This window comes from Sediminibacterium salmoneum NBRC 103935 (genome assembly GCF_000511175.1).
GTDB lineage: Bacteria > Bacteroidota > Bacteroidia > Chitinophagales > Chitinophagaceae > Sediminibacterium > Sediminibacterium salmoneum.
Genome location: NZ_KI866530.1, coordinates 178094 through 235764, shown reverse-complemented (window position 1 = coordinate 235764; position 57671 = coordinate 178094). Strand labels below are relative to the sequence as shown.

The following is a 57671-nucleotide window of genomic DNA, read 5'->3' as shown; positions in this document are numbered from 1 at the left end:
AGGCAGGCTGCGGTTCATCATGGATTTCCGCATTTTATTCTGGATATAAGAGATGAATTTGGCGATTTTGTAATTGAAAACTTCGTAGAAGAATACCTGGCCGGAAGAACGCCTAATCCTTGTGTGATGTGCAATACACATATTAAATGGAGGGCATTGTTAAAAAGGGCCAATGCTTTGGAATGCGATTATATAGCAACCGGCCATTATGCATCTATCAGACAACATACCAATGGCCGATATGTAATCAGTAAAGGTTTAGATGAAACAAAAGACCAGAGTTATGTTCTGTGGGGGTTAGATCAGGAACTCTTAAGCAGAACCATTATGCCATTGGGAGGTTACCGCAAATCTGCCATCAGACAAATGGCCATGGATATGGGCTACCCGGAATTAGCTAAGAAAAGTGAGAGTTATGAAATCTGTTTTGTACCGGACAATGATTACCGCGGATTTCTGAAAAGAAGAGTGGATGGATTGGAAGATAAAGTAGCTGGTGGCTGGTTTGTAGATAAAACAGGTAAAAAACTCGGAAAGCATAAAGGGTATCCCTTTTATACTATCGGACAAAGAAAGGGATTAGAGATTGCAATGGGACATCCTGTTTATGTAACATCCATTGATCCAGATAATAATATTGTTGTATTAGGAGATGAAGCAGATCTGGAGCAAAACGACATGATGGTAGGAAAGATTAACTGGATTAAATACGATGGAATTACAGATGGCATGGAAGCCATTACCCGGATCCGATATAAAGACAAAGGTGCTCTTAGCAATTTATATAACGAACCTAATGGCGTAATCAGGGCTCGTTTTTATGAGAATGTAAAAAGCATTGCACCCGGACAGAGTGCCGTTTTTTATGAAGACAATGATGTTATTGGAGGAGGTATCATTCAGAGAGGCGAGTTAATACTCAATCCTTAATCAGGCATTCTAAATAAAGCTGCAAACATAGAATCTGCCCTTTTTCCAAATCCGGCAATTAACTGTTGACTAAGCAGTTCAGCATTCGGAAATGTTTGTGAAATATAATTAACCATTGCCTCATTTTCTGCTTCAAAAACAGAACAGGTAATATAAAGAAAGAATGCGCCGGGTCTTAACTTGGGAAATACAGATTTTACTATCGCCTGTTGCGTTTGCTGATAGTCTTGAATGCTTTCCGTCTTAAAGAACAATAGCTGTTCCGGGGTTCTGCCCCATGTACCGCTTCCGGTACAAGGTGCGTCACATATAATCAGGTCAAAAGTCTTATGCTGCAATTCGGAAGATTGAAGCGGCTCACTCAGGTTCACGATTACAGAATCAAACTGACGTATCCCTGCTCTCTGAAATCTGCTGATTAAATTTTGAATGATTGTTTTTCTTACATCTGAAACGGTCAGATTCATATTACCCAAAACATCCCTTGCTAAAATTGATTTTCCTCCGCTGGCTGCACAGGAGTCCCAGACATCAATGGAAGCATCTTTCCCCTTGCGCAGTTTTTTTGCAGGCTCCATTAATGCTGCAGTTTGTTGAGAACTATAGTCCTGCACTACGAAATCTTTATCTATCTCACCTATGCCTTCCAGTTTTGTTCCATTGGCCAATGCCAGACAATTTTCACTGATGGTGGTGTAAGCGATATTAGCCTTATCAAGGGCTTTTAAAACATTTTGTTGCCTTCCCGGGCGTATGCGAAGGAATAGATAAGGTTGAATTAAATGTGATTCATTAAATAAGCTGAAATCAATTGATTTACTTATCCATTTTTCAAAAGGAAAAATCATTTCTACTTTAAAGGCAGGAATTTCCTTTTGAATAAAAGCAATTCGCTCAGACAACGCTGGCGACCATGCTTCTATCCATACTTCATTGAATAATACACCCCAATCACTGGGTTGTTCATTACATAAAAAGCAAGCAACCCTTATAGCTTCTTCCGTCGGCAAATCAGTTAAGGATTTGCCGGTTCTAAAATACTGATAGCAAAGCTGACCAATGAATTTACGATCCTTGGAACCGAACTTTTTGTTCGCAGCAAAGTAGGCTTTCAGATAAATCGAAAAAGGCGATTCGTTTTTAAATGAGCTTAGTATTGCAGCAGCAGATTTTACATAATTGGCTGCGTACTTCACTATAATTCCAATAAAGCTTTAACTGGATCTTTTCCTATCAGCAACAATGCTGGATTCTCTAAAAGCTCTTTCACTCGCACAAGGAAGCTAACACTTTCTCTTCCGTCAATGATACGGTGGTCGTAACTTAATGCCAGATACATCATCGGACGAATTACAACCTGACCATTGATGGCCATTGGACGTTCCTGAATTTTGTGCATTCCCAAAATAGCACTTTGAGGAATATTAATAATTGGCGTGCTCATTAAACTCCCAAACACACCACCATTGGTTATGGTAAAAGTTCCACCCTGTAATTCTTCAGCAGTTAATTTGCTGTCTCTTGCTTTTGCAGCCAGTTCCACTACTTTCTTTTCAATATCTGCCATGCTAAGACTCTCTACATTTCTCATAACCGGAACAGTAAGTCCTCTTGGGGTACTCACTGCAATACTGATGTCGGCATAATCGTGATAAACAATCTGATCTCCGTCAATATAGGCATTTACAGAAGGCCATTCTGCCAGAGCAATTGCACAGGCTTTCGCAAAGAAACTCATGAAACCCAAATTAACCCCATGCCCTTCTTTAAATTTATCCTTGTACTGCTTTCTGATCTCCATAATCTGCGTCATGTCTACTTCATTGAAAGTAGTGAGCATGGCAGTTGTATTTTTAGACTCCACCAATCTTCTGCTGATGGTTCTTCTTAGCGCACTCATTTTTTCCTGACGCACATTTCTGCTAAATAATGCTCCATCTGATGCAAATGATTTTTTTCCTGGGTTATTTAAAGCGTCTAGTACATCCTGCTTCATGATCTTACCTCCAGTTCCGGAAGGCGTAATGGATTTAGTATCCACTTTTTTATCTGCAATAATTGCAGAAGCAACGGGACTGGCTTTAATATCGTTGGAAACAGTTGTTACAGGTGCTTGATTAGTTGCAACAGGCGCAGCAGCAGCTGGCGCTGGCTCAGGTGCAGTAACCCCTTCAGGCTTTGCTGCCGTATCATCAATATTGGCCAAAACATCTCCAATATTTAAAGTATCTCCCTCTTTACCAACAGTCTTCAGAATACCTGCCTTTTCAGCATTCACTTCAAAAGTGGCTTTTTCGCTTTCTAGCTCTGCAATCACTTCATCACGTTCCACCCATTCCCCATCTTTTTTAGTCCACTTTAGAAGTGTTACTTCATTGATTGATTCGCCTACTGTTGGTACTTTTATTTCGATCATAACGAGAGATTAATTAGGTATATAGATTGACTATTAAATATTAAATGCTGTTTCAATAATTTCCAATTGTTCCTGTGCATGCACTTTAGCATAACCAGTTGCGGTTGCAGCACTTGCATTTCTGCTGATTACCCCAAAATTGATGGTTTTCAGATTGGTTTGAAGGAAAGTAGCCGCTCCCATATTCAATGGCTCTTCCTGAACCCAGAACCAGGTAGCTTTATTGTACTTTTTGTATAAGGTATCCAGTTGCTGAACCGGCATTGGATAAATCTGCTCCAGTCTTACAATAGCAATATCCTGTCTGTTTTCCTTTGCCTGTTTATCTGCCAGTTCAAAATACAATTTACCAGAACAGAATAAAACTTTTTTAACAGCAGCAGGATCCTGAACAAAAACATCATCAATTACTTCTTTAAATCCACCAGTAAGGAATTCTTCCTTCCTGCTATATGTACCAGGATTACGTAGGTTTGCCTTTGGTGAGAAATTAATTAAAGGCTTACGGAAATTCCAGGTAATCTGTCTTCTGAATGCATGGAATAAATTAGCTGCGCTTGTAATATTGGTAATCACCATATTCATTTCAGCACACATTTGAAGAAAGCGCTCCATTCTTGCACTGCTATGTTCAGGGCCTTGTCCTTCGTAACCATGTGGCAACAACATCACCAGCCCATTTTGTCTTTGCCATTTTTGTTCGCCGGCTGCAATAAACTGGTCAATCATAGTTTGTGCTCCGTTACAGAAATCACCAAACTGTGCTTCCCAGATTACCAGGGCATTGGGGTTAGCCATTGCATAGCCGTATTCAAAACCCAATACACCATATTCGCTTAGCAAAGAGTTATATATTCTGAATTGCTCCTGATTTTCCTGAAAATGGTTCAGACGATTGTATTCAGCATTGGTTTCTTCATCCCTGATAACAGCATGGCGATGACTAAAAGTTCCCCTCTTCACATCCTGACCACTCATTCTAACCACATTACCCTCAGTAAGTATGGATCCATACGCCATCAGCTCAGCTGTAGCCCAATCTACTTTGCCCTCAGTCTCGAATAGTTTAACCTTATCCTGAATTAACTTCTCTATTTTCTTCAATGGCTTAAAATTATCCGGCCACTTCATGAGTCCATTAAAAAGCAAATTAAACTTAGCATCATCAATGGTTGTAACAGGAGAAGCTTCAAAATTTTCGGTTGATGCCTTCACAAATGACTTCCAGATTAATTCAGGAGGCTGGTGTTTATATGGAAGTGGATTTTGCTTTACTTCATCCAGACGTTCCTGTAAATCGCTCCAGAATTTCTTCTCCATTGATTTAGCAAGCTCCTGTGCATCATGGGTTCCATTCTGAATCAGGAACTGCGTATAAATTTCTCTCGGATTCTGATGCTTATCAATTAAAGCATATAACTGAGGCTGGGTATACTTTGGATCATCCCCTTCATTATGACCATGTTTGCGGTAGCAAACCATGTCTATAAAGATATCTGAATTAAATTCCTGTCTGTAACGGGTTGCAATTTCCGCGCACTTTACAACTGCTTCTGCATCATCTCCATTCACATGCAACACAGGAGCCTGTACCATGGCAGCAACAGAAGTTGAATAATCTGCACTACGGGCATCTTCAAAATCGGTAGTAAATCCAATCTGATTATTGATAACAAAATGAATTGTACCACCTGTATAGTACCCGCGAAGTTTGCTCATCTGTAGAACCTCATACACTATACCCTGACCTGCAACAGAAGCATCCCCGTGTATCAATATGGGTAAAATCTTTTCAAAATGACTTTCAGAAATCAAATCTGCTTTTGCTCTTGCAAAACCAACCACAACCGGATCAACTGCTTCCAGGTGTGAAGGGTTCGGCATCAGCTTAAGGTGTATGGTTTTATCATCCATGGTTTTCACTTCGCTTCCATACCCCATATGGTATTTCACATCTCCGCTACCCATGGTCTGATCAATGGTTGCCGTCCCTTCAAATTCACTGAAAATCTGTTCATAGGTTTTTCCCATGATATTGGCCAGTACATTCAGTCTTCCTCTGTGGGCCATTCCAATTACAACTTCCTTTACTTCCTGATTGGCCGCAGTATTGATAATGGCATCCAGCGCAGCAATGGTGGTCTCTCCCCCTTCCAGTGAAAATCTTTTTTGTCCTATGTATTTAGTGTGCAGGAATTTCTCGAACATTACACCCTGATTAAGTTTCTCAAGGATGCGCTGCTTCTTCTGCAATGGCAGCGGTTGAGCAAAATGCTTCTCCATTTCTGCTGTCAGAAAGTCTACTTTTTTCTGATCACTGATATACTTAAATTCAATGCCTACATGATTTGCGTAGGCATTTTGCAAATGCGCCAGAATCTGCTTCAGCGGAGCAGGTCCTAAACCAATCAGATTACCCGCCTGGAAAACCGTATTAAGGTCTGCTTCTGACAATCCAAAAAAACCAAGGTCCAGATTAGCTCCTCTGTCCTTTCTTGTACGAATCGGGTTGGTTTTGGCAACCAAATGGCCTTTATTCCTATATCCCAGAATTAATCTGTAGACTTTAATTTCCTGCATCCAATCTATGGATCCGGTATCAACGGATCCCGGCGCAGCCTGGCCTGCCCTATAATTTCCATTGACAGCAAAGTCAAATCCTTCAAAAAACTTTCTTAAATCGGGGTCAACCAGCGATGGATCAGTCAAAAAGTCTTTATAAAGACTCTCAATGAATGCCGGATGTGAATGGGTGATGTACGAAAAATCCTTCATTTGGCTTAATTATGCAGCTTTTCAATCTAAATTGGGGCAAATATCGGGCATTGGAGGCAGATAATAAACCAAAAAATAAGCTAAACCTAGGTTAATTATACACAGGCCGATTTTGAACCCATTTGGCTTTTTTTGAATTTTTTTATTTAAAATTTTCAAATTTGCCTGAAAGCTATTACCTTTGCCGTCCCGAAAAAATTAGAAAATGGCAAATCACTCAGCTACAAAGAAAGACGTTAGACAAGCCGCTAAGCGCCGTGACCGTAACCGTTACTATGGTAAAACCACCCGTAACGCTATCCGTGACTTAAAAACAAGCGCAGAGAAAAAAGGATACGAAGAAAAGCTTCCTGATGTTATTTCAATGATTGACAAATTGGCTAAGCGTGGAATTATCCATAAAAACAAAGCAGCCAATCTGAAGAGCAAATTAGTGAAGAAAGCAGCAAACTTAGCTTAACTGAGACTGCTCTCCTGAACATATCTTAAGCCAATCAATTTTGATTGGCTTTTTTTATTTTGAATCAGTCTGTAAAAACAATCTAACCTAAGCCTGTGATCCGGCGGGGAAATCAACCTGAAACTGATTCAAATTGTCACCTTTGGCATGGTAATGCAACCTGCCTTTATGTATCTGTATAATCCGGTCAATGATGGCAAGGCCAAGTCCAAATCCTTTTTTGGTACCGGCATTCGCCCCCCTGAAAAAGGGCAGAAACATTTTAGCAACTTCCTCTGATTTAAGCTGTTTGCCTTTATTCTGAAATATAATTGAAAGCTGCTGATTCCCGGTTTTAATAATTATCTGCACTGCTTTGTCTTCTGAATACAGGTAGGCATTTTTAATAAGATTAACAAATGCAGCCCTTAGCAAAGACTCATTTCCTTTTACAATTAGCTCTTCGTCGTCATTGGGCAAATTATCATAACTGATCTCAATTTTCCCATCGGGAAAACTCTTATTAAAATAAGCAGCAGTATCATACAACAACTCATCAACTCTGAAGAGTGGCCAGTTCTCAACAAACTCAAGCTGTTCGTTTTGAGACATCTGTAATAAAGCGTTTGTTAATTCAATCAGTTGCTGCTGATCTTCCTTTAAAGAAAGCAGCACTTTACGAAATCCTTCTACATCATTCACATTGTTCAAGGCTGCTTCGGTTTGAGAAAGCATAACCGCAAGCGGGGTTCTTAATTCATGGGAACTATGCTGCACAAAACTTTTCCGGTACTCAAAACCTGTGCGGATTCTTTCCAGCATGGCATTGAAATTTTTTGCAATGGCATTAATTTCATCTTTTGCAGGCTTAACCGTAATCCTTTCAGATAAGTTAAAAACATTAGTCCGCTGCATTTGATCACTCAATTCAACTATGGGTTTAATGGCCTGGCGAACAAATAGAAAAGAAATAACTGCTGTAAGCAGTAATGAACCGGCAAATACCCCCGAAAGAATAATACTCATTGTTTTTACTTTCTTTAACCCTACCCTGTCGTAAGCTTCAGTAACCAGATATTGATTCTGTGCTGGCTTATAAACAGAAACAATCTGATTCTGAGCTGAATCTGTAATCTGAAGCTTGCCTTCTTCTCTAACTTTTTTAAAATCAATCCTCGGCACATCTATGGCGCTATTATTTCCCAGACTAAAAACCACAGATAAATTTGAATCCAAAACAAAAAGATGCTCGTTAATTAATGCAATTCTATGCACTTCCAGCACATCATCCTGCTGAACAATTATGTTTTTCTTTGAAATGGATTGATAAATTTCATACAGGTCTTCGCCTTCCAGTTCTACACGACTGTAATAATCTTCTTCCCGGTAAGATGCATAGAGAAAATAAATACTGGTACAGGCAATCAAAAGAATCCCGGCAACAAAACTGGTAAATAATAAAGCAAATCTGAGCTTTAAATTCATCTGCTATTTAATATAGTAACCAAAACCTGGTTTGGTATGAATCAATTTTTTATCAAAGGGCTTGTCAATTTTATTTCTTAAAAAACTGATATACACTTCAATCGTGTTGGTTCCCGTGTCAAAACTCAGGTCCCAGACCTTTTCAAGTATTTCCTGCTTGGAAATAACACGCTCTGGTGTTCTTGCCAACAAGGTTAGCAGTGTAAATTCCTTGGAAGTCAGATTAATGGTTATTCCTGACCTGCTTACACTTTTTTGTTTAAAATCAATTTCCAGATCTTCGTACACCAGCTTCTCCTCTTTGTCTGTAATGTCTGTCCTTTTAAATAGCACTTTCAATCTTGCGAAAAGCTCATCGAAATGAAAGGGTTTTACCAGGTAATCATCGGCACCCACATCAAATGCCTCTACTTTATCATGGATTTCTCCCATGGCAGTTAACATTACAATCGGTAGTCTGACACTGCTCTTCCGGAAAATCCTGCACAATTCTATTCCGGATTTTCCGGGCATATTAATATCCAGTAATGCAAGAGAATAATTGTTCTCCTGAAATAACCTTTCTGCAGATTCACCGTCTTTGGCAACATCCACATCATAACCAACACGGGTTAACTCCTCTTTAATGGCCGTAGCCAGTTTAGCCTCATCTTCAGCCAAAAGAATTCTGTATTTTTTTTCCATTAATCTAACTTTTTAACATTGCCAGCACCAACAATTTTTTGACTGACTTCTGCATTTCCTTTGTAAAAAACATCTCCGGATCCCATAATTTTTATATCGAGCTGAACATCTGCAAATACTTTAACATTACCGTTACCAGCAATTTTTATAGAGGAATGTTCAGACTTTAATGCTTCAGCATTACAATCTCCGGTACCTGCAATATCGAAATTAGCTTTCTTTGTTTCACCTGCTAATGTAACATTACCTGACCCAGCAATATCCACATCAATCTTAGGGGTATTTACTTCCAGATTTACATCTCCCTGTCCGGCAATGTCTATCTTTAATTCATTGGCCCCGCTAAATTTCCCCTTACCTGTTATATTACCTGAGCCAGCCAGGTGAATACCAGACAATTTAGGGGTAGTAATGGTAATTTTTATTCCATGGTCAGACTTAATATTGAATTTTCGCTTGGTTTTAAAAACCAATTCATCATTGCTTTCCGACATCAGTACTAGGTGCTGTAAATTCTCGTCCGTTTCTACCACAACAGAGGTTTCCGCTCCGGGAATCAGCACAATGTCGAAGTTTCCTTTTATAACTATTTTCTCAGCTTTTTTTACACTTCTCTTTTCAGAAACAATGTTTCCGTCACCGTAAACGGTTTTACCGATCCAGTTACAGGAACTAATGATAACTACCATTAGCATAAAAGCAAATGCCCGAAGTTTCATATACGAATAATTTACGTATGTGAAAGGTAGCAAAAAATGGCATAAATAGCAGCAGAAGTAAATTTGAATTAACTTTGCCACATGACAGAAAAAATTCTTATTCTCGATTTTGGCAGTCAGTATACACAGCTAATTGCCAGAGCAGTCCGCGAGGCAAATATTTACTGTGAAATCATTCCTTTTCACAAGGAATTTACCATAGATGCTACTTTAAAAGGAATCATCCTGAGCGGTTCCCCTTTTAGTGTGAATGAAGAAAATGCACCTTCCGTTGATATTGCAGCTTTCAACGCCAAACTTCCCGTATTGGGAGTTTGCTATGGAGCACAGCTTACAGCAAAAGTATTTGGTGGCAGAGTAGACAAGTCTAACAAGAGAGAATACGGCAGAGCACAACTGGAAATTACAAAAGCAGACTCGCTTTTCAATGGCATCCCTGCCAAATCACAGGTATGGATGAGCCACAGCGACTCCATCAAGAATTTACCAGAAGGATACAGCATTCTGGCCACAACAGAAAGCATTCCGGTAGCTGCTTTTAAGAAAGATGATTCCAACGGTTTCCCCCTATATGGTTTCCAGTTTCATCCGGAAGTATACCATTCAACTGAAGGCAAGAAAATGATCCGCAACTTCCTGGTAGATATCTGTGGTTGCGCCCAAAACTGGACTCCTGCCTCCTTTGTAGAGGAAACAGTTGCCAGATTAAAGGAAGAAATCGGAGATAAGGAAGTAATCATGGCTTTAAGCGGTGGCGTAGACAGCACTGTTGCGGCTACATTGATTGCCCGTGCCATCGGATCCAGATTACACGGCATTTTTGTGGATAACGGGGTTTTAAGAAAAGACGAATTTGAGCAGGTTTTAACTACCTATAATGCAATTGGATTAAATGTAAAAGGAGTAGATGCCAAAGAAATATTTTATGCGGCATTAAAAGACCAGACAGATCCGGAAGCCAAGAGAAAAGCCATTGGCAAATTATTCATTGATGTTTTCCAGTCAGAAGCACAAAAACTCAATAATATTTCTTTTTTAGGTCAGGGCACTATTTATCCGGATGTGATTGAAAGTGTAAGTGTTCACGGACCGTCGCAAACTATTAAGAGCCACCACAATGTGGGAGGCCTTCCCGATACCATGCACCTTTCCTTGGTAGAGCCTCTCCGCTATTTGTTTAAAGACGAAGTAAGAAAAGTAGGGCTTGAGCTGGGTATACCGGCGGATATGATCAACCGACACCCCTTCCCTGGTCCTGGATTGGCTATCAGGATCCTGGGCGAAGTGAACGCAGAAAGAGTAGATCTTTTGCAAAAAGCAGATGCCATTTTTATCAATGGACTAAAAAAAGCCGGGCTCTATACACAGGTATGGCAGGCAGGCACCATTTTACTTCCTGTTAAAAGTGTGGGGGTTATGGGGGATGAAAGAACTTACGAATTCACGGTTGCGCTTAGGGCAGTTACTTCTGTTGACGGCATGACTGCAGACTGGGCACATTTACCTTATGAATTTTTAGCGGACATCTCTAACGAAATCATTAATAATGTAAGAGGTATTAACAGGGTAGTTTACGATATCAGCAGTAAACCACCAGCTACCATAGAATGGGAGTAAACTTTAAATTGTATGAAACAACTGTTTGTTATATCGCTATGGGTCTTAGTGACATCGCTAACCGGAAGCTCTTATGCACAAACGGCTGAGCCTCTCAAAATTGCGGTATTTGCCCCTGTTTACATAGACGATGCATTTGCCAATGGAAATTATTCGCTGGGCAATAACAACATTCCCAAAAATATTCTCCCAGGCCTGGATTTTTATAATGGCATTCAGCTGGCCATCGACTCATTACAGGCAGAGGGCCATCAGCTGGAAGTTTTATTTTTCGATTTAAAAAACAAACAGGAAACCCTGGAACAGCTTATTCAAAGTGGCAAACTAAATGGCATAGCTTTATTGATTGCTTCTTTTAATAACAGAACCGATATCAAGCCCCTGGCAGACTTTGCAAAGTCTAAACAGATTCCATTGATATCAGCGACATATCCCAATGATGCCGGCATTCGTTCCAATCCTTTCTTTGCATTGGTCAATCCCACTTTAATAACGCATTTAGAAGGGCTGTTTAAATACTTACAGAAGAACTATCCTACTGACCCTATTATTTATGTAAAAAAATCCGGGGGGCTGGAAGACATGATTGAACAGACCTTTCTGGAATTAAACAAGAAGACTCCTGCATTGCCATTAAAACTGAAAGCCATTTCAGTTACTGACAGCATTAATATTGCACAATACAATTCTTTGTTAGACAGTACCCGAACCAATATTATTTTATGTGGCACTGTTAACGAAGGTTTTGGAATGAATCTGGTAAAATCTGTAGCCGCCAACAAAAGTTATAAATCAATAGTGCTGGGAATGCCCACCTGGGATGCCATTAAAGACCTGGGCAAGGGAACAGAAATCATTTACTCCACTCCTTTTAATTACAATAGGGCCGACAAACTGTTGCAAAGAATATCAACCCTTTACAGGAATAAATTGCAAGGAAGGCCATCAGATATGGTTTTCAAGGGTTTTGAATCCTTGTATCATTTTGGAAAACTTTTATTAAAGTATCCCAACAATTTAGCAACTCAGCTTTCTGAGAATAGTTATAAAATATTTAACGAGTTCGACTTTGTACCTGTTTTACAAAACGGAGAAATCAGTTATCTAGAAAATAAAAAACTCTATTTCGTCAGGAAATCAGATGGTATAATTAAATTGGTGCAGTAAACCCTTTTACTTCGGGGTTGTTTTAACTTCATGTATAACCACAAAGGGAACAAATCGTATTTACCACAAAAAAACTGCACCACCTGCGGCAAGCCTTTTTCCTGGAGAAAAAAATGGGCTAAGAACTGGGAAGAAGTAAAATACTGCAGCGATAAATGCAGAAATGCAAAGAAAACCCATGCAAGCCAGTAAAGGATTTCAAATTGTAACCCATTGGCTGCAGCAACAGCAACTTCATCCCTTCCCTTTTCAGGAACAAACCTGGCTGGCAATTCTGTCCGGAGAAAGCGGTTTGGTAAATGCCCCTACAGGATGTGGTAAAACCTATTCGGTATTTCTGGGAGCCTTGATGCAGTTTATCAACGAGCATCCTGCTGATTGGGCAAAGCAAAAAAACAATGGCTTACAATTACTATGGATAACCCCTTTGCGCGCGCTGGCAAAAGACATAGGCAGAGCCATGCAAGAAGTAATTGAAAGTTTGGGAATGCAATGGAAAGTGGCCATCAGAAACGGAGATACTAGTACTGCCGATCGGGCCAGGCAGAAAAAACAAATGCCGGAAATTCTAATCATTACTCCGGAAAGTCTGCAGCTGTTGCTGACGCAAAAAAATTATCCCAACTACTTTTCTTCTCTTAAAATACTGGCTGTAGATGAATGGCATGAATTGCTGGGAAGTAAGCGTGGCGTACAAACAGAACTGGCCGTTAGCAGACTGGTAAATTGCAGCGAATCTTTACAGGTATGGGGCATCAGTGCTACTATTGGTAATCTGGAAGAAGCAAGAGAAGTACTCTTAAGCCCATTAAAAAAACCGGGCATTACTATACAGGCTTCTATTCACAAGCCACTGGAAATTCATACCATCATCCCTAACGAAATTGATTCTTATCCATGGGCCGGACACCTGGGGATTAAGCTGGCGCATACCCTGATACCTATTATTGAAAACAGTAACACTACACTGATCTTTATTAACACCAGGGGAATGAGCGAAACCTGGTACCAGACGCTGTTAACGCTGGCACCCTCTTTAGCAGGAGCCATTGCGCTGCACCATGGTAGTATAGAACAGGAACTAAGGCTTTGGGTAGAAGAAGCACTGCATACACAAAAACTGAAAGCAGTGGTTTGCACAGCCAGTCTGGACCTGGGCGTAGACTTTCGACCTGTGGATACCGTTATACAGGTGGGTTCTCCCAAAGGAATTGCACGGTTTTTACAAAGAGCCGGAAGAAGCGGACATCGGCCCGGAGAAATCAGCAAGATTTATTTTTTACCAACACATAGCCTGGAACTGGTGGAAGCCGCTGCGTTAAAAACCGCAGTTACAGAAAGAGCCATTGAAAGTAAAGACCCATTGGTCTTGTGTTTTGATGTGCTACTCCAGTACTTATGTACGCTGGCCTGTGGAGAAGGTTTTGATCCAAAAAAAATACATGCCGAAATAAAATCCACGTATTGCTTTGCAGATATGCAGGAAGATGAATGGCAGGAAATTTTAAAACAAATTACCACAGGTGGACAGGCATTGCAAGTGTATGATGAATTCAGGAAAGTAGAGATTGAAAATGGTATCTACAAAATCAATAGCCGAAAAATAGCTATGCGACATCGCATGCATATTGGGACCATAGTGAGTGATGCTATGCTGAAAGTAAAATTTTTGAGCGGAGGCTACGTAGGAGTAATTGAAGAATATTTTATCAGCAAACTGGAACCTGGTGATGTGTTTACACTGGCGGGTAAAAACCTGGAGCTCATCATGATTAAAGACATGAATGTACTGGTTAAAAAATCAACCGCTAAAAAGTCACTGATTCCTTCCTGGCTGGGAGGCAGAATGAGTTTAACTGCTAACCTGGGAGAAGTATTAAGAAGAACTTTTTCAAAAGCACTGCAACCCAATGCAGGCATTGAAATGGACAGTTTGCATCATTTATTTAGTATACAGAAAAATTTATCACATATCCCTCAACCCAATGAATTACTCATAGAGCAGATAGAAAGCAAAGATGGCTATCACTTGCTGGTGTACCCATTTGAGGGAAGACAGGTACATGAAGCATTAAGCGCTATACTGGCATTCAGAATATCACGGATACAACCCATGAGTTTTTCTATTTCTATGAACGATTATGGCTTTGAATTATTAAGCGATACTCCCATACCCGTTGACGACAGCAATGTGTATGAACTATTAAGTGATAACAATTTGCTGACAGATATACAGCAGAGTGTAAACAATACAGAAATGGCCAAAAGAAAGTTCAGGGATATTGCAGTAATTGGAGGTTTGATTTTTCAGGGCATGCCGGGTGAAAAAACCAAAGCCAGGCACTTGCAATCATCCGCTTCTCTCCTCTTTAAAGTATTTGAAGAATATGACCCTGGCAATCTTTTGTTAAAGCAAGCTTACAACGAAGTGCTGACTCAACAAATGGATGAAGTTCGTCTCAGACTGGCACTTCAACGCATTGCCAAAAGCAAAATCTTATTAACCTATCCGGATAAATTAACACCACTTTCCTTCCCGATAGTAGTGGATGGTTTAAACAGGAATAACCTGAGTTCAGAAAGACTGGAAGATCGTGTGAAAAAAATGCAACAACAATTATCTTAGCATTTATGAACGAAGATCAATTGTTAATCTGCAGGGGACAGCATTTGTGGCTCTCACCTGAAAGAACGGTATTCTGGGAAGAGGAAAAAACAATGATTCTTTCAGACACCCATTTCGGAAAAACAGGACACTTCAGAAAAAACGGAATCGCCATTCCTCAAACTATTTACAAAGAAGACCTTCTACGTTTTTTTAGCATCATTCAATTTTATAAAGCTCAGCGAGTGCTGGTAGTGGGTGACTTTTTTCATAGCCACGTTAATGAAGAACTGGATTGGTTTCTGAAATGGAAAAGAGATTTCAGTCAATTACAGATAACCATGGTAAAGGGAAATCATGATATTTTACCAGCATCCTGGTATGAGGCTGCAGCTATTGAAATTATTCAGGAAACGCTGCTTTCAGGTCCATTTCAGTTTCAGCACGACTACGATGAAAAGGCCCAAAAAAATAAAAACAACATTGAACAAGCAACTGATACAAACCACCCGGCTTATATTTTCTCCGGACATATTCATCCGGGAATCACTATTAAAGGCCTAAGTAAACAAAGCTTGCGTTTACCCTGTTTTTATTTTGGTAAGCATCACTGCATCCTCCCTGCATTCAGTAAATTCAGTGGATTGGCTACTATCAAACCCAAAAAAGAAGACCAGATATTTGCCATTGTTAACAATCAGTTGATCCAGACAAAATGATACAAATTGCATTTGACCCCATATATGCACATCCCTTACCGGAGAACCATCGTTTCCCCATGCTCAAGTATCAATTGATTCCGGAACAACTGATGCATGAAGGAACTTATTCCGCATCAAACTTTTTTAGTCCCTCAACCTGTTCAACCGAAACCGTTTTAAGAACACATGATGCCGCATACCTGGATAAACTGCTTCATCAAACCCTCTCCGCATCGGAGCAAAGAAAAATTGGCTTTCCCCAATCTCCTGAATTAACCCAACGTGAATTAATCATCACGCAGGGAACCATCGACTGTGCTATTTCTGCACAAAAAAATGGAGTTTCACTTAACGTTGCAGGTGGCACCCACCATGCGTTTGGAGTTAGAGGAGAAGGATTTTGCCTGCTCAACGATATGGCAGTCGCATCTAACTATTTACTGGATAAAAATTTAGCTGCTAAAATACTGATAATTGACCTGGACGTACACCAGGGAAACGGTACTGCCCAACTCATGGAAAAGGAAGCCAGGGTTTTTACGTTCAGCATGCATGGGGCACATAATTATCCTTTTCACAAAGAAAAATCAGACCTAGATATTGGTTTGCTGGATGGAACAGACGGACCAACCTACCTGAAACTATTATCAGAAACCTTACCCAAATTAGTAGATGATTTTCAACCCGACTTTGCTTTCTATTTATCGGGGGTAGATGTATTGGATACCGATAAATTCGGAAAATTAAAACTCAGCCTTGCTGATTGCAAACAAAGGGATCAAATGGTATTTGAAACATTGAAGAAGAACCAAATTCCGGTTGCTGTTGCATTGGGAGGTGGCTATTCACCCGATATCAGAACCATTGTGGAAGCACACTGCAATACTTTCAGATTAGCGGCAGACATTTTTGGTTAGCCATTTAAAAGGCTACTGACTTCCTCATTCACTAACCAATGCTATATACCGCCTGGTGCTTTACAGGAAAATTACAACTACGTGCAATGAAACAATAAGCATGGGCTTTTTCATGCAAGGTATTGGCCTGATCCATCATCTGCATATTGGCCAGAGATATTCTGGGCCTGAGCGTAACTTCTGTAAACTGACCCGCTCCTGATGTTTCAACAGTCATAATCCCTTCGGCATCGTCCTGATAAGAAGTAACAATGATTCCGGCATCCGCACACAAATGCAAGTACCAAAGCATATGACAGGAAGATAAGGAAGCCACCAGCATTTCTTCCGGATTGTAACGATTGGGGTCTCCTCTGAACAAAGGATCTGAGCTGGATTCAACAGGCACTTTACCTTCCACCTGAACCAGGTGATTTCTGGAATAGGCTTTGTAATTACTGGTTCCGGTTCCCAAATTCCCCGTCCATTTAATTCCTACTTTATATAAATGCTGGTGAGCCATTCTTCTTTCAATAAATTGATCTGATCATTAATTCAGTTTCTTTTTCAGGCTACTCACTTGTTCCTGCAGATTATTCACCATACCCGCCAATTGATTTACGTCCCAAACAGGAGCAGCATTGGCTTTCTGTAAAATATAAACTGCTTTCCAGATTTCCAGCACATCTTCAGCGCTTACATGATAAGGTTCGTATTGAGGGTTATCGCTGATTAAAGTAATCTTATTTTTCAGGCGGTTGTTCTTCACTACCCGCTTGTAGGCCACCCCTTCATTTTTGGAAAGAACAATATAGGTATTGCTGTTTTTTAAATCATCCAGGTCTTCCACTTTTTCGCCAACGATTACACTGCCACTGGGTGTAGGCAACATAGAGTCTCCCATAATTTCGAAAGCCCGGTATTGGCCAGGTGCCAGCATAGGCAAAGTGAATGTATTCAACTCGTCTACAAATTCCGGATCGGCATAACCTGTCATATAACCCGCAGCAGCTTTCACTGGAACGAATCTGATTTCAGCAGATTCACTGATCATTTTTAACTGACGTCTTCTGTCTAAATAAGAACCGCCTTTGCTTTCAGATAAATCTTTAAACAAAAAATCTTCCAGACTTAATTTGAAAATAGAACAAACCTGCTCCATTACTTCGAGCTTGGGTTCTGCCCTCTCTTCTTCATAAGCCCCCACCAGGGAACGTTTGATTTTTAGCTTGTTGGCAAACTCTTCCTGGGTCCAGCCCCGCAGTTTGCGCAGATACTTCAGATTTCTTCCAGCGTTTGACATAACTAATTCTTTTAGCGCAATTTACTAAACTTTTTAGTTTTTCCAAATTTATTTTGAATTTTATTTCAGCGGGCCAATTCTACGACCCGATTGAAGTACTTTTCAGCTGTAATATTAAGCCATGAAAAAACTATTGTTATTTGCCTTAATGGGTTCTATATCTCAGATCAGCGCCCAGTCTCCTGCAAGTTTTCCAGCTTCACTTCAGTTAACGCCGGAAAAATCCAATTTTGAAAAGACTTCTTCCCATGCCGATGTGATGCAGTTTTTACAAACGATTAAAACGATGAGTCCGTATATCCAAATAGGTTCCATCGGAAAAAGCACATTAGGGAAAGACATACCTTATGCAGTGTTGGCCAATCCAGCAGTTAGCAGTCCGGAAGAAGCCAGGAAATCAGGAAAGCCGGTTGTTTATATTCAGGGAAATATTCACGGCGGTGAAGTGGAAGGAAAAGAAGTATCCATGATGTTGATGCGCGATATTTTATTAGGCAATTTATCTAATCTGCTAAGTAATCAGATTATCGTATTTGTGCCTATTTACAATACAGATGGGAATGACCAGTTTGCAAAGGGATTAAGACCGTCGCAAGAGAACAGCCCGCTGGAAACCGGCATCAGGGAAAACGGTCAGGGACTTGACCTGAACAGAGATGGCATTAAGATGGAAACACCGGAAACCAGAGCTATGGTAGCCAATATCCTGAATAGCTGGGATCCACAGATGGTAGTGGATTTACATACCACCAATGGCACCTGGCATGGTTATGATTTAACCTGGGCACCTGGTTATTTATCTGCAGGAGAACCCGGCCCTTATCATTATACCAACAGCACCATACTACCTTATATTACCGATAAAGTAAAAAAGGAAAATGATTTATTGTTTGGACCCTTTGGTGATTTCTATACAAGAGAAGGCTGGCCGGTAAAAAACTTTTACACCTACAATCATCACCCAAGGTATATCATCAATCAGATTGGCCTGCGCAACAGAATGTCTATTCTGAGTGAGTCATTTGCCCACGAACGTTTTTATCAGCGCATCAACAGCACTTATCACTTTGTAAAAGAAATCCTTTCTTATTGCAATGGCAATGCGACAGAAATTATGCAGATCAATCAACAGGCAGAAAAGAATGCAATTGAACAGGTAAAAAACAATGCAGGAAAAATCAGCAAGGGAGTGCGATTCAAAATGGTCCCCACTGCCAATGGTATTCGCGATTTCAGAACCTATGATTATATACCATTCAAAAAAGAAGATGGCAGTACTACCCTGGCCAAAACCGGGAGGATCATCCACGTAGACAAAGTAAACTACTACGCAGATTTTAAAGATACCGTAAATGCAACCTTACCCAGAGGATACATCATTCCAGCTGCATTGGATAGCATAGCGGAACATTTAAAACGCATGGGTGCAAAGGTAGAGAAGCTGGATAAAAAAACAGAGTTCCAGGGAGAGGGTTTTCTCATAGAAAAATTCACCAAAGCCAACAGAAAATTCGAAGGTCACCAGATGGCATCTGCAGAAGGAAAATTTGTTGCTAAAACATTTACTGCAGAAAAAGGGGACTACCTGATTGATCTGGCGCAACCTTTGGCTAACTTAATTTTCTATGCACTGGAGCCACAATCGGATGATGGTTTACTTACCTGGAATTTCTTTGATCAGTATTTAACGGAAAAAGGAATCAGCAATCAGGCCGTGGAGTATCCGGTTTTGAAATTTTTTAGCACAAATACAACACCCAAAAAGAAAAGATAGGCCCGGTCTTATCGTACATTGCAATATGGCAAAAGTGAAAGCAAAATCAAGCAAGAAGAAAGAAGAGCCCATTATACTCGTAACCAACGACGATAGTTATACCGCGCCAGGCATACACGCATTGGTGGAAGCGGTGAAAGGGCTGGGCAAAGTAGTGGTAGTATCTCCCGATAAACCACAAAGCGGAATGGGCCATGCCATTACCATTGGAGAACCTTTGCGTTTACACAGAGTGCACAATTTTGGAGATGTTGAAGCTTATAGTTGTAGCGGTACTCCGGTAGATTGTGTAAAATTAGCTGTAGATAAAGTATTGCATAGAAAACCCGATATCTGTATCAGCGGAATCAATCATGGCGCCAATCATTCCATTAATGTAATTTATTCAGGCACCATGAGTGCTGCATTGGAAGCTTCCATTGAAAGCATTCCAAGTATAGGATTCAGCTTATTGGATTTGAGTATAGAAGCCGACTTTACCGGAGCCAAGCAATATGCACGCATCATCGTAGAGCAATTGCTGGCAAGCAAAAATTTAGACAAGCATATTTGTTTAAATGTGAACATTCCAAAAGTAAAAGCTGAACTGATTAAGGGTATCAAGATCTGTTCTCAGGCTTATGCCAAGTACCAGGAAAAATTTGACGAAAGAAAAGACCCGCATGGCAGAAAATACTATTGGCTGACTGGTGAGTTTGTCAATTTTGACAAGAGCAAGGAAAGCGATGTATGGGCGTTAAAGAACAATTATGTAAGTGTGGTTCCGGTTCAATTTGACCTGACCAACTATACCCTGAAAAAGCAACTGGAAAAGAACTGGAAGTTCTGATTATACATAAAGCAAAACCATGTTACTGAATAAAGATTCCATTCCATTTGGCCTGCTATTAGGTTTCATTGCTCCTGTTTTTGGGCTATTCGGTTATTACTACTGGAAGTTCAGTCTATTCAGCCTGAATGAATTCTTTCAGGTATTGCTAATGCAGAAATCTTTATTGAGCGGCATTATTGCCATTGCCCTAATTGCCAATGCCATTGTATTCACAGTATATATCAACAAGCAAAAAGATAAAACAGCCAAGGGAGTATTCATTGCAACCTGTATTTATGCATTGATCTCCCTTGGTATTAAGTGGTTTGTTTAATTAATTATAGAGGTTCATATTTATTGGGATCTAACTTAGCCGGAGCTGGAGTAGGTGGTGGCGGAGGAGCAGGAATTGGAAGTTTTCCATACTTGGCTTCAGCTCTTCTCATACTCGTTTGATTATTGAGAATATATTTTTCTTCAGTACCATCTTTAAGCTTGATTTCCATGGTTTTGTACTGATGATTCCATGAAACATTTGAGACATCTTTATTGCGCCGCATAAATGATTTTATTCCAGACCTATCATTATTATCTTCTTCCTGAATTGGTTTAATGCTTTTTAGATTAGCATCTTTTGTTACAACTTCTAATACACCATTACCACCTTCAGCCCCATATTTTGAAATAGCTGCCTCATTTTTCAGCACAGTAATTGATACAATTTCATTGGGATTCATCTCATTCAAAATTTCATATTCTACTTGTTTCCCATTTAAAACAACTAGCGGCTTTTGTCCGTTTTTTGCAAATAATTTTAAGCCACTACCCAAACCTTCAGCACTTTTACTAAAAGAAAATGACCTCACTGAATCAAAAGACAATTTACCTGCCTCAGATTCAACTTTCTTAACTAGTAGTTTAAGGGTATCCTTTCCGGAATTGTTAAAATCATCATTTTGTGTTGCTACAGCCAAGGTTAGATTGTTCTCCTTATCCGCCAGATATTTCTGAACACCATTCAAAATGGCAACTGCCAATGACTCTCTGAAACTGGTGGAAGTAATTTTTTCCAAATCCTTGGGATTACTCATATATCCTGCTTCAATAAGAATGCTGGGACAACTGATGTTTTGTAACACGTATATCCCATCTTTCCTGCTCTTGATTCCATTAAAAGGCAAACTCAAATCATCCACTTGATTGGCCACCTGATTGGCAAACTGTAAATGACTATTGTAACGATCGGTTTTACCCGGACTGGCAATATAAATTTCGGTTCCGGAAAGGTTTGCATTCTTGGCTGCATTATAGTGCAGTGACAAAAACAAATCCGGGTTTGATTTATTGGCTTTTTGAGCAATTTCCATTAAGGACTGTGTTTCATCTTCTGTTCTTGTTAAAAACAGATTCAAACGACTATTTTGGTTCAGGGATTGGATGGTTTTGGCCAGTTCAAGTGTCAATTGAGATTCAACTGATTTACCATCAACCCCAACACTACCTTTATCTGCCCCACCATGTCCTGCATTGATGACAATGGTGTAATCGTTTTTCAAATTAACAGCCATGGGTGAGATGGCCGCAACAGGCCTGCCGGCAACATCTTTATAAATGGTTTTTACAACTGTTTCAACTGATATGGGTTCTGTGGGAAGTGCATTTCTGAAAGCCACCAATACTACAATAATGGCCAATAAGGGCAATACAATTAGTCTTCTTAGGTAGCTGAATCTTGTGTTGGATTTACTTAACATGGCAATACGTCTTTTGATAGGTGAAAAAAAGAAGGGGTTGGTTAACTTGAAGGTTTGTTGAGGATAGGCAGTAGTCAATAACATTTGAGCCAAGGATGCAGTATCTCCACTCTCAACAGATTTTTTATCCGCAATAAACTCATGAATCATGTGTAATTCTTTTTTAATTAGCCAGAAAACCGGATTCATCCAGCCTGCAATCAAAATGCATTGCATCAATAGCTTATCAAAAGAGTGCTTTTCTTTTACGTGTGTAATTTCATGCTGCAAAATTTGCTGACCCGTTGCACTGCTTAAATCAATGGCTTCGTTCCAGAATATAAATTGGAAGAATGAGTAAGGTGTTCCTTTAGCATTGGTCATGATTAAATCAATCGTACCCAGTTTTTTTGCACTACTCTGCTTTAGTAGCTGAAAAATGCGAATCAATGAAATCATCAGACTGACAAACAAAACAGATACGCCTCCGATATACAGCAGTTGTAATCCCCTCTGCCAGGTAATAGAATACCAATGCTGACTGAAACTAGATTCGAGTTCGGTATTGTTAGATGCTACAGCTGAAAGCAAATAATAAATATTGTCATCCCCTGTGAAAGTGCTTTCGTTCCATTGAATTTTAATTAAAGGTATCAGCCAGGATAGTACAGCAATCGCCAACAAATAGAATCTATTGTATTGATGGAATTTATTATCGCGCAACACAAGCCAGTAATACCCCATCATAATGGCAGAGCAAAAAACTACCTGAAGAAAATAATAAATGGTGGTTTGCATAGTATTATTTTTTAGATTTTTTCATTTCCTGCAATAACAACTCCAGCTCTTTTACACTGATGTCTTTTTGTTTTACCATAAAGGAAACCGCATCGGCAAAAGACCCTTCAAAATACCCTTCCACTAAATTACGAATGGTACTGGAAGAATATTCCTCTTTGGTTACAATTGGAAAATATTGATGCACCCTTCCAATTTGATTCACACCAACAAATCCTTTATCTACTAAGATCTTTGCAATCGTAGCAATGGTATTGCTATGCGGCTTTGGTTCGGGTTGTGCATCAATAATGTCTTTCAGGAAAGCGCTTTCCAGCTTCCAGATGGTTTGCATTATTTGCTCTTCTGCTTTGGTTAATGGTTTCATGATGTACATTTACAGGAGTAAACTTATAACTAAATATTTAGTTTAACAACTAATTTTTTAGTTATTTAACTATTTTTTTAGTTATTCGCCATGAAATACTATGTAATTGCAGGAGAAGCCAGTGGGGATTTGCACGGGAGTAATCTGATAAAACAGTTGCAACTATCCAATCCGGCTGCCCATATCCGTTGCTGGGGAGGAGATTTGATGCAAGCTACCGGAGCTTATCTGGTAAAGCATTACAGAGATCTGGCATTCATGGGTTTTACTGAAGTAATCAGGAACCTGCCTACTATTCTGGGCAATCTGAAATTCTGCAAAGAGGACATCTTGAACTATCAACCCGATGTTTTAATCTTAATTGACTATCCTGGATTTAATTTAAGAATTGCCGAATGGGCCAAGAAAAAAGGCATTAAAGTGGTATACTATATTGCACCACAGGTTTGGGCCTGGAAAGCCAACAGAGTAAAAAAAATGAAGACCTGCATCGATCTGATGCTTTGCATTTTACCTTTTGAAAAAAACTATTTCGCCCAACAATGGAACTGGGATGTGCATTATGTAGGGCATCCGCTCATTGAAGTCATTGAAAAATTCAAATCGGCCAATCAGTCTGATATAAAACCAATTATCGCTTTATTGCCAGGAAGCCGCAAACAGGAAATTGCCAAAAAACTGCCTATCATGTTGAGTGTTGCAGATAAGTTTCCACAATATGAATTTGTGGTAGCGCAGGCACCGGGCCAGGATGATGCATTTTACGAACCGTTCTTAGAGGGGCAGCAAAACGTAAAAGTGGTAAAAGACAGTACCTATTCTTTGTTATCACAGTCAACTGCTGCATTGGTTACCAGCGGCACGGCCACACTTGAGACTGCTTTGTTCGGTGTGCCGGAAATCGTATGCTACAAAGGCAGTTCCATCAGTTACCAGATTGCCAAGAGATTGGTAAAAATTAAATTCATTTCATTGGTGAATTTAATCATGGACAAAGAGATTGTAAAGGAATTGATTCAGGATGAGCTAAACACTGCTAACCTGGTGAGGGAGTTGCAATTTATCACCAGCAATCCCGAAAAAATCAGCGAACTAAAATCGGAGTACCAAGAGCTTTACACCAAATTGGCGGGAGGTGGTCATGCATCCAAAAATGCAGCCCATTTGATAATGGAATTTCTGCAAAAGATGTAATGAATAATCAGCTTTAACGCAAATGAAAACTTAGCGTAACATCGGTATAATGACCTGCTTTACCAGAATGAAAATCACCGCCAGTAAAAACATAACCAAGGAAACACGGTTCATTCCGTGCATGTATTTCATCCACTGAGATTTGGGAGCGTCAGGGTCTGCTTTCTTGATAAATAAGTATTGCTGAATTTGATTCCAGATGCCCATGATGTAAAATTTGTACAAAGATAACAGGAGCAAACCAATTTAGTTCAATCAACCTTATCCCCTTAGTTTTGTTAAGAACAAAAAACATTTTATGCGTCGCATTGTATTTTTTCTAATTTGTATTATTGGTTCATACCCTCTTCAGGCCCAGATTAATTTAGAATTAGAAAGACCAATAAACCCCAATCAAATCGATATTATTCGTGATAAATGGGGCGTGCCGCATATTTTCGGAAAGACAGATGCATCCGTTGCCTACGGACTTGCCTGGGCACATGCAGAAGATGATTTTGCTACGATACAACAATCCTTAATGGCTGGGAAAGGCATGCTGGCCCAGTACAAAGGAAAGGAAGGGGCACAAGTGGATTATATCGTGCGCTTACTCAGAATTCCTGAGCTGGTGGATGACCGTTTTGACACAGACCTCTCAGCCGATTTTAAAAAAGTATTACAGGGATATTGTGAGGGTTTGAATGCCTACGCAGAAAAGCATAAGAAAGAAGTCTTATTAAAAAATCTTTTCCCGGTTACGCCCAAAGACATGATCCGGTATTCGGTTTTGCAATTGTGTATTTTATCAGGAGCCGACAAAGCTTTGTCATCCATTTTCGGGGGGACAGTTCCTTTACTGGAAAATTTTAAAACGCAGGGGAGCAATGCATTCGCCTTCAATAGCAAAAAAACAACCGACGGCAATGTGTATCTGGCCATCAATGCTCACCAGCCATTGGAAGGACCGGTTGCCTTTTACGAAGCACATTTAAATAGTGAAGAGGGGTGGAATATTTTAGGTGCCAATTTCCCCGGCGCTCCCAGTATTTTACATGGCGTGAATGAGCATCTGGGCTGGGCACACACAGTAAATGAACCTGACAAATTAGATGTATATCAATTGGAAATGCATGCTAAAAACAAGAACCAATATTTATTTGATGGAAACTGGGAAAGTCTGGAAGAAAAAAAGGCAGTTTTTAAAGTGAAACTGAAGCTATTAAAAGTTAATATTTCCAGACCTGTTTACTGGAGCAAATATGGTCCAACTATAAAAACAGATCGAGGAACTTTCTCTATCCGTATGCCGGCGCAAATGGATATCCGTGGGCTGGAGCAATGGTATCGTTTTAACAAGGCCAGAAACTTTTCAGAATTCAAAGCAGCCCTGGAAATGCGAGCCATACCCGGCTACAACATTGTATATGCTGACAAATACGACACTATTTATTATATCAGCAACGGCAGAATACCAGTCCGCAATAAAGGGTATAACTGGAAGTCTACTTTGCCCGGCAATACCAGCAAAACCTTATGGAATGAATTACATCCCATCAGCGCTTTACCTCAGGTTTTGCAACCAACAACTGGTTTTGTGTACAATACCAACCACTCTCCTTTTCATTCTACAGAGGGAAAGGAAAACCCTGTGGTTACCGACATTACGATGGGATATGAAACCCTGGAAAACAACCGCAGCAAGCGTTTTGAAGCTTTATTGCAACCCCTGAATAAAGTGAGCTATGAAGATTTTAAGCGAATCAAGTTTGACCGGCAGTTCCCCTCCACCTTTTACTTCCCCTATAATATTGATAGCTTATTTCTATTAGATGAAACAAAATATCCTGACATAGCAGATTTAGTAGTGCAACTTAAAAACTGGGACAAAAAAGGCGACGCCACTAATATTGGGGCAGGTACTTTCTTTATGGTGTATCATGATATTGTTCCCAAGCGCAGCAAGTACATGAAACAAGGTTTCATATCATTGGAAGATGCAGCTGAAATCCTCAGATCTGCGAAAGCCACTATGCTGCAGCAATTCAGCAGAACCAATTTACAATTGGGTGATGTACAGAAACTGGTTCGAGGAAATCTAGCCCTTCCGCTACCAGGATTGCCTGATCAGTTAGCTCCCATGTACTCCATTCCATATAAAGACGGCCTATACAAAGGCAATCAGGGAGATGCTTACATTGAACTGGTGAAATTTACGAAAGATGGACCCATCATTGAATCGCTGAACGTTTATGGTGCTTCCGCAAGAAAAGATTCGCCCCACTATACCGATCAGATGCAAATGTTTGTGGAACAGAAAACCAAACCCATGACTTTAAACAAAGAATTGGTTTATCAGCAGGCTGTAAAAAAATATCACCCGCTATAGCCCATTCACAAAGGGAGCCAGCAAGGAAGTGATTTGCTGTGTTTCAATGATGAATCCATCGTGTCCATAAGTAGAGTCAATAATATGCAACTGCGCATCCGGCATATGATTGGCCATGAATTCCTGTTCTGCTATTGGGCAAAGAATATCAGAATCAATTCCAATAATCAAAGTAGGTTGTTGAATCTGGCTTAATGCCTTAGCTAAGTCGCCCCCTCTGCCCCTTGCCAGGTGATGACTGTCCATGGCTTTGGTAAGCAACCAATAACTGTAGGCATTGAATCGGTTCACCAGTTTGTCGCCCTGATAATTGATATAGGAGGAAGCTTTGAATCCATCAATCTTTTCAGGATCGGGATCGGTTTGTCTTTCCTGAAAGGTAGCATAGTTCCGATAGGTAAGCATGCCAATGGCTCTGGCTGCTTTTAGTCCGGCAGCACCCGCGATTGTAGTATGGTCTTTCCAGGTACCGTCTGCTTCTATGGCCAGGCGTTGTGCTGTATGCACCGCAACACCCCAGGCAGATTCAGAAGGAGAAGTAGCAATTAAAAAAAGCTTCTTGATTAATTCCGGTTCCATCAAAGCCCATTCAAGCACCTGATAGCCACCCATGCTTCCACCCATCAATAAATTAATCTGATCAATACCCAAATGCACCCTTAATGCCATATGGGCTTTTACCATATCTCTGATGGTCACCATCGGGAAATCAGAATAATAGGGAGTCTGCGTCGCAGGATTCATACTCAAAGGACCCGTAGACCCATAACAGGAACCGATGATATTGGCACAAACAATAAAATAATCAGAAGGATTAATTAAAAAATCATTGCCAACCAATCCCTTCCACCAATCTGCTGCATCCGCATTGGCTGTTAATGCATGACAGATCCACACCACTTTGGATGTACCTGAAACGTAGTTGCCGTATGTATAATAGGCAATCTTTAGCTCCGGGATGCTGGAACCACTCTCTAACACAAAAGGGGCTGTATGGGTAAAAGTCTGTAATGCCATTGGCTGGAATTCTTACGCAAAATAAAGACAACTGAAGCGTACCTTTATGTAAATTTTTAAAAGCAGCGGCAACAGATGAAAAAAGAAACAAAAGCCATCCGAATTCAGACAGAGCGAACCAGTGAAATGGAACACTCCACTCCTATGTTTTTAACCAGCAGCTTTTGTTTTGATAATGCAGAAGAAATGAGAGCCGCATTTGCTGATGAATCGGATGATAATATTTATTCCAGATTCAGCAATCCTTCTGTTCAGGAGTTCATTGATAAACTAGTTGCGCTGGAAGGTGCAGAAGCCGGTTATGCAACTGCTTCCGGCATGAGTGCTGTATTCGGATCCTTTATGGCCCTGTTGAAACAAGGCGACCGACTACTATCCTGTAATTCTATATTCGGAAGCACTCATACGGTTATTTCCAAATACCTGCCCAAATATGGAATTGAATACGGATACATAGACGCCAATGCAACTGCTGAAGACTGGGAAGCAGCCATTACCCCCAATACCAAAATGATTTACCTGGAAACCCCAACCAATCCCGGACTGGAAGTATTAGACCTGGAAATGATTGGTAAGATTGCCAGAAAACACAATATCATACTAAATGTAGACAACTGCTTTGCTACGCCTGTAAACCAGACGCCCATTGATTTTGGAGCCGACCTGGTAGTTCATTCTGCCACCAAATGGCTCGACGGACAGGGCCGTGTTTTAGGGGGAGCGGTAGTAGGTAAAAAAGAATTGATCAAAGAAATTTATCTGTTCTGCCGAAGTACAGGACCTGCATTGTCTCCTTTTAATGCCTGGGTATTGAGCAAGAGTTTAGAAACCCTGGATGTAAGAATGGAAAGGCATGCAGCCAATGCCTTGTATCTGGCAAGGGCATTAGAAAACCATCCTGCTATTGCACAATTGAAATATCCATTCCTGCCTTCGCATCCGCATCATCCTATTGCTGTGAAGCAAATGAAAAATGGTGGCGGTATTGTTTGCTTTGAATTAAAGGGGGGGATTGAAGCCGGCAGAAAATTTTTAGACCAACTGCAAATGCTCTCACTAACTGCTAATTTGGGAGACACCAGAAGCATTGCTTCTCACCCGGCCAGCACTACACATGCGAAATTAACAGAAGCGGAAAGGCAGGCTGTAAACATTACGCCTGGCCTTATCCGAATCAGTGTAGGCCTGGAAAATAAAGAAGATATTCTGGCCGATATTTTACAGGCTTTGGCTTAAGCAGATTTTTTGGTTCTGATAAAAATCATGGCGATCGCTGTTGTCAATAGCCCCATAACAAATGCAGCAATGGTACCCTGTATTGCATAATTCTTGTAATTAAAATTAGCAACAGCTTCTTCCGTTGTTTTATAGTACCCAATTTCAACCGATCGTTTAATAACGTTGGGGAAATACTCAGGAGTAATTACATAAGTAGTAATCCATTGAGTTAAAGGTGTTAAAGCCGCAATAATCAATGAAAGGTAAATCCCTGAAACCAATCCCTGTACATAAGTAATATCACCAGCATAATCCAGTTTCTTTTTTTCTTTCAAAGCCAGTACCATCATCCAGATAGCGGGGATAGCAAATAAATTGGTGAGGTATAAATGGTAATCGATATACTTACCATGTAAACCCGAAACCTTCTCCATTACCATCCAGAGCAAGGTCATGATAGAAAATAGAATAGCCCATTTTACTTCAATTTTAATAGGTTTCATTGTTGGGGAGGTTTATTATTAAGAAATGAATCATCAGCTTCTTTGTCGTGAACAGATTTTAATACAGGTAAATGAATATGAAACTGAATGGCAATCAATCTTACCAGCATCACAATGATTGCAGCAAGAGGCGCAGCCAAATCTTTCGTCATATTTATTTCCAATAACAAAAAATATGACAGACCACCAATCACACATGCCATTGCATAGATATCTTTTTGTAATAGTAAGGGAACTTCATTTAACAGAACATCTCTTAATACGCCTCCTATAGAACCAGTGATGGTTCCCATAACAATACAAACCCAGAAAGGAAAGCCGGCATCCATACATTTGGAAATACCGATAATCGTAACCAATCCCAATCCTATGGTATCAAATAAAAAAAGGGTATTGGTCCAGCGCATCAGTTTTTCCTTAAAAACCAAAGTTGCCAGCAAAGCAACACCGGTAGTAATAAAATAGCGGCTATCAAGCATCCAGAAAGGAGTTACATCTAACAATAAATCCCTCACTGTTCCTCCACCAATGGCAGTAACTAGTCCAATCATAAATGCCCCAAACCAGTCAACATTTTTTCGGGAAGCCATTTTAATGCCACTCATGGCAAAGGCAAAAGTCCCAATCAGGTCGGGAAGAATGGTGAAGAAATTATTCAAGACTTGTGCAGATTTTAATGTGAACTGTAGGTAAACTCAATTAAATTTAAACAAAAAACCATTAAAATACTTCGCGCTCGTCTATTCTGACAATATCTAAATAAGCTATGCAATAGAAAGCAATTCAGCAAAACTTTGTTCTTTCAGAATGATATCTGCATGATGATTCAATAATTCATCCTGTGAACAGAAAGCAATTCCCAGACCCGCTTCTTTAATCATGCAAAGATCATTCATACTATCCCCTATGGCAATACAATTTTCTTTGGGAATCTGATATTTTTCCAATAAGCTAAGTACTGCATTGGTCTTACAAAGTGAATGCCGGCATACACTTTTTCCATTGTTAAATAAAAAAGAGGGAATTTTCACTTCTCCTGTACAAACACCTTTAGAAAACTCAAGTTCATTCGACAATGAAAAATCCATTCCCAATTTATTTTTTACATGATGGGTAATACAATCATAACTATCAGAGATAATACCAATAATATATCCTCTGTCTTTCAGTTCCTTTATTATTTCAGCTGTTCCATCTACAACGGGAATCTGGTCGGCAAGCTCAATTAATTCCTGGTGAGTCTTTCCCCTTAAAAGGGTAGCAATATGTTTGGTAAGCAAAATCGGATTACTCTCAGAGGACCTGATATTCATCAGTGATGTTTTAAAATCGAATCTTTCAGCACAGGCATCTATAAATCTGCCTCGCAACAAAGTATTGTCCATATCAAATACAATCAGTTTTTCCATAGAACCCAGATTGGCGCTTAACGCCAGTTCCATTTGGGTTCTGATTTCATTTAGCACACCCAGTTCTTCAAAATTATACCTGGGATTATTAGAATTGGCCGCTTTAACAATAATAGTCTGAGCTACTTCTTTACTCATTTTTCCTAAAGCCTGCCAGGGTTTACTTTTATTTTCTATGTATCCAATTTCTACTTCTTTCATTTTTGCATTCATCAGATACATGTCTATTAAAATACCAATATCCACCCCGTAATCCTCACGAAAATCCAGTTGTTCCAGCAACTTTTTCTTACCTGCTATCATTCCGCTTAGTGGCTGACTGAACCTTAATAATTCAGGAAAAAAAATACTCAACAGTGGTTTGGCGGCCAATTCAGTTACCCTGCCGGCATTTCTGCTGAAGGAGGATTTTACAAAATCAACTTCCCCATTTAAAATAGGATCAGTTAACAATTTAATAGTATAATGCGGATAAGGATCTATATCACCATCCAGAAATGCAACGATAGGATTAGAGGCAAACAAAACCCCGTCTTTCATAGAAGACCCTTTACCCAATTTTGTACTGGTTATTACTTTAGCACCGTTAGCTACAGCAATGGCAACAGTTGCATCAATAGACTTATCATCAACCACTACCACTTCGGTTACCTGGGGTTGCGACCATGCAAACTGAATAACACTTTGTATAGTCTCTTCTTCATTTAATGTGGGAATAATTACAGTTATCATAAGGCTCGTTTTGGATGAATACAAAAAAGTATCAACTCAGGAGCCAATATTGTGCCAATTTAAAACATATGAAAAAGAATGATTCCTTTATTACTAGGAATCAATCTAATAAAGACAAATATTTGTTTTTATTCTCTATCATAATCCAGCCAAGAATACAAGATAAACCAATTGCCAATGGCAAACCACTTGGTGCAACAGTGGCATGAATCAACAAAATACCGCACATGATTGGGAAAATTACTAATGCGCCAATTGCCCTTGTCTTTCTGAATATTAAAAGCAACCCACCCAAAATTTCTATAACAGCCACTAAAGGCATCAGCCACTCTATTTCCATGAATGCAGCATTGTCAGCCACCAAAGCAGGGGGCAAATCTGTAGGTACGGGGATGTAATTAAACAACTTATTAAAGCCCCCGTTCAGAAACAATAAGGCACAAAGTATTGATAGTATATTTAGAATTTTATGCTTCATAAAAGTAATTTTACTAAATATACCCCGTCTAAATGATTTTGTCAAGTATGTTGTACAACAAAAAAGTACAGGGGCATCCCTATCGTTATGTTTACAGGAAAGGTAACCGCCAATGCCATTGGTAAAAACAAACCAGGATTTGCCTTAGGAACGGAAATTTTCATGGCAGCCGGAACCGCAATATAAGATGCACTTGCAGCTAGTATGGCAATCACAAAACGATTACTGATATCATCTGTAACCAGTGAACTAATATAGGCAAAAACAACCCCATTCATTAATGGAATCAGGAAGGCGAATAAAAAGGGAAATAATCCAAATGAAAAGAAAGCCTTTAATTTCTTACCACTGGTTATACCCATATCCAATAAAAAAATAGCCAGAAATCCTTTAAATAAATCATTGGTAAAAGGCTTAATACCTTCAGCCTGTTTGGCATCAGCTACAAATCCAATAAACAAACTACCTAGTATCAGTAATACAGATCCATTGGTAAAAGAATGCTTAAAAACTTCTCTCTTTTTAATTGTACTTGCCTCTTCAGTGTTAAAGAAATTGATTAATAAAAGCCCCACAATAATAGCAGGCGATTCCATTAATGCCATAATGGCCACCATATGACCATGCAGATTTAATTGATGTGCTTCCAAATAAGAAACTGCCGTTACAAAAGTAACAGCACTTACAGAACCGTAAGACGCTGAAATAGCACCTGCATTAAAAATACCTAACCGCTTTTTTAAAATAAAGAAAGTATAAGCCGGAATAAATACAGAAATGGCAACCCCCATTAACATGGTTCCCAATATTTCAAGATTGAATTGTTCATGAGACAATTCCTGACCACCTTTGAATCCAATGGCGAATAACAAATAGAGAGAAATAAATTTGGAAGAATTGTTGGGAATTTCCAGATCACTTTTAACACAAACAGCAACAATTCCAAGTATAAAAAACAACAAAGCCGGATTGGTTAGGTTTTCCAGCAGTAAATTAAAGTCCATAAGCAATTTTATAGCGATTCATTTTCTTCAGCTCTTTTAAGAATCCAGCTTCTTTAGATAGTACAATACCCCTTACTGTTAAGGACTGAGCAGATTCAACATTTATAGAAACCAGAGAAGACTGCAGCGATTCTACAGAAAGTTCAACAATCAGTTCAGCCATTTTAAGAATCTGCTGCCTGGGTGTTAAACCCGCAAATCTCTCCATCCAGAATTCCTCTTTTAAATCAGCAACCGGGTTTAAAAATGCTATATCACGCTTATAGGTATCATTCATTACAGAGAGCACAAAACTGTTAGACACTTCATTGGTTACGTAAATTTCACTGATACTATTTGCAGTAGTAACCCTTTTCAGATTATCCAGAAAAATGTTATCGTTCGCTGAAATGAGCCCTGCAGGTACTGAAAGGAAATGCGAATCCTGACCGTATTGTTTCTTAAGGGTGTATTCTAAATTAGAAAACGGGCAAACAATAAAAAGGCGATTATTCATGCGTATTTTCATTTTTAGGCGAACTTACCTGGTGATGAATAGTAAAAACAGCGGTAATAACTGAAAGCGAAGACCATAATTGACTGTTGATAGGATTATCCGATTTAAATGAAATCAGAATAGTACTTAAGAACACAATCAATCCAACCATTATTTGCCAATCCCTCTTTTTCATAAATATTCAATTATTTAACGGTGCAAATTTGAGGAGAAGTAATCTATATTTTTTATTTATCTTTATAATGCTTATCATAAGTTATTTTTATGAATTATACCTTAAATCAACTACAGATATTTTTAAAGATTGTAGAAACGGAAAGTATAACCAAGGCAGCGGAAGAACTCCATTTAACACAACCTGCTGTTTCCATTCAGTTAAAAAACTTCCAGGATCAGTTTGATATTCCCTTAACAGAAGTGCTGGGCAGAAAAATACACATTACTGATTTTGGCAGAGAAATTGCCGTTTCTGCAGAAAATATTATTTATCAGGTTAATGCCATAAATAACAAAACACTGGCTTATAAAGGGCAAATGACCGGGAAACTAAAAATCGCGGTTGTGTCCACAGGCAAATATGTAATGCCCTATTTTCTATCCGGATTCATGCATAAAAATAACGGCGTCCAGTTGAATATGGATGTAACCAATAAATCGAAAGTGATTGAAAGCCTTGAGAAAAACGAAATAGATTTTGCATTAGTATCCATTTTACCAGCAGCCATTAACATTGAAAAGATAGATTTACTCCCCAATAAATTGTTCCTGATAGGTAATGAAAAAACAAACAGTAATATTGAAGACCTGCCATTGATTTTTCGGGAAAAGGGATCCGGAACCCGACAAGCAATGGAACAGTTTATCCAGAAGAAAAAACTTTCCGTCCTAAAAAAAATGGAATTGAGCACTAATGAAGCTGTAAAACAAGCTATTATTGCAGGATTAGGATATTCCATCATGCCAATTATTGGAATAAAAAATGAACTGATGAATAAACAGCTATTCATCATTCCCGTAAAAGGCATGCCGGTTAAGACTACCTGGAGTTTGATTTGGCTAAAAGGTAAAAAACACTCCCCGGTTGCTGAAGCTTATCTGCATTATCTTAAGCAGGAGAAAAACCAAATTGCTAGAGAAATATTCAGCTGGAGTGAAAAGTATTAAGGCTCAAAAAACAATAAATAAACATAGTACTTATCGTTTTTTTCATCGATTGGCTTTATCAATACTCTTATTCTAAGATTGTTAACATACTTACTAGCAATTGTTCTATCATAAGCATAATTGGTATCAAAATCGGTTGAATGGGCAAAATAATACTGTGTTACATATTTGCCTAGAACAGCCTCCTTCCCTTTCAACTCCTTTTCACCCTCCACTTTAATTTCCGGTTTTCTGGTCACACTAAACCCATCCATACCCGCAAAATGATTATTACGAATAAGGATATAAAAAAGGTCACTTGAAATATCTTTACACTGCTGAAACGAAAGACCTGTATCCTTGTAAGGAGACATATAAGCCCAATAAGATATTTTACCTGTTTTTTCATTTATCAAGAGCGTATCTGTTCCGTATTCGCCAATTTGATCGTTCCAGTAAATCTCCCTAACTGTTCCATCCGTGATTTTAGAAATAATTCCTCCCTTTCCATAATTTTGAAACTGATTTACGTAATCCTGAATTAATATAGAGAATTTGCCTCTTTTTGAGGGAGGGATAGAAAATACAGTGTGTTTATTAGTCGTCGGTTTCTTCAATTTTGACACATCTATCCGATCATATTTTAAAGCAGTATCACCCAGTGGATATAAGACTTTAATTGTCCCAAATACGCCTTTATTGGGACTTACGGCAACTATTCCCTTGAATTGAGGATTTTCCTTTTCGGGGATATAATAATAGATTGTCTTTTCAATCTTATGTTCATCCTTTGTAAGATCGTACTCATAGCCTGAAATTTCTGAAGACAGTTCCAGAATGTTCAATGAATTCAAAAAATCCGTGCTACTCCAACTCAAGCCCATTGGGTAATTCTTTTCCCGGGAAAATTCCACTAAATAATATGGATTAATACTAGTACCCTTAACTATTTTGCGGGCTTCCAAAATACTTATACCATCCCGTAAAAATTTATGCCCTGCAATTGTTTCAGCCGAATAATGAAAAATCCAATTGGATTTTGCTTTCCAATTTAAAGGTTTGACGTTTTTATATTTCGTCATTAATTCTTCGTGCCATCGGGCAATATTGGCCTGATTGATTGTAGAACTATTATCTGTCTTTGGATTAATTTCGTCAAAATTATATTGGTTATCTACTTTAAAATAGAATGTCTCTTTAAACTTATATTTCTCAGGTAATTGAAAATTCAAATCAGGATGAAATGCTATTAGTACATCATTATTGTAATATTTGTAATTAGACAACAATACCCCAACCAATTGTTTAAAAATTAGCTCCTCTGTATCATCAATGCCATCTTTTATCCATGCAGGCCAATCATTTCGCGAAACCATTTTAGCGATATCTTTAGCCAATCCCTTGGATAACTTTTCATAATCAGTTAGCTTATCCAGAAACTTCTGATCCTTTTCCAGCTGATACACATGCTTCATTAAAAAGGATGAAGAAGTCATCCTCACCATCTGTAAAGGATTATAGCTATTAAGGCGATCCGTTATTTTAGAATAATTTTGTGCATTGAGTGTAAAGAAACAACCCAGAACTATAAATAATAAAATTTTCCGCATTTTTTATAGCTTTATGCTATAAATATAAGAAAACCAAGAATATTCTTTTCCATTTTAAGCCTTATTCATTTTGATAATTCTATACCCGTAATAAATAAGTATCAGTCCTATAAATTCTGTTACATATAAAACTTCAACATATCCGGCTCGGGTAAAAGATCCTCCTATACCCGGCAACAACCCACCTACAGCAATAAAAATATTACCCCGAAAAGGGGCTTCTTTTATCCCCTGCCGATAGTATCTAATAGCAGAATAAAAAGCTCCTCCTACCAGGAATAAAAACGCATAAATATTAATTAAGGGAGAAAAATATCGAACCCATTTCCATTCAAATACTTTTCCGGTTAACTTATAATTGAAATTGTCTGGAATTGAAACAGGAGTTAAGACAACAAATACCGATGCAACAACAATCAATATCACAATTAAAATACTGGAAATATCAGCGAATCTTCTCTTCATTAACAAGTAGACACTCCCCTGAGCCAAGGGAAAGCCTCCTAATAATGCACCCACAATGTACCAATAACGAACGTTTGAGATACTCCATCCAATCAGCATATTAATACTCTCTGCCAAAGTTCCCAAACCGAACGTCAAAACACCTAAAGACCACCATAACAAATACGTAGTTTTCCGATATTGATAATGACTGAATATTTCTTTGAAAAAGTAAACTGAAAAAATTGTTGTAAAAATGGGGATGTATTCAATGTAATTTTTCATAGTGCAATTCTGTAAAACAAAATTGAATTATACAGACGAATCATCCGTCAGCCAACTGTAAAATCTACTTACGCTGTCTCTTTTCCATTTTTAACCCGTAAACAATACCACCAACTAAACTGACAACAAATCCGATTGGACCCGTGAAAAAAATTCCAAGCAGTGGCCCTTGAGGTGATTCCGGCCTTAAAATAATGGGGCCCAAAAAACCTCCAATAAATCCTATGCTTCCCACTACAAAAGCTCCAATTACTCCATAAGTAGCAACCGGAGATTTAACCCGCTCGGTAGGTATCCATATTATTTTGGCTACTCCAACTGCAATAGCAAAAGCAAGAAATGGCTTCATCTTATCACTTAATGATTGGAAATGGCAAAACAACTTGAATTATTATATTCATGAAAAAGAAAACACCTAAAAAAACAAGCCCTGTCAACACAAATCGGAATATTTATGATAAAGTATATTACGCATAGAACACAGGAATTATATAAAAATAATTAAAAACCACCTCCAACGATCTACGATGGAGGTAGTTACCCAAAAAAACACTAATTCCAGCCTCCCCCCAAAGACTTATATAAATTAAGTTTTGTTAATTTTTGCTTCAACTGTATTTCGTTCAAATCAATCTTAGACTCAATGGCTTCTTTCTGTGTAAGTAAAACTTCAGCATAATCGGCCCTGGCGGCTCTGTACAAATTATTAGAGATGGCAATAGAATTACTTAGAATATTGACTTCCCTTTCTTTAGTCTGATAACTCTTAGTATAGTTATCAATCCCATTCAATTGGTTCAATACTTCTATATATGCTTTCAATATTGCTCTTTCATAATTATATACGGCCTGAATTTGCTTGGCACTGGCATTCTGGTAAATAGCCTGAATGGCATTCCTATTAATTACAGGCATCGTTATATCTCCTGCCAGATTGTATAAAACCGAAGCCGGGCTAAGCAAGAATACAGGATTAAAAGATTGAAAACCGAGTCCGGCTGTTAAACGGAAAGATGGATAAAAATTGGCTTTGGCTACTTCAATATTCAGTTTGGAAGCCTCTAATTCCAAAGCTGCTTGTTTCAAATCAGGTCGGTTTTGCAAGAGTTGGGAAGGAATCCCTGCAGTAAAAGGCTCAGGTAAAAGGGGATTATCTGTCATTACTGATCTTTGAATTTTTGACAAATATTTCCCCGATAAAAAATGAATCCGGTTCTCTGTTTCCACAATCTGTTGGCGTATGGAATATTGAAGGTTTTGGGTATTTAACAATTGTGCTTCAAAACGATTCACTGCCAATTGCGAAACCTTTGCAGCATCTTTTTCTTTTCGAATTACAGAGAGAGTATTACTTTGAATCTCAATACTACTATTTAAGATATTGAGTAAATTATCAAATGTCTGTAGTTCATAATAGGCACTGGCTATTTCTGAAACCAATTGAGTCACCATAAAATTTTTACCCTCAATGGATGCTAAATAACTTAAAACAGCAGATTTTTTGGCATTTCGTAATTTTTTCCAGACATCTAGTTCCCAACTGGCATTAGCAGCCAAAAGAACATCTGGTAATGGTTTGGGGAATTTGTGCCCCTCCTTGATTTCTAATGCTTCTTCAACTGCACCATTTCTTGTGTATTGCCCACTTTTTTCAAATCCCGTAGTAAAACCGGCATTTACAAAAGGCAGGTACTCTCCTCTCCTTGCTTTTACTTCATTTTTACCAACTTCAATTTCCTGCAAAATAATTCGCAATTCCTGGTTATTCTGTAATGCAGTATCAATCAGACTAATCAGAAACGGATCATTAAAATACTTTCGCCAGGCTATTGTACCGGCCAATGAAGTATCAGTAGTGGCTGTGCCTGTATAAAAAAGGGGCAAAGATATATTTGTATCTTTTATACTGATAACAGGCAATTTACAAGCATTTAAAATGAGCCCTGCCGACAATACCGTCAACAGACTCAGGATATTATTGTTCTTCATGCTTTTTCTTATTTCGTTTTAATAATTTCTTGAGCTTATGCAAAAGTTTGGAGTCATTATAACTATTTACATAATGTTCTGACAGTGGACTTTCATCTTCATCCCTGATTAGATGCTTTCCTTCAGCCATTTTACCCATAATAAAATATAAACCAGGTATAATAATCACACCGAAAACAGTTCCAAATAGCATTCCACCTAAAGAAGAAGAACCAATGGTTCTATTACCATCTGCACCGGGGCCATGAGCTACAACTAGTGGAATCAACCCTGCAACAAATGCAAATGATGTCATTAAGATAGGACGAAATCTAACTTTAGCACCTTCAATAGTTGCGTCTAAAACAGTGGCTCCTTGCTGGTGTTTTTGAACAGCAAATTCAACAATCAGAATTGCGTTTTTTCCTAGTAGTCCAATTAGCATAATTAATCCCATCTGTGCATAAATATCATTTGCAAGACCCATTAATTTTAATAAAACGAAAGATCCGAAGATGCCAACGGGCAAAGAAAAAATTACAGCAAGTGGTATTATAAAGCTTTCGTATTGTGCTGCTAGAAGTAAATAAACAAATATTAATACCACGATAAAAATATACAAAGCTTCATTCCCTCTATCTGCCTCGTCAAAAGAAAGTCCCTCCCATGCAATATCATATCCTTGAGGCAGAGTCTCTTTTGCTACCTCCCGAATGGCATTAATTGCATCTCCGCTTGTATATCCTTTTGCCGGTACTCCTTTAATTGAGGAAGAAGTATACAAATTGAATCTAGTAATTTCATTAGGTCCTTGCCGTTTGTTTAATGTCATAAAAGAAGAATAAGGAACCATCTCATCCTTGTTGTTCTTTATAAAAAGATTCAAAACGTCACTTGGGAGTCTTCTATATTCCGGGGCTGACTGTGTATATACTTTAAAGAAAGTATTGAAACGCACAAATCCTTGTTCGTAAGTACTGCCAAGAAGTATATCTAGGTTATCCATGGCTTTCCCAATAGAAACGCCTTTTTGCATGGCTAATTCATTATCTATAATCAACTCATATTGGGGATAATTAGCTGCGAAAAAAGTAAATAAACCGGTTAGCTCTTTACGCTTGTAAAGAGCGGCCATAAAATCTTTATTTACTTTATCAAATTCTTCATAATCAACCGTTGCATTTTTATCGAGTAATCGCAAAGAAAAGCCATCTGAAGAACCATAACCGGGAACGGCAGGTGGTTCAAAATACTCAATAACAGCACCGAAATCTTTTGATTTTTCCTCCAACTCTTCAATAATCTCTTTTACTGAATGATGGCGCAATGACCAATCTTTTAAATTTATCAGACATGTCCCTGCGTTTGACCCGCGTCCTTCTGTTAAAATCTCGTAACCTGCTAAAGACGAAACTGACTGTATCCCTTCTACTTCTTCCGCTAATTTCTGAAGCTTTCTGGCAACATCATTTGTAGTTTCTAAAGTAGAACCTGGAGGAGTTTGAATAATGGCATAAATCATACCTTGATCCTCATTAGGTATAAAGCCAGATGGTAAGGTTTTATCTACAAAAAAGATACCTGCACAAAAGATTAGCAGAATTAAAAAAGTAACAACTCTTCTATTAGCAATTAAATTAAGAAGTCTGGTATATTTTTCCGTTAATATATCAAAACGCTTATTAAACCAATCAATAAACAATGTAATAGGCGATTTGCTAATACCTTTATCATGATTACTTTTTAAAATTATAGCACAAAGAACAGGCGTTAATGTTAAAGCAACAATCCCAGAAAGTATAATGGCACTTGACATCGTTATAGAAAATTGTCTATAAAATATCCCTACAGGTCCAGTCATGAAAGCAACAGGGACAAAAACAGCCGACATAAATAAAGTAATCGCAATAATCGCCCCACTAATTTCTCCCAAGACTTTTTTTACTGCCGAAAAAGGTGATAAATGCTCTTCATGCATTTTAGCATGAACTGCTTCTACAACAACAATGGCGTCATCTACAACTATCCCAATTGCCAAAACAAGTGCAAACAGGGTTACTAGATTAATAGTAAGACCAAAAATTTGCATAAAAAAGAAAGTGCCAATTAAAGAAACTGGTACTGCAATAATTGGTATTAAGGTAGACCTCCAATCTCCCAGAAATATAAAAACAACTAACGCAACAAGAAGAAAGGCTTCAACTAGTGTATGTAAAACTTTATCTATAGAAGCATTAACAAATTTTGAAACGTCATAGTTAATTTCATACTCCATTCCAGGAGGAAAATCCTTTTTTAACTCCTCCAGCTTCACTTTTACCTGCTCAATTACTTTACTTGCATTACTTCCAAAGTTTTGTTTCAAAACAATAGATGCAGCAGGATATCCGTCTTTATTAGAATAAATATCAAAAAATTCACTTCCTAATTCTACTTCCGCAATATCTTTTAACTTAATATTCTCCCCGCTTGCATTTGCCCGTACAATAATATTTTCATATTCCTCAGGCTTATTATACCGTCCTTTATATATCAATACATATTCTAGCGATTGTGCAGTTTTACCTGAAGCCTGCCCAATTCGACCAGGTCTACCGATTACACTCTGATCTTTCATTGCCTCCATTACTTCTTCAGTAGAAATATTATAAGCGCGCATCCTGTCAGGCTTCAGCCAAATCCTCATTGCAAATTGCCTGCTCCCTAATATTTGTGCTCTTCCCATTCCCTTTATTCTCTGTAACTCTGGTAAAACGCTAACGTTTGCATAATTGTATAGAAACTTTTCATCTGCATTTTTATCTTTACTATACAAATTCACATACATCAGCATACTTGGCTGAATAGGAGTTATCACTACCCCTTCTCTTTGAATAAGAGGAGGTAAATTATTCATCACCTGATCTACGCGGGTTTTTACATTTACTACAGCTGCATTAGGGTCTGTTCCGGGCTCAAATACAATTTGAATGGTTGCCTCTCCTGCACTTGTGGCATCTGAAATTATATATTGCATCCCCTGAACTCCATTAATGGCTCTTTCCAATGGAATAAGGGCAGATTTAACAAGCACATCGGCACTAGATCCCGGATAAGCAATAAATACCATTACACGGGGAGGTGCAATATCCGGAAACTGGGATACAGGTCTGGTGACCATTGCCATTACACCCAAAAAAATGATTGCCAACGAGATCACAATCGCCAGCACTGGTCGTTTTATAAATTTTTGAAACATATGTCTTAATTTAATGGGAGATTATTCTGCATGCAATTCATGCAATTCAGCAAAGACTTTCTTAGGTGATGCAAACTGAGTAGTAATCTTATCTCCGTTTTTTACTTTGCGCAAACCATCTAATAAAATCTTGTCACTGCTTTTCAATCCTGCAGATACAACATACAAATGGGGCATTTCTGCCTCCACGGTAATTTGTTGAGAATGAATAATATTGTCCTTATCTACTACAAACACATACTTTTTATCCAATACTTCAAAAGATGCTTTTTGTGGAATTAAAATAGCATTCCTGAGTGGAACAGGCATTAAAATATTGCCTGTTTCTCCATGTCGCAAGAGTCTTTTGGGATTAGGGAATGTAGCTCTGAAAGCAATATTACCTGTTTCATTATTAAAATCAGCCTCAATTGTTTCAACTATGCCTTCCTGATCAAAAATGGCTTTATTAGCCATCTGTAATTGTAATTTAACAGAATTAACTCTCTTATTTTTTTGGATATAATTGAGGTACTCGGCTTCCGGCACATTAAAATACACCCACATTTTATTGTTATCAGAAAGTGTAGTTAACAATTCACCTTCATCAATTAAACTCCCCAATCTTGTATGGAAGCGATCCATGATTCCACCAAATGGTGCTTTAATTTCAGTGAAATCTAGATGTGTTTGAGCCAAAGCCAGTTCTGCCCTTGCCTTATTTAACTTTGCCTTAGATAGAGCAAGCTCATTGGGAGATACAATATTGTTTTCAGCAAGACTTCTGGTATTATTGTATTCAATTTCAGCAAAATTCAATTCCGCTTTTGCCTTTTGCATTTCAGCCTGATAAAGATTGGGCATAATCTGAAACATCAACTGTCCTTTCTTTACAAACTGACCTTCATCCACAAATATCTTTTGCAGGTATCCTCTTTCCTGAGATCGCAACTCAATATGATTTACAGACTGAATTTGAGCTACATATTCTTTTAAGATCAAAGTATCTGTTTGTACAGGACTGGTAACTTGAAAAACGGAGATTTCTTTTTTAGCTTCTTCCTTGGTATTGCATGCAATAATAATAGCTGCACCCATTAATAGGGTGGCATGTATAAAACGTTTCATTCACGAAAATTTAGTTAATCCAAAAAAATGAAAAACAGGCAGCAATTACTGCCTTAGTGTAAAATGGAATTAACTAAGATGGCTTTTCCAGCAATGGTACAATACAAAAAATTGTAGCCGGGGTCTTCTATTTATATCATTACTTAGGGCAAGTAATCGCTTGGCAAGATTATTGGAATAATCAGCCTCTATATTAGAAAAAAGAAATAACGCAGTATAATCGTAATTAATATAATCCGCCTTATCTTCTTCAACTGACTCTGCCTCTGTAATTACATTTAAATTAGCTTGAGAAGAAGCCTCTGCTTTGATAATTGTGGAATGACGTCCATTATCTAGAGAGGCATTTGCAAAAGCCGGGAAAAAAGAAGAAAAACTAAAAACCAGAATTAATATAGAAACAGGCATTCTGCAGATATAATAATGCAGCTGGCTAGAACCATAATGGAAGAATGTTACGATGTCTTGCTTCTTACTCATAGTAATGAGTGTAAAAGTAACACCAAATTTCTTAATGAATTGAAAAGAAAAAAACAGGCACAAAATAAAATCTAACGAACTGAATCTCACTTAGTTCTGGAGGTCATTAATCCAATCATCATAACCAAAGCAGAAAGAATAATAACCTGAATTACCAACGCATTGTCTACCAATGAAATAGAATTCTCCGGCAAAATTGATAAAAACAAAAGAATAGTGATAAGTCCCCTTGGGGCAATAAACAGCAATGGTTTTAAGGGCACATTAAACAATTTTAAAGACACTGCCCTGAATACAACAATAGAAAAAACAATAATGAATGCCCATCCTAAACTCTGCGTATTCAGAATATCAGCCGTATTTATCAAGAATCCGAATAATAAAAAAAACAGGGCTCGAATAATAAAAGCAAACTCTGCAATATTTTCTTTGAATTTATGAACTTCTTTATTGAGTTCATCAGGTTTGAATTTATCAATCCAGGCAAATCTTCTGAGTTCATCCAGATTCCCAATGAACAAACCAAACAGCATGATAAAAATTAATCCGGGTAAATGATAGATTTTTGAAACAGAATAAATTAAGATAATCAGTATGATAATTGGAACAAACTTAACGTGATGTTCTATTCTATTAAGCAGAAAAGCAAGAAAAATGGTGCAAACAAAAGAACCAATAAGCACAATTATTATTTGAATAAAAAAAGTTGAAACTGCGCTGAAATTAATTACTGCATTGAATGCAACAAAATTAAAAAGCACAACTCCAAGTATATCAGACATACTACTTTCATAGATCACAAATTCCTTTTTATACTTATCAAGTGAACTAACACTTGGTATTGCAATTGCACTGCTAATTACACAAAAAGGGACTGCATTTATAAAAGCATCTTTAAAACTTACACCCTGAAAATAATAAAAGAGAAAAGCCAGGAAAAAAGAAAGGCCAATCATGGGAATAAAGGCAACCAGTACCGACTTTTTTACCAGATTAAACTTCGACTTATTTAATTCCAGCTCAAGTGCTCCCTCCAGAACTATCATAATTAAACCAACAGTCCCCAGTATTGGTAACAACGGAGCAAAATTGGGCATTGTAATATCAACCGAATTTAATATTTGCTTAACCATCCACCCAGACAACAACAATAAAATAACAGATGGCACTTTTGTTTTGGACGCGCTCAGGTCAAACAAATATGCCATTAGCAATAAAACACACAAGCTAATAATGATGGTTGTAGTCATAATCTGCAATAAATTTAATTCAGAATGTCTATCTCTCGGGCAAATATAAAATCCAACTCAGTTAAACAACCCAAATCATTCGTGTTTAGCTTAATAATAACAGTATTGTAATTGTTTGTCCAATCCGGATGATGATTTAATTTCTCGGCAATGGCTGCAACTGCAGACATAAAAGAAAATGCATTTTTAAAATCTTTAAAAACAAATTTTCTTTGAATTGCATTTACATGAAGTTCCCATGAAGGGTCCAGAACTGTCATATGTTTAATAACTTCATCTGCATTCAAACACTTCATATTTTAAAACAATTAATCAATTAATTAATAATAAGTAGATAATCACTATTTAAAATGCCAATTTGAGAAATCTCCCTGCATATCAACAACCAGTGTTTTATTTTCATTGGTCTTCAATTTTAACCATGGTGCATTTACTCTAGGGACACCTGAAAAATGGGCATCTCCTTTAATAAAATCCACTTCGGCAAGCAGCTGTTTATCCTGAATAAACGATTTACTGAACCCTGTTATTGACCAGGTAGTAACAATTAGTTCATTGGGGGTATTTTGCACAATCTTCAGAACATACCGCCCGCTTAACCATACCATTGCCACCAGCATAGCATTGCCTGCAATCAGAAAAAAGGTTAAAGCTATATATCCGTAAACGGGATTACTATATTCCATAAAAAAACCGTCCAGATCATGAAAAATTATATAGAAAACAAAAATGGAAAGCCCCAAACAGATCATGCCTACCGCATTAAGGGTGTACTTTCTGTTATTCTGATAAACCAGAACCGGGAAATCTGTTTGCTTTTTCATTTGCTGAAATTAGGTTAGCTGTATTAATAACAGTTGAATCTGCCAGTGTTTTCAAAAGAATTAATAACAATCCTACCACCATAAAATTATTATTAAATACAAAGAATAAAATTCCTCCGACTATTACCATTAATTGCTGAACAAAAATCCGCATCCACGGCTGAACAAATACGGGAATAATGGTTTGAGATTTATACGACTGATTCAATAAAAACTGCTTAACAAAGTCAGCTGTATGCCAAACAATAATGCCAGAGAAGGCCGCAATGAAGTCTTTTTGCAGAAAGAGATATGAGAAATTTTTCCCAATTGCAGATGGGCCATCCAGAAAATGATGATCCTGGTGCGACAACATACTAAAAATAAATACGGCCTGACCCTGTATGAAAAGGAAATAAACAACACCGAACATCCCCAATACAAAAAAACCAAACAATGCTGCAATCCATCCTTTTTGATTCGCAGGCAAATCATTATTCGAATAATGACTTTCCTTTCTTTTCAGCAATAATGTTTGGGTTTCTTTTTTCTGTGCATCACTAAATAAGAGTATCAGCAGCATTTTAGCTAATGCAATCAATCCAATAACTATTGTTTCAAAAACATATGCCAGAATAATAAAAACAGGCTCCCAGTTAAAAACAAATAAGCCCGCAACAAACCAGATGGCATTTAACCAAACCAACAGGTTCCAAGTAAATTGATATGTAACCCTTTTTTCCAAGGAATCGTTTAGTATACAATATACTAAAAATTAACCTGAGCCTGAATTCTTAACAGATTTCCTTTTTGAAGATTATTCTGAAGTATATAATCTTCATAACGCCGGTTCGATAAGGTGTAATTAACAACCAGTTCAAAATTTTTATTTATTTGCCATTCTGCTCCAAATTCCAATTCCCGTACATTATAACTTCTGGCATCTCTTTCATGTTTTTTACCACCATTGTATTGCTGATAACGTATAAAAGGAATAAGGATTTGCTTTGAAAACTTCTTCAGATAACTAAGTGTAATATATCCTCCATTTAAGGATTGTACTTCAATTGAATCAGTCTGCTTATTAAATGCAGGTCCTCTTCCAACATTGTATTCAGCCTGTATTCCAAATGGTTTTGGATAAAGAATAACGCTTGCCGCTAATCTTTCATCAGTGTAATTTAAATCTGGCTTGTATTTTACTCCAGCGGATAAATTAGATCTGGGAATTACAAACTGGCCTTTATAAGCTTGGATTCCCATTTCCATAATCTGATTTCCAAGCAACATCGGGTAAGAAAATCTGGTTACAGCATGAAGCTTGTTATTTAACTCCGGACTATTGGCTGTCTGACCATTGTAAAGGCCAAAGGCAAACATTCCATAATCACCGCTACCTTTTAAACCATCACTAACTAAACTTGAAAACAGCTTTCTCTTTTCTTTAGGTGCCCAATAAAAGAACACACCAATATCGCGCTCATTGGCTACAGCACTGTTCAATGCATCATTCCGGTCTAAAGGAATTCTGTTCTGGCTGGATTGCATATTCTCAAATCCATAGGGAACTTTACTTTGTCCAATTCTTAATCTGAATTCATTTTCGTTATCCAGTCCAATGTCAAAATAAGCATCTCTGATCTGACCAAAATGCAACCTGTCAGAAGCTGCGCTACTCGCAAAATCGGGTTGAATATAGAAATAGACTTTCGGGCCAATCTGACCAAAGAAAATAACCCGCATTCTTCTCATGAAAAAACCACCATTATCGCCCCAGGATCTGTCACACTGCTCACAATTAAGATTTGGATTGGTTTCGAGTAACCTGTTATATCGTATTTGACTATAGCCCCTTATGGAAATTGATTCATACCATTTTACTGACTTTGGCAGTTCTTTGGTCTTCTCAATGGTTTGAGCGGTTGCAAAAAAAGGCAGCAATAAAATGATACATGCAAACAGGCGCATCAGGAAAATTTCGGCAATGTTACATATATCTTCTCTGAAAGATTATCAAATTGTTATTTTTTTTAAAAACTGATTTTAATTGAAAATAAAATAGTATTAACTGTTGCTAATATATTTCAAGCCCAAAATGGACCCAATCAAGGTTGCAATAAAAAATAATCTCCAGAAACTGGCAGGTTCATGAAAAATAACAATTCCTACTATTACTGTCCCCACAGCACCGATCCCCGTCCATACAGCATAGGCCGTGCCAATGGGTAAAGTTTGGGTGGCCTTGATCAAGAGCAACATGCTCATTGTTAGCGCAATAAGAAAGCCGGTATACCAACCATACATTGCTAAACCGGTTGAACCTTTTGCTTTACCCAGACAGAAAGCAAAAGTTACTTCAAACAAACCTGCAATAATTAGTATAATCCAGTTCATAAATTAAAAGTATCAATAAAAAGCCGAAGTTAATTCAAGGGTTACAACGATGACAATACATGGGATCTTCTTTTTGCTTCCCGGAGGGGAACCTAATTTCCAGCATATGTTGACAGTATTTACAAGAATATATATGTGATATAACGGATTGTGTAGGCGATCCGCAAAGTTCACAAGGCAATCCCGTTTTATCCGATGTAACAATAAAACCCGGCATGGAACAGGATGGGCAGGTAGACAGAATTGCATTAACTAATTTCTGAGCAGCTTTTTTAATCACTGCCATACGAGTAGGATTATGCATCGCTCTCATATCTGTTTCAATCCAGAAACGGGAATCTATTCTATTCAACTTATTCATTGCATTTGCTAAATCCTCCCGGCTCTGAATTCCCTTAATCCATTCATTTGAATTCTCTAAGGATCGTATCATTACAGCATGCTGCGGAAATTTTGCCCTATCCAAAAACTCCTCCAATTCAATACTGGTTCCTACCTCCCTACCCTGAAAATTGGTTTCAAAAGAAAGCTCTCTCACAAGAATCTCAATATTATTTTTTTGGTCAATAAAAATTAACCATTCGTCGTCTGCCTGTAAAAATGGAATACCCGGATGAGGTCCAAAAGATCCTTCACTGGCAATTCCCAAATCATAACCCGACAATTCCATCGCCATCAGGCATTTCTTCCTTACTGTTTCTACCGGCCCCATTTCCCTTGCAATTTCACCTGAGAATGTACCGAGCATATCCGTATTAAATTCAGCCGGAGTGTAGCATTTTACTCCTATTGCAGATTCCAGAACCGGAGCAATCACCTGCTCTTTGTAATGCATAGTCCCTATAATTAATGACCTCCCCTGAAACATCTTTATTTACTAATTTACTTCTTCTGCTCTTTGTTTTTCAACCTGTAAAATATTGTTCTGTATATCCTGCATAATCCATCTGGCCCACCAGCTTGCATAAAAATTAAATGTAGTATTCATTTTAAAAAAACTGTACAAATGCAACCGATAAAATCCATCTTTCAATTTTTCCAGTTCATAAGTGCCATTTAAAACATCAAAGAACTGACCGCCAACAACAACATGCTGATCCAGCGTGGTGGATGGTATTTCATGTGGATTTGCCTTAATAGTAAAGACCATTTTCTTCTGGTGCTCATATTCTGTAACCGTTTCATGAAATACAAGACCATTGGTAAATTCTGCTTTCCTGTAAGCACCAACTCCTTCATAATTTAGTTCTGCCTTAACTGGTCTTGGGAACCCCAGCAATTTGGTAAGCCAGCCTTTATCCTGATCAGTTGCAATCCCCTTAACCCTTGTAACATTGGACCATATTTTTTCAGGACTGGATTGTATATCAATATAGGTATATGCCTGATAAGTGCCGGGAATGGAACCAATTGATTGTTCAAGCGGAGAAATAAAAAAGGAAAGAGCATCAGTAGTGATATTTGCATTTTCGATTGCTTTTTTCTTGATTTTAAATACCCTCCGAAAATACCCCCCAAAGATGCAGCGGCCAGAAATAATGGCAATACCATAAGCCAGCAAGCCCATCCTTCCCAGGCAAGTAGTAAGGTAATCATCAGGAATAGAAATACAGGAAGCCAGGGAATAAATATTTTATAGAGCACATTCTCTGCACTAGCATCGCTTGAAAAATAAACAGAAAGGGTCCCTACTATAAAAGGAAGTAAAAGCAAAAAAGAAACGGACATTACCGAAAAAATGCTTTCCCAATCTTTTACACCGAAAAATAAACGAAGTATAATGGCATATAATGTTGGTACTACTAATATTTTTATAATCAGAGAAACTTTAGGATTCATTATTGTACTTTTTCACTTTAATAGTTAAAATAATAATCATCTTTTCCGCCAAGAGAAAGCGCCAATTTAAGCTTACCCTTTCGCCTCAACTCTTCCCCATCTCTATCAAGATAATAACACTTGATTAATTGGGTCTCAAACTAAAATCAATTCTTCTAAATTCATATACGTAAAATGGTATATTTTTCCTGAGAGAAAGCATGCGCTAACCCCTCAGGAATCCCAAATAATAATTATATTGTCCATTCAAAATTTGCTATATGAATTTAACCACAGGAATCAAGTTATCCTTGATGATGTTTCTTCAGTATTTTATCTGGAGTGCCTGGTATGTAACCATGGGCACTTATATGAGTGAACCACCCTTACAAGCTACCGGAATTCAGATTGGAGCTACTTATGGAGCGCTGGCTATTGCTACCATGATTTCTCCTTTTTTTGTAGGCTTAATTGCTGACCGCTTTTTTGCTGCACAAAAAATCATGGGTGTACTTCATATTTTAGGTGCAGGTCTGTTGTTTATGGCTACCAAGATAACAGACAATAATATTTTCTACTGGGTCATCCTTTGTTATTCACTGGTTTATATGCCCACGATTGCCCTTAGTAACAGTGTTGCCTTTTCTCAAATGACCGACCCGGGTAAACAATTTCCATGGATTCGCGTATTTGGAACCATTGGCTGGATTGTGGCTGGTGTAATCATTGGCCAGATGGGGATTGAAAAATCAGCTGATACATTTTATGTTGCTGCAGCTGTTTCGGGGGGATTAGGACTGTTGAGCTTTATATTACCCAATACACCTCCGAAGGCTCAGACTGCAGATGCTTCTTCTGCTTTGGGCACTGAAGCATTCGTTTTATTCAAAGACAAATCTTACCTGGTATTCTTTATTGCAGCCATCCTGATTTGTATACCGCTTTCTTTCTATTATGGCTTTGCCAATCCATTCCTGAATGAATTAGGTTTCCCGAATGCAGCATCCAAAATGACACTCGGTCAGGTTTCTGAAGCCGTATTCATTCTGGCCATTCCTTTACTATTCAACAGAATCGGCGTAAAAAACATGCTAATCTTTGGTATGCTGGCCTGGGTACTTCGCTATGTATGCTTTGCTTATGGCAATGTGGGTGACGCTTCCTGGATGTTGTATGCAGGTATTGTATTACACGGTATTTGTTACGATTTCTTCTTTGTTACTGGCTATATGTACACGGAAAAGAAAGCCGGCGAAAAAATCAAAAATGCCGCACAGGGTCTGTTCACTTTTGCCACTTATGGATTAGGCATGGTGATTGGTACAGGCTACTCTGGTTTTGTGGTAGAAGGTGCTAAAGTAGGTGAAGGACACAATTGGATGAGTATCTGGATGGTGCCTGCTTATATTGCTGCAGCGGTTTTGGTATTGTTTATCATTTTCTTTAAAGAGAAAAAAACAGTTACTAGTAATTAATTATTTCACTCAAATAAATTTTCATGCAACGCATTGCCATGTTAGGTTCCGGCTTCATTGGCCGTTTTTATGCAGATTCCCTGCAGGGTTACAGAAGCAAGGATAAAATTGTAAGTATCTATTCAAGAAGAGAAGAGAGCGCAAAAAAGTTTGCGGAAGATTATCAGTGTCATCATTATACAACGGTAATGGAAGAAGCCATTGCCAGAGAAGATGTAGACATCGTTTGTATTTCATTACCTAATCATTTACATGAAGAAGCAGTGATGCTTTGTTGTAAGCATAAAAAAGCGGTAATGACCACCAAACCGCTGGGGAGAAATGCAGCAGAAGCCAAGCGCATGCTGGAAGCGGTAGAAGCTGCAGGAATTTTCAACGGATACCTGGAAGACCTGGTGTATACTCCTAAATTTATCAAAGCCAGTCAGAGTGTTCACGAAGGTGCTTTGGGAAGAGTACTTTGGGCAAAAAGCCGTGAAACGCACCCTGGCCCGCACAGCGAATGGTTCTGGGATATTGAACAAGCTGGTGGAGGATGTATTCTGGACCTGGGTTGTCATTGTGTTGAAATCACCAGAAGTTATATTGGCAAAGACATCAAGCCGGTTGAAGTAATGTGCTGGGCCGATACGCAGGTAAAGCCCATTGAAGCAGAAGACCACGCCATTGGTCTTGTTCGCTACGAAAACGGGGCTATTGGCCAGTTCGAAGTTAGCTGGACTTTCAGAGGCGGATTAGACTTACGTGATGAAGTGATGGGCACAGAAGGCACCATCTGGATCAACTCTTTTTTAAGAACCGGATTCGACATGTTTACGACCGGTAAAGGAGGAGACTATATTGCAGAAAAAGCTGAAAGCAATAGCGGATGGCTATTCCCGGTAGGAGATGAATTAAATGAACTGGGATATAACCATATGTTCATGGACATGTTCAATGCATTGGAAAAAGGAACAGCACCCAAAGAAACTTTCTACGATGGCTATGTTGTGAATGCCATATTAGATGCAGCATATAAAAGTGCTAAATCCAAAGCATGGGAACCTGTGAAGCTGGATATCTGGCGCGGTAAAACAGGACTTACCAAAGAATCGCATTTGGTTTCCTACGATGAGAATCATTATCTGGTTAAGGAAGAAACCACTCACTATGGTGCAAAGAAATTAATTCTGAAGCACAAGACTACAGGAAAAATTACAGAACAGGTACTGAACTAATTTTATCATTTGCCCACTGAAGAGCGGTTTTTAACTGCTCTTCACGGGTTAAATGACTATTATCTAGCAAAATTGCATCGTCTGCTTTTCTTAACGGACTGAATTCCCTGGTACTATCAATCTGGTCTCGCATAAACAGGTTTGCCCGAACTTCATCCTTGGTGATACCAGGGTTCTTGGCAGACAATTCCAGGTACCTTCTGGCCACCCTGATTTCAGGATCAGCAGTAACAAATATTTTTAATTCCGCATTGGGAAATACAGTGGTACCAATATCTCTGCCATCCATAACAATCCCTTTCTGCAATCCCATTTTCTGTTGCTGAGCAACACCAAATTCTCTTACATATGGATTGGCTGCCACATCACTAACAAGACTACTAACCCGCATTTCACGTATTTCCTGCTCTACATTCTTTCCATTCAATAATATATCGCTGGATCCCTTCTCGGCATTATAATCAAAAGCGAGGCTTATATTTTTTAGTGCTTCCTGAACAGCCAGATCATTTGTATAATCAATATCATGCTGAATAAAGTATAAAGTAATGGCACGATACATGGCGCCACTATCAATGAAGATATAATTAAGTGCCCTGGCCATTTGCTTAGCCAGGGTACTTTTTCCACAAGATGAATATCCGTCCAGGGTAATAATAATTTTTTTCATATTGCTAACTTACCCCAAAGGTAATTAAGAAGGCAATACCACTGTGTCTACAACATGAATCACTCCATTACTTTGGTAGACATTGGCAATGGTCACTTCAGCCATACCACCTTTTTCGTCAGTAAGAATCAATTTCTTCCCTTTCATGCTGGCTTTTAAAATGCCACCAGAAACAGTTTTTAATTCGGCAGTTCCTTTGCCTTCTTTTATTAAAGCGGCAATAGCTGCTGCATCCAACTTACCAGCTACTACATGATAAGTAAGAATTTTAGTTAGGGTAGCTTTGTTTTCAGGTTTAATCAGGGACTCAACTGTACCTGCCGGTAGTTTTCCAAATGCTGTATTGGTGGGAGCAAAAACGGTGAAAGGTCCTGCACTCTGTAAGGTCTCAACCAATCCTGCTGCTTTTACAGCTGCAACCAAAGTGGTATGATCTGCAGAGTTCACTGCATTCGCAACAATGTTTTTAGAAGGATACATGGGAGCTCCACCTACTTCAACTGTTTTCTCACTCATCTGAGCAGAGAGGGCATTCACAAAAAAAGCAGAAGCCATTACAAATAGAATCTTTTTCATACTGTAGTTTTTAATTTTTTAAAAATGATACAGTATCTACGAAAGTAGATTCAATTTGGATTGTTAAGGAAAATAAAAAAGATTGGGATAGTCTGAGATGATTCCATTTACACCCAGTTCTCTCAACCTTTTCATCTCATTCAGATTATTGACCGTCCAGGGTATCAGTTGCATATTATGTTTTTTACAGGCTGCTACCATCGCTTCATTTACCAGAGAGAAATGCGGACTATAAGCAAAAGGCGTAAAACCCAATTCTGATAACTGTTGATCCAGGCTTCTTTTATCCTCCCCTTCAATTAATAAAACCGCAGGAATGGATGGATATTGCTGGTGCAAATATTGGAGTGTTCTAATATCAAAAGACTGAATCGTTACCCGATTTGTTATCTTTTTATTTTGAATAACCGACACCAATAAATCAATAAAGGTTTTGGGATCGGGATGAAAAATGCCGTCAGTAGAGGGCTGCGTCTTGGTTTCTATATTATAATGTGGCAATGCTTTTTTCTGTTGCTTGGCATAAGCATCTGCCGAATCAATCACTTGTAATAACAGCGGTTTGGTGATGGCCATTTTCTGTTGTTGTGGAAATCTTGTATTGCCCCTGAGTCCTACATCGTAACGTTGGGTAGCAGCATAACTCATCTGAAAAATATTCAGTTGCTTTTCATCCTGAATAGTAACAGCAGTACCGTCCGGATTAGTGGTGATTTCATGATTAAAAAAAGGTTCATGACTCAATAGTACCTGCTTGTCTTTGGTAATGACCACATCCATTTCAAGTGTTGTTGCGCCCAGATCAATGGCTTTATACATGGCAGGAATGGTATTTTCCGGAACCAGTCCTCTTGCACCTCTGTGACCCTGCCAATCAAATGAGTATTGACGATTCATTGTATTTTGTTTGCTACTGGTACAGGAAAATACAACGAATCCGGCAAATACGATGCCTAGTAAATTACGATATGCTAAGTTGTGACTCATGATACTGTTACTTTTTCTTTAATCGCATGCGCATTTCTTCTGCTGCTAATTGTTCCTGAAGAGATCCTTGATGAAGGGATTGTAATATAGCATGCTGTGTTTCCACTGGCTTATTCTGGCTCCATTTAAATACATGATTCAATTCAAGTACTTCTATTTCAATAGCTTCTATGGCCTGCATATTTGAGTGCATATATGTTTCTTCCATATGATGCACTAAAGAAGGCGACATAGGATTATTCTCAAAATGAGCTGTTAGTTTATTAAGGTGTGCAAATAAAGCATGCTGATCTAAAAAAGAAATAATTCCTTTAGCCTGGGCAGTTGAATAGTTCCAGGTACTTGCCGTATTCTGTGGAGAATAATGCCGGGCACTAATATAAGCATGAGGTCCCTGAAAAAGGACCAGTACCTGCTGATGGTTTTCGAATGCCACCGTGTGATTTTGCTTACGCATAATATGACCTTGCAAGAATATTTTAGCATGCCTGATTTCCAGTAAAAGAGGAATTTGAGTAGCAACAGGAAAGCCATCCTTTCCAATGCCACATACTGTTGCAAAGGCATTCTCTTTCATAAATGCGATTACTTCGTCGTTACTGGCAGAAGAGAAATAAGAAGTTTGATACATTGTACCTGCAATGTACCATTAATTTGAAAAATCAGAAACTGAATGCCAGCGCAGTGATTGCAGAAAACAAACTGAAGGATGGCATGCTGTTATGATTAGTGAAAATGGCATCCTTACTGTTTAATTGCTTGAGCTCAACCCGCCAGAGCAATTTCCTGGCAATGCTGTAATCTGCATTCACAGAAAATCCATGTAAAACAAACTGGTTAGGCGTTCCTGTAAAAACAAGGATTCCATGTGGATCCCTGAATGACTCAGCCCTAAAAGCCATTTTTAATTGTTCATTGAAAATATACTGAACCATCATTACAGGCGTGTGCCATGATTTCGAATGGGTTAAGCCAGCCATTTTTTGAAAGCCAATATCGAGGCCAGCTGTGAACCCCAGCTGATTATTCAATTGATATTGTGCATATAAATTATGAAAGAAACGTCCCTCGCCAATGAAAGAACTTGAATTCAGGACCCATTTACTATCAGGCCGGAATTGAATCTGATGGCCAAAGGAAGGTGCTTTTGTTCCTGTAGAAATACCAATCGTTTGCCATCCGGTTAATATCAATCCACTAAACAGCCATTGATTATTGGAACTGATATACGTTGTTTTAACGCCTGTTTCAAAATAAGGTGAATTATCAGCAGCCAGGCTTCTGCTAAGCGTCCAGCAATCTTTACCAATTGCACTTTCAAAACCTATATGGGAATTTAAAACACCTATATCCAGCCACCAATTTTTACGAGCACTTAATTTCCAACCAAAATTAGATTCCAATATATGCTTTGAAACGCCTTTTTCATTTGCATAGTTTGACCTCATATAACTACCAGCCCCCAATGCAAGGTTTGCTCTGAAGCGTTCCTTATTCAGGCTTGCTTTAATAAATAAAAGATTTACCGCAGGCTTTTTGCTGACTGCATGGTTATAAGCATATACTCCACCATTGCCTGTAGTTGGGCCGTTCTCATTTTGGTGGTAATACAATTCAGCGTATCCGCTTAAATTAATCAGCTTTGTTTGAAGTTGATCAGCCCTTTTGGTATTTACAGATTCATGTAAGCTATCCGGATTTTGCCCATATATACACTTGGCTAAAATGCAAAAAAATATGGTAACCCGGTAGTACATTTATACAACTTCTATCAGTGCAGTCTGCGGCAAATTAGCATTGCGCAAAGCAATATTTCTGACTGACTGAGCTGTAAAATTACGGAAAGCATTTTTGGTTATTTCATCAGAACCTACCATGGCAGGCACACCCTCATCTCCTCCTTCACGAATGGTTTGAACCAATGGTATTTGTCCTAAGAAAGAGAGATCATATTCTTCAGCAAGGTTTTTACCTCCCTCTTTTCCAAACAAATAATATTTGTTATTGGGTAATTCAGCCGGAGTAAAATAGGCCATATTCTCTACAAGCCCAATAATGGGTACATTAATCTGAGCCTGTCCAAACATGGCAATACCTTTTTTAGCATCTGCCAGTGCCACATTCTGAGGTGTTGTAACAATAATTGCACCGGTAACAGGAACGGTCTGCATTAGTGTTAAATGAATATCTCCGGTTCCAGGAGGCATATCAATCACTAAATAATCCAACTCGCCCCAATCTACATCCGTAACAAATTGTCTGATAGCAGAACTTGCCATAGGTCCTCTCCAGACAACAGCATTCTTTTCATCTACCAGTAAACCAATACTCATTAATTTAATTCCAAATTTTTCCAAAGGAACAATCATTCCCTTTCCCTCTACTTCCTTCATCATCGGGCGTGCTCCTCTAACCCCGAACATTATAGGAACACTGGGTCCATATATATCCGCGTCCATCAATCCCACAGATGCACCTCCTTCAGCCAATGCTAAAGCCAGATTGGCAGAAATGGTACTTTTTCCCACGCCTCCCTTTCCGCTAACAACAGCAATAATATTCTTAAC

General features: G+C 38.5%; 57 protein-coding genes (1 of these 57 cut by a window edge). 17 read left to right on the top strand and 40 right to left on the bottom strand.

Annotated elements, in window-relative coordinates; translation table 11 throughout:
• A protein-coding gene (gene mnmA / locus P767_RS0101265; protein WP_026763101.1) for a tRNA 2-thiouridine(34) synthase MnmA crosses the window boundary here: on the top strand, positions 1-930 show its 3' portion. The gene continues 186 nt to the left of window position 1, outside the view; 930 of the gene's 1116 nt are visible here — the last part of the coding sequence; the start codon falls outside the window, past its left edge; the stop codon is at positions 928-930.
• Here mnmA and P767_RS0101260 read toward each other — a convergent pair.
• Genes P767_RS0101260 through P767_RS0101250 form a run of 3 tightly spaced genes read right to left on the bottom strand, consistent with a single transcriptional unit; the run spans position 927 to position 6121 of the window.
• On the bottom strand, positions 927-2126 hold the full coding sequence (locus P767_RS0101260; protein ID WP_051416961.1) for an RsmB/NOP family class I SAM-dependent RNA methyltransferase: 1200 nt from the start codon (positions 2124-2126) through the stop codon (positions 927-929). The two genes, mnmA and P767_RS0101260, sit on opposite strands and share 4 nt — an antisense overlap.
• Positions 2126-3346: a 2-oxoglutarate dehydrogenase complex dihydrolipoyllysine-residue succinyltransferase gene (gene odhB / locus P767_RS0101255; protein WP_026763099.1), complete on the bottom strand. Its 1221-nt coding sequence runs from the start codon at positions 3344-3346 to the stop codon at positions 2126-2128. Before odhB ends, P767_RS0101260 begins: the two co-directional genes overlap by 1 nt.
• A gap of 33 nt (positions 3347-3379) precedes the next feature.
• Positions 3380-6121 carry a 2-oxoglutarate dehydrogenase E1 component gene (locus tag P767_RS0101250; protein WP_026763098.1) on the bottom strand — a complete coding sequence of 914 codons (2742 nt, stop codon included), beginning with the start codon at positions 6119-6121 and terminating at the stop codon, positions 3380-3382.
• 205 nt (positions 6122-6326) lie between these two features.
• On the opposite strand from P767_RS0101250, the gene rpsT reads away from it, so the two are divergent.
• Positions 6327-6581 carry a 30S ribosomal protein S20 gene (gene rpsT / locus P767_RS0101245; RefSeq protein WP_026752302.1) on the top strand — a complete coding sequence of 85 codons (255 nt, stop codon included), beginning with the start codon at positions 6327-6329 and terminating at the stop codon, positions 6579-6581.
• Between the two features lie 87 nt (positions 6582-6668).
• Here the strand turns inward: rpsT and P767_RS0101240 are convergent, their stop codons facing one another.
• From P767_RS0101240 to P767_RS0101230, 3 genes are read right to left on the bottom strand one after another with little or no spacing between them, the layout of a single operon-like run.
• Positions 6669-8045, bottom strand: a complete 1377-nt coding sequence (locus tag P767_RS0101240; protein WP_026763097.1) for a HAMP domain-containing sensor histidine kinase — start codon at positions 8043-8045, stop codon at positions 6669-6671.
• Positions 8046-8048: 3 nt separating this feature from the next.
• A complete protein-coding gene (locus P767_RS0101235; protein ID WP_026763096.1) occupies positions 8049-8729 on the bottom strand; it encodes a response regulator transcription factor in 681 nt (226 codons plus the stop codon).
• Positions 8729-9448 carry a head GIN domain-containing protein gene (locus P767_RS0101230; RefSeq protein ID WP_026763095.1) on the bottom strand — a complete coding sequence of 240 codons (720 nt, stop codon included), beginning with the start codon at positions 9446-9448 and terminating at the stop codon, positions 8729-8731. Before P767_RS0101230 ends, P767_RS0101235 begins: the two co-directional genes overlap by 1 nt.
• Positions 9449-9529: 81 nt before the next feature.
• Here P767_RS0101230 and guaA point away from each other — a divergent pair, with 81 nt between their 5' ends.
• Genes guaA through P767_RS0101200 form a run of 6 tightly spaced genes read left to right on the top strand, consistent with a single transcriptional unit; the run spans position 9530 to position 16455 of the window.
• On the top strand, positions 9530-11065 hold the full coding sequence (guaA, locus tag P767_RS0101225) for a glutamine-hydrolyzing GMP synthase (RefSeq protein WP_026763094.1): 1536 nt from the start codon (positions 9530-9532) through the stop codon (positions 11063-11065).
• A gap of 12 nt (positions 11066-11077) precedes the next feature.
• Positions 11078-12232 carry an ABC transporter substrate-binding protein gene (locus P767_RS0101220; RefSeq protein ID WP_157611305.1) on the top strand — a complete coding sequence of 385 codons (1155 nt, stop codon included), beginning with the start codon at positions 11078-11080 and terminating at the stop codon, positions 12230-12232.
• 30 nt (positions 12233-12262) lie between these two features.
• Positions 12263-12424, top strand: coding sequence for a DUF2256 domain-containing protein (locus P767_RS19110; RefSeq protein WP_071790325.1), 162 nt, complete (start codon positions 12263-12265; stop codon positions 12422-12424).
• Complete coding sequence (locus tag P767_RS0101210) at positions 12396-14858, top strand: ligase-associated DNA damage response DEXH box helicase (protein WP_026763092.1); 2463 nt, start codon at positions 12396-12398, stop codon at positions 14856-14858. The genes P767_RS19110 and P767_RS0101210 overlap by 29 nt, the downstream gene beginning before the upstream one ends.
• 5 nt (positions 14859-14863) lie before the next feature.
• Positions 14864-15556 carry a ligase-associated DNA damage response endonuclease PdeM gene (gene pdeM / locus P767_RS0101205; RefSeq protein ID WP_026763091.1) on the top strand — a complete coding sequence of 231 codons (693 nt, stop codon included), beginning with the start codon at positions 14864-14866 and terminating at the stop codon, positions 15554-15556.
• Complete coding sequence (locus P767_RS0101200; protein WP_026763090.1) at positions 15553-16455, top strand: histone deacetylase family protein; 903 nt, start codon at positions 15553-15555, stop codon at positions 16453-16455. The genes pdeM and P767_RS0101200 overlap by 4 nt, the downstream gene beginning before the upstream one ends.
• A gap of 31 nt (positions 16456-16486) precedes the next feature.
• On the opposite strand, the gene P767_RS0101195 is transcribed toward P767_RS0101200, so the two are convergent.
• Together P767_RS0101195 and P767_RS0101190 are read right to left on the bottom strand one after the other, a co-directional pair.
• Positions 16487-16957, bottom strand: coding sequence for an OsmC family protein (locus P767_RS0101195; protein ID WP_026763089.1), 471 nt, complete (start codon positions 16955-16957; stop codon positions 16487-16489).
• 27 nt (positions 16958-16984) lie between these two features.
• A complete protein-coding gene (locus P767_RS0101190; protein ID WP_026752312.1) occupies positions 16985-17737 on the bottom strand; it encodes a LexA family transcriptional regulator in 753 nt (250 codons plus the stop codon).
• A 121-nt stretch (positions 17738-17858) separates the two neighbouring features.
• Here P767_RS0101190 and P767_RS0101185 point away from each other — a divergent pair, with 121 nt between their 5' ends.
• The 3 genes from P767_RS0101185 to P767_RS0101175 are packed head-to-tail and all read left to right on the top strand — an operon-like array spanning position 17859 to position 20656.
• Positions 17859-19511: a M14 family metallopeptidase gene (locus P767_RS0101185; protein ID WP_026763088.1), complete on the top strand. Its 1653-nt coding sequence runs from the start codon at positions 17859-17861 to the stop codon at positions 19509-19511.
• A 25-nt stretch (positions 19512-19536) separates the two neighbouring features.
• Positions 19537-20340 carry a 5'/3'-nucleotidase SurE gene (gene surE, locus P767_RS0101180; protein WP_037351492.1) on the top strand — a complete coding sequence of 268 codons (804 nt, stop codon included), beginning with the start codon at positions 19537-19539 and terminating at the stop codon, positions 20338-20340.
• 19 nt (positions 20341-20359) lie between these two features.
• Positions 20360-20656, top strand: a complete 297-nt coding sequence (locus P767_RS0101175) for a hypothetical protein (RefSeq protein ID WP_026763086.1) — start codon at positions 20360-20362, stop codon at positions 20654-20656.
• A gap of 4 nt (positions 20657-20660) precedes the next feature.
• Here P767_RS0101175 and P767_RS17390 read toward each other — a convergent pair whose 3' ends face one another.
• A complete protein-coding gene (locus P767_RS17390; RefSeq protein WP_026763085.1) occupies positions 20661-22853 on the bottom strand; it encodes a M56/M15 family metallopeptidase in 2193 nt (730 codons plus the stop codon).
• A gap of 4 nt (positions 22854-22857) precedes the next feature.
• The gene (locus P767_RS0101165; protein WP_026763084.1) at positions 22858-23220 is read right to left on the bottom strand and encodes a BlaI/MecI/CopY family transcriptional regulator; all 363 of its coding nucleotides are present in this window, start codon (positions 23218-23220) and stop codon (positions 22858-22860) included.
• Positions 23221-23310: 90 nt separating this feature from the next.
• On the opposite strand from P767_RS0101165, the gene lpxB reads away from it, so the two are divergent.
• Positions 23311-24414 (top strand): lipid-A-disaccharide synthase, encoded by a 1104-nt coding sequence (lpxB, locus tag P767_RS0101160; RefSeq protein ID WP_026763083.1) that lies wholly within the window; start codon positions 23311-23313, stop codon positions 24412-24414.
• Between the two features lie 30 nt (positions 24415-24444).
• Here the strand turns inward: lpxB and P767_RS18435 are convergent, their stop codons facing one another.
• Positions 24445-24621, bottom strand: coding sequence for a DUF6728 family protein (locus P767_RS18435; RefSeq protein ID WP_172637496.1), 177 nt, complete (start codon positions 24619-24621; stop codon positions 24445-24447).
• A 91-nt stretch (positions 24622-24712) separates the two neighbouring features.
• Between P767_RS18435 and P767_RS0101150 the strand changes: the two genes are divergently transcribed.
• A complete protein-coding gene (locus P767_RS0101150) occupies positions 24713-26782 on the top strand; it encodes a penicillin acylase family protein (protein WP_026763082.1) in 2070 nt (689 codons plus the stop codon).
• On the opposite strand, the gene P767_RS0101145 is transcribed toward P767_RS0101150, so the two are convergent.
• The gene (locus tag P767_RS0101145; protein ID WP_026763081.1) at positions 26777-27799 is read right to left on the bottom strand and encodes a homoserine O-acetyltransferase family protein; all 1023 of its coding nucleotides are present in this window, start codon (positions 27797-27799) and stop codon (positions 26777-26779) included. The two genes, P767_RS0101150 and P767_RS0101145, sit on opposite strands and share 6 nt — an antisense overlap.
• Positions 27800-27874: 75 nt before the next feature.
• Here P767_RS0101145 and P767_RS0101140 point away from each other — a divergent pair, with 75 nt between their 5' ends.
• Complete coding sequence (locus tag P767_RS0101140) at positions 27875-29035, top strand: trans-sulfuration enzyme family protein (protein WP_026763080.1); 1161 nt, start codon at positions 27875-27877, stop codon at positions 29033-29035.
• Here P767_RS0101140 and P767_RS0101135 read toward each other — a convergent pair.
• From P767_RS0101135 to P767_RS0101105, 7 genes are all read right to left on the bottom strand, one after another.
• A complete protein-coding gene (locus tag P767_RS0101135; RefSeq protein ID WP_026763079.1) occupies positions 29032-29520 on the bottom strand; it encodes a DUF4199 domain-containing protein in 489 nt (162 codons plus the stop codon). The genes P767_RS0101140 and P767_RS0101135 overlap by 4 nt on opposite strands.
• Positions 29517-30179 (bottom strand): trimeric intracellular cation channel family protein, encoded by a 663-nt coding sequence (locus tag P767_RS0101130; RefSeq protein WP_026763078.1) that lies wholly within the window; start codon positions 30177-30179, stop codon positions 29517-29519. Before P767_RS0101130 ends, P767_RS0101135 begins: the two co-directional genes overlap by 4 nt.
• Before the next feature lie 105 nt (positions 30180-30284).
• Entirely contained in the window at positions 30285-31661 is a 1377-nt protein-coding gene (locus P767_RS0101125; RefSeq protein WP_026763077.1) for an HAD-IB family phosphatase, read from the bottom strand.
• Positions 31662-31761: 100 nt separating this feature from the next.
• Positions 31762-32139 carry a DoxX family membrane protein gene (locus tag P767_RS0101120; protein WP_026763076.1) on the bottom strand — a complete coding sequence of 126 codons (378 nt, stop codon included), beginning with the start codon at positions 32137-32139 and terminating at the stop codon, positions 31762-31764.
• Positions 32140-32180: 41 nt separating this feature from the next.
• Positions 32181-33143 (bottom strand): sodium-dependent bicarbonate transport family permease, encoded by a 963-nt coding sequence (locus P767_RS0101115; RefSeq protein ID WP_026763075.1) that lies wholly within the window; start codon positions 33141-33143, stop codon positions 32181-32183.
• Positions 33133-33639: a hypothetical protein gene (locus P767_RS0101110; protein ID WP_157611302.1), complete on the bottom strand. Its 507-nt coding sequence runs from the start codon at positions 33637-33639 to the stop codon at positions 33133-33135. Before P767_RS0101110 ends, P767_RS0101115 begins: the two co-directional genes overlap by 11 nt.
• A complete protein-coding gene (locus P767_RS0101105) occupies positions 33632-33814 on the bottom strand; it encodes a hypothetical protein (RefSeq protein ID WP_026763073.1) in 183 nt (60 codons plus the stop codon). The genes P767_RS0101110 and P767_RS0101105 overlap by 8 nt, the downstream gene beginning before the upstream one ends.
• Before the next feature lie 89 nt (positions 33815-33903).
• Between P767_RS0101105 and P767_RS0101100 the strand changes: the two genes are divergently transcribed.
• Positions 33904-34803, top strand: coding sequence for a LysR family transcriptional regulator (locus P767_RS0101100; RefSeq protein WP_026763072.1), 900 nt, complete (start codon positions 33904-33906; stop codon positions 34801-34803).
• Here the strand turns inward: P767_RS0101100 and P767_RS0101095 are convergent.
• The 15 genes from P767_RS0101095 to P767_RS15190 all read right to left on the bottom strand — a co-directional run bounded on the left by P767_RS0101095 (position 34800) and on the right by P767_RS15190 (position 49928).
• Entirely contained in the window at positions 34800-36392 is a 1593-nt protein-coding gene (locus P767_RS0101095; RefSeq protein WP_157611300.1) for a hypothetical protein, read from the bottom strand. The two genes, P767_RS0101100 and P767_RS0101095, sit on opposite strands and share 4 nt — an antisense overlap.
• Before the next feature lie 54 nt (positions 36393-36446).
• Positions 36447-37019, bottom strand: coding sequence for a hypothetical protein (locus tag P767_RS0101090; RefSeq protein ID WP_152530919.1), 573 nt, complete (start codon positions 37017-37019; stop codon positions 36447-36449).
• Between the two features lie 166 nt (positions 37020-37185).
• On the bottom strand, positions 37186-37470 hold the full coding sequence (locus P767_RS0101085) for a hypothetical protein (RefSeq protein WP_026763069.1): 285 nt from the start codon (positions 37468-37470) through the stop codon (positions 37186-37188).
• A 203-nt stretch (positions 37471-37673) separates the two neighbouring features.
• Complete coding sequence (locus P767_RS0101080; RefSeq protein WP_026763068.1) at positions 37674-39110, bottom strand: TolC family protein; 1437 nt, start codon at positions 39108-39110, stop codon at positions 37674-37676.
• Positions 39097-42327: an efflux RND transporter permease subunit gene (locus P767_RS0101075; protein WP_026763067.1), complete on the bottom strand. Its 3231-nt coding sequence runs from the start codon at positions 42325-42327 to the stop codon at positions 39097-39099. Before P767_RS0101075 ends, P767_RS0101080 begins: the two co-directional genes overlap by 14 nt.
• Positions 42328-42348: 21 nt before the next feature.
• Entirely contained in the window at positions 42349-43434 is a 1086-nt protein-coding gene (locus P767_RS0101070) for an efflux RND transporter periplasmic adaptor subunit (RefSeq protein WP_026763066.1), read from the bottom strand.
• 69 nt (positions 43435-43503) lie between these two features.
• A complete protein-coding gene (locus tag P767_RS0101065; protein WP_157611298.1) occupies positions 43504-43914 on the bottom strand; it encodes a hypothetical protein in 411 nt (136 codons plus the stop codon).
• A gap of 86 nt (positions 43915-44000) precedes the next feature.
• Complete coding sequence (locus P767_RS0101060) at positions 44001-45164, bottom strand: cation:proton antiporter (protein ID WP_026763064.1); 1164 nt, start codon at positions 45162-45164, stop codon at positions 44001-44003.
• Between the two features lie 14 nt (positions 45165-45178).
• A complete protein-coding gene (locus P767_RS0101055) occupies positions 45179-45460 on the bottom strand; it encodes a 4a-hydroxytetrahydrobiopterin dehydratase (protein WP_026763063.1) in 282 nt (93 codons plus the stop codon).
• A gap of 45 nt (positions 45461-45505) precedes the next feature.
• The gene (locus P767_RS0101050) at positions 45506-45988 is read right to left on the bottom strand and encodes a hypothetical protein (RefSeq protein ID WP_026763062.1); all 483 of its coding nucleotides are present in this window, start codon (positions 45986-45988) and stop codon (positions 45506-45508) included.
• Positions 45945-46712 carry a DUF6498-containing protein gene (locus P767_RS0101045; protein WP_026763061.1) on the bottom strand — a complete coding sequence of 256 codons (768 nt, stop codon included), beginning with the start codon at positions 46710-46712 and terminating at the stop codon, positions 45945-45947. The genes P767_RS0101050 and P767_RS0101045 overlap by 44 nt, the downstream gene beginning before the upstream one ends.
• Positions 46713-46735: 23 nt before the next feature.
• Complete coding sequence (locus tag P767_RS0101040; protein WP_037351488.1) at positions 46736-47935, bottom strand: porin; 1200 nt, start codon at positions 47933-47935, stop codon at positions 46736-46738.
• A 96-nt stretch (positions 47936-48031) separates the two neighbouring features.
• Complete coding sequence (locus tag P767_RS0101035; RefSeq protein ID WP_026763059.1) at positions 48032-48361, bottom strand: DMT family transporter; 330 nt, start codon at positions 48359-48361, stop codon at positions 48032-48034.
• Positions 48362-48395: 34 nt separating this feature from the next.
• Positions 48396-49196 (bottom strand): DUF6671 family protein, encoded by an 801-nt coding sequence (locus P767_RS0101030; protein WP_216593179.1) that lies wholly within the window; start codon positions 49194-49196, stop codon positions 48396-48398.
• Between the two features lie 42 nt (positions 49197-49238).
• The gene (locus P767_RS15190; RefSeq protein ID WP_051416958.1) at positions 49239-49928 is read right to left on the bottom strand and encodes a hypothetical protein; all 690 of its coding nucleotides are present in this window, start codon (positions 49926-49928) and stop codon (positions 49239-49241) included.
• A 532-nt stretch (positions 49929-50460) separates the two neighbouring features.
• Here P767_RS15190 and P767_RS0101020 point away from each other — a divergent pair.
• Positions 50461-51654 (top strand): nucleoside permease, encoded by a 1194-nt coding sequence (locus P767_RS0101020; protein ID WP_026763057.1) that lies wholly within the window; start codon positions 50461-50463, stop codon positions 51652-51654.
• A 23-nt stretch (positions 51655-51677) separates the two neighbouring features.
• A complete protein-coding gene (locus P767_RS0101015) occupies positions 51678-52871 on the top strand; it encodes a Gfo/Idh/MocA family protein (RefSeq protein WP_026763056.1) in 1194 nt (397 codons plus the stop codon).
• Here P767_RS0101015 and cmk read toward each other — a convergent pair.
• The 6 genes from cmk to P767_RS0100985 form a co-directional block, all read right to left on the bottom strand.
• On the bottom strand, positions 52849-53541 hold the full coding sequence (gene cmk, locus P767_RS0101010; RefSeq protein ID WP_026763055.1) for a (d)CMP kinase: 693 nt from the start codon (positions 53539-53541) through the stop codon (positions 52849-52851). The two genes, P767_RS0101015 and cmk, sit on opposite strands and share 23 nt — an antisense overlap.
• A gap of 24 nt (positions 53542-53565) precedes the next feature.
• Complete coding sequence (locus tag P767_RS0101005) at positions 53566-54117, bottom strand: fasciclin domain-containing protein (RefSeq protein ID WP_026763054.1); 552 nt, start codon at positions 54115-54117, stop codon at positions 53566-53568.
• A 63-nt stretch (positions 54118-54180) separates the two neighbouring features.
• Positions 54181-55104: a glycerophosphodiester phosphodiesterase family protein gene (locus tag P767_RS0101000; protein ID WP_026763053.1), complete on the bottom strand. Its 924-nt coding sequence runs from the start codon at positions 55102-55104 to the stop codon at positions 54181-54183.
• Between the two features lie 7 nt (positions 55105-55111).
• Positions 55112-55735: an FMN-binding negative transcriptional regulator gene (locus P767_RS17385; RefSeq protein WP_026763052.1), complete on the bottom strand. Its 624-nt coding sequence runs from the start codon at positions 55733-55735 to the stop codon at positions 55112-55114.
• Positions 55736-55766: 31 nt separating this feature from the next.
• Positions 55767-56861: a porin gene (locus P767_RS0100990; RefSeq protein WP_051416956.1), complete on the bottom strand. Its 1095-nt coding sequence runs from the start codon at positions 56859-56861 to the stop codon at positions 55767-55769.
• The coding region (locus tag P767_RS0100985; RefSeq protein WP_026763050.1) for an Mrp/NBP35 family ATP-binding protein at positions 56862-57671 on the bottom strand (810 nt) is incomplete at its 5' end.

Bases quoted from the DNA above. Each gene is read 5' to 3' on its own strand.
- P767_RS0101080 (WP_026763068.1), bottom strand. From the start codon at position 39,110: ATGAAGAACAATAATATCCTGAGTCTGTTGACGGTATTGTCGGCAGGG.
- P767_RS0101015 (WP_026763056.1), top strand. From the start codon at position 51,678: ATGCAACGCATTGCCATGTTAGGTTCCGGCTTCATTGGCCGTTTTTAT.
- odhB (WP_026763099.1), bottom strand. From the start codon at position 3,346: ATGATCGAAATAAAAGTACCAACAGTAGGCGAATCAATCAATGAAGTA.
- P767_RS0101195 (WP_026763089.1), bottom strand. From the start codon at position 16,957: ATGGCTCACCAGCATTTATATAAAGTAGGAATTAAATGGACGGGGAAT.
- P767_RS0101105 (WP_026763073.1), bottom strand. From the start codon at position 33,814: ATGAAAAAGAGGGATTGGCAAATAATGGTTGGATTGATTGTGTTCTTA.
- P767_RS0101035 (WP_026763059.1), bottom strand. From the start codon at position 48,361: ATGAACTGGATTATACTAATTATTGCAGGTTTGTTTGAAGTAACTTTT.
- P767_RS0101020 (WP_026763057.1), top strand. From the start codon at position 50,461: ATGAATTTAACCACAGGAATCAAGTTATCCTTGATGATGTTTCTTCAG.
- pdeM (WP_026763091.1), top strand. From the start codon at position 14,864: ATGAACGAAGATCAATTGTTAATCTGCAGGGGACAGCATTTGTGGCTC.
- P767_RS0101200 (WP_026763090.1), top strand. From the start codon at position 15,553: ATGATACAAATTGCATTTGACCCCATATATGCACATCCCTTACCGGAG.
- P767_RS0101070 (WP_026763066.1), bottom strand. From the start codon at position 43,434: ATGAAACGTTTTATACATGCCACCCTATTAATGGGTGCAGCTATTATT.
- guaA (WP_026763094.1), top strand. From the start codon at position 9,530: ATGACAGAAAAAATTCTTATTCTCGATTTTGGCAGTCAGTATACACAG.
- P767_RS0101145 (WP_026763081.1), bottom strand. From the start codon at position 27,799: ATGGCATTACAGACTTTTACCCATACAGCCCCTTTTGTGTTAGAGAGT.
- P767_RS0101150 (WP_026763082.1), top strand. From the start codon at position 24,713: ATGCGTCGCATTGTATTTTTTCTAATTTGTATTATTGGTTCATACCCT.
- P767_RS0101060 (WP_026763064.1), bottom strand. From the start codon at position 45,164: ATGACTACAACCATCATTATTAGCTTGTGTGTTTTATTGCTAATGGCA.
- P767_RS0100990 (WP_051416956.1), bottom strand. From the start codon at position 56,861: ATGTACTACCGGGTTACCATATTTTTTTGCATTTTAGCCAAGTGTATA.
- P767_RS0101005 (WP_026763054.1), bottom strand. From the start codon at position 54,117: ATGAAAAAGATTCTATTTGTAATGGCTTCTGCTTTTTTTGTGAATGCC.
- P767_RS0101115 (WP_026763075.1), bottom strand. From the start codon at position 33,143: ATGGACTTTAATTTACTGCTGGAAAACCTAACCAATCCGGCTTTGTTG.
- P767_RS0101050 (WP_026763062.1), bottom strand. From the start codon at position 45,988: ATGAAAAAGCAAACAGATTTCCCGGTTCTGGTTTATCAGAATAACAGA.
- P767_RS0101240 (WP_026763097.1), bottom strand. From the start codon at position 8,045: ATGAATTTAAAGCTCAGATTTGCTTTATTATTTACCAGTTTTGTTGCC.
- P767_RS0101165 (WP_026763084.1), bottom strand. From the start codon at position 23,220: ATGAAACCATTAACCAAAGCAGAAGAGCAAATAATGCAAACCATCTGG.
- P767_RS0101175 (WP_026763086.1), top strand. From the start codon at position 20,360: ATGTTACTGAATAAAGATTCCATTCCATTTGGCCTGCTATTAGGTTTC.
- P767_RS0101210 (WP_026763092.1), top strand. From the start codon at position 12,396: ATGCAAAGAAAACCCATGCAAGCCAGTAAAGGATTTCAAATTGTAACC.
- P767_RS0101100 (WP_026763072.1), top strand. From the start codon at position 33,904: ATGAATTATACCTTAAATCAACTACAGATATTTTTAAAGATTGTAGAA.
- P767_RS0101235 (WP_026763096.1), bottom strand. From the start codon at position 8,729: ATGGAAAAAAAATACAGAATTCTTTTGGCTGAAGATGAGGCTAAACTG.
- P767_RS0101110 (WP_157611302.1), bottom strand. From the start codon at position 33,639: ATGAATAATCGCCTTTTTATTGTTTGCCCGTTTTCTAATTTAGAATAC.
- P767_RS17390 (WP_026763085.1), bottom strand. From the start codon at position 22,853: ATGCAAACCACCATTTATTATTTTCTTCAGGTAGTTTTTTGCTCTGCC.
- P767_RS0101185 (WP_026763088.1), top strand. From the start codon at position 17,859: ATGAAAAAACTATTGTTATTTGCCTTAATGGGTTCTATATCTCAGATC.
- P767_RS0101000 (WP_026763053.1), bottom strand. From the start codon at position 55,104: ATGAGTCACAACTTAGCATATCGTAATTTACTAGGCATCGTATTTGCC.
- cmk (WP_026763055.1), bottom strand. From the start codon at position 53,541: ATGAAAAAAATTATTATTACCCTGGACGGATATTCATCTTGTGGAAAA.
- P767_RS18435 (WP_172637496.1), bottom strand. From the start codon at position 24,621: ATGGGCATCTGGAATCAAATTCAGCAATACTTATTTATCAAGAAAGCA.
- P767_RS0101075 (WP_026763067.1), bottom strand. From the start codon at position 42,327: ATGTTTCAAAAATTTATAAAACGACCAGTGCTGGCGATTGTGATCTCG.
- P767_RS17385 (WP_026763052.1), bottom strand. From the start codon at position 55,735: ATGTATCAAACTTCTTATTTCTCTTCTGCCAGTAACGACGAAGTAATC.
- P767_RS0101140 (WP_026763080.1), top strand. From the start codon at position 27,875: ATGAAAAAAGAAACAAAAGCCATCCGAATTCAGACAGAGCGAACCAGT.
- P767_RS0101220 (WP_157611305.1), top strand. From the start codon at position 11,078: ATGAAACAACTGTTTGTTATATCGCTATGGGTCTTAGTGACATCGCTA.
- P767_RS0101125 (WP_026763077.1), bottom strand. From the start codon at position 31,661: ATGATAACTGTAATTATTCCCACATTAAATGAAGAAGAGACTATACAA.
- P767_RS19110 (WP_071790325.1), top strand. From the start codon at position 12,263: ATGTATAACCACAAAGGGAACAAATCGTATTTACCACAAAAAAACTGC.
- surE (WP_037351492.1), top strand. From the start codon at position 19,537: ATGGCAAAAGTGAAAGCAAAATCAAGCAAGAAGAAAGAAGAGCCCATT.
- P767_RS0101250 (WP_026763098.1), bottom strand. From the start codon at position 6,121: ATGAAGGATTTTTCGTACATCACCCATTCACATCCGGCATTCATTGAG.
- P767_RS0101190 (WP_026752312.1), bottom strand. From the start codon at position 17,737: ATGTCAAACGCTGGAAGAAATCTGAAGTATCTGCGCAAACTGCGGGGC.
- P767_RS0101085 (WP_026763069.1), bottom strand. From the start codon at position 37,470: ATGAAGCCATTTCTTGCTTTTGCTATTGCAGTTGGAGTAGCCAAAATA.
- P767_RS15190 (WP_051416958.1), bottom strand. From the start codon at position 49,928: ATGGGCTTGCTGGCTTATGGTATTGCCATTATTTCTGGCCGCTGCATC.
- P767_RS0101030 (WP_216593179.1), bottom strand. From the start codon at position 49,196: ATGCATTACAAAGAGCAGGTGATTGCTCCGGTTCTGGAATCTGCAATA.
- lpxB (WP_026763083.1), top strand. From the start codon at position 23,311: ATGAAATACTATGTAATTGCAGGAGAAGCCAGTGGGGATTTGCACGGG.
- P767_RS0101120 (WP_026763076.1), bottom strand. From the start codon at position 32,139: ATGAAGCATAAAATTCTAAATATACTATCAATACTTTGTGCCTTATTG.
- P767_RS0101055 (WP_026763063.1), bottom strand. From the start codon at position 45,460: ATGAAGTGTTTGAATGCAGATGAAGTTATTAAACATATGACAGTTCTG.
- P767_RS0101230 (WP_026763095.1), bottom strand. From the start codon at position 9,448: ATGAAACTTCGGGCATTTGCTTTTATGCTAATGGTAGTTATCATTAGT.
- P767_RS0101040 (WP_037351488.1), bottom strand. From the start codon at position 47,935: ATGCGCCTGTTTGCATGTATCATTTTATTGCTGCCTTTTTTTGCAACC.
- P767_RS0101065 (WP_157611298.1), bottom strand. From the start codon at position 43,914: ATGAGTAAGAAGCAAGACATCGTAACATTCTTCCATTATGGTTCTAGC.
- P767_RS0101135 (WP_026763079.1), bottom strand. From the start codon at position 29,520: ATGAAACCTATTAAAATTGAAGTAAAATGGGCTATTCTATTTTCTATC.
- rpsT (WP_026752302.1), top strand. From the start codon at position 6,327: ATGGCAAATCACTCAGCTACAAAGAAAGACGTTAGACAAGCCGCTAAG.
- P767_RS0101095 (WP_157611300.1), bottom strand. From the start codon at position 36,392: ATGCGGAAAATTTTATTATTTATAGTTCTGGGTTGTTTCTTTACACTC.